The organism is Salegentibacter holothuriorum (assembly GCF_900168045.1).
Classification (GTDB): Bacteria; Bacteroidota; Bacteroidia; order Flavobacteriales; family Flavobacteriaceae; genus Salegentibacter; species Salegentibacter holothuriorum.
The window spans coordinates 115344-173014 of the sequence record NZ_FUYY01000005.1 but is presented as its reverse complement, the minus strand read 5'-3'; the positions used below and the strand labels follow the sequence as shown (position 1 = coordinate 173014).

The window sequence follows — 57671 nt, the reverse complement described above, 5'->3', positions numbered from 1 at the left end:
TTTATTTTAATCGGTATCAGGCGGAACCGGAAGGAGAACCGCAAGCAGGCCCCTACTCTATAAATACCTTAAAACGAGTTTATAATTACAAACCGGTCCCAGCAGCATTAAGTGCAAAAGAGGCTAAATACGTTTTAGGCTCACAATTTGCGATTTGGACCGAGTTTATATCTTCGGTAGAGCATCTGGAATATATGCTACACCCAAGAATGGCTGCCTTTAGCGAAGCTGTTTGGAGCAATAGTGACGATAAAAATTTTGAGGATTTTACAAAACGCCTTAATCAGGGACATTATAGAAGATGGAAAAGTAATGGAATACGATTCCATTCAGATTATTTTGAGAAATCAGAATATTAACAATACACGATAAAAATATCTTCAAAACTAAATCAGATGAAACAGATAGTAATTATATTTTTTGCCTGTCTTGTAGCCGGATGTGGTACAGGAAAAGTCCAGGATAAACCCCAGGAGGAATGGGATCTAATTTGGCAGGATGAGTTTGAAAACGAAGGCAAACCCAATCCAGCTAAATGGTCTCACTCACCCAGAAAGTTGGCAGATTGGGCACGGTTTTGCACAGATTCAGATGCTACACGCTTCGTTAAAGATGGCAAATTACATTTGCGTGGCATTCTGAATACCAATAAAAATGATTCCGTAAAATACAATACTGGCTGTATTAGAACCACCGATAAATTTTCTTTTAAATACGGGAAAATTGAGGTGAAGGCTAAACTAGATAAAGGAAAAGGCTCCTGGCCGGCCATATGGATGATGCCACAAGACCCCGAATATGGTGGTTGGCCGCATAGTGGAGAAATAGATATCATGGAGCATCTAAATTATGATACCATTGTTTATCAAACCTTACACACCAATTATATAGATATTCAAGAGAAAAAAGATTATCCACCCTATTTTACTACCGTTCCATTTCAGGTAGATGCCTATAATGTTTATGGCGTAGAATGGTATCCTAATCGCTTAGATTTCTTTGTCAATGGAAAAAAGACATTTTCTTATCCAAAAATTGAAAATGCCGATTCCAAGCAATGGCCTTTCAACCAGGAGTTCTTTATTATACTGGATCAGGCACTTGGTGGAAACTGGGTTGGCAGCATAAAAGATGAAGATTTGCCCGTTGAAATGCTGGTAGATTGGGTGCGGGTTTATAAGCGATGATGGGGTGATGTGATGATACGGTAATTTGGGATTCGGGATTTGGGATTTGGGATTCGTAAATCATATTTATTATACATTTTTCAGAATACATTATATAATTTACAGTATACATTATACATTTTTCAGAATACATTATAAATTATACAATTAAAACAATGTTTTTAAAAAAGACTTTAGTACTACTGTTTTTAGCAATTGGGTTCACGATGCAGGCTCAACACCAACCCGAGTTTTCTACTGCGGGCTTTCATGAGTTGGAGGGAACCGGCCGAAACTCTTTTTCTATGAACCCAGCCTGGAGATTTCACAAAGGCGATCTAAAAGATGCAGAAAAGAAAAATTTTAATGATAAAGACTGGCCTGTAGTAAATATTCCTAACGGAATTGAATATCTTCCACAAGAAGCAAGTGGTGGTATTAATTACCAGGGGGAAGTATGGTATAGAAAGCACTTTACTCCAGATGCTGAATTAAAAGGCAAAAAACTTTTTCTTCATTTTGAAGCCATTATGGGGAAATCTAAAATTTACGTAAACGGAAAACTACTAAAGGAACATTTTGGCGGTTATTTACCGGCTATTGTAGATGTTTCCGATGCTTTAAATTGGGGTGAAGACAATGTAATTGCTGTTTGGGCAGATAACAGTAATGATCCCTCCTATCCTCCCGGAAAAGACCAGGAAGTTCTTGACTTCGCCTATTTAGGCGGAATTTATCGTGATGTTTGGCTAATCTCCCATAATCCCGTGCATATTACAAATGCCAATTATGAAAATGAAACTGCCGGCGGCGGACTTTTAGTTGCTTACCCTGAAGTTTCAGAAAAAGAAGCAAAAGTTTTGCTTAAAACGCACCTTAGAAATGAGAATGCAACAAACTTTCAAGGTAAAATAACCTATAAACTTTACAATAGTGAGGGTAAAGTCAAATTGAAAGTCAGTGAAAAGATTAACCTTCAAGCCAACGAGGCAGCACATTTTACTTCAGAAGAAAGTATTAGAAATCCGCAATTATGGGCACCTGAACATCCTCATTTATATGATTTGGAGGTTGAAATTAAAAACAACAAAGGAAAGGTAGTTGATGGCTACCGCAAACGCATAGGTATTCGTAGCCTGGAATTTAAGGGCGAAGAAGGATTTTGGCTAAACGGAAAACCTTATAACAAACCTATTATTGGTGGTAACCGTCACCAGGATTTTGCCTTGGTAGGGAATGCTGTTCCCAATAATGTGCATTGGAAGGATGCGAAAAAACTTAGAGATGCGGGAATGATTCTAATTAGAAATGCACACTATCCGCAAGATCCTGCTTTTATGGACGCAGCAGATGAGCTTGGCTTATTTGTTATTGTAAATACACCAGGATGGCAATTTTGGAATAAAGACCCACAATTTGAACAATTTGTTTACCAGGATATTCGAAATATGGTGCGTCGGGATCGCAGCAGGGCCAGCCTTTTTCTTTGGGAACCCATCTTAAATGAAACCTGGTATCCAGATGCTTTTGCCAAAAACACCAAAGATATTGTAGAAGCAGAGTTTCCTTATCCTAACTCTCATTCTGCCTGTGACCTGGAAGCAAAGGGAAGTGAACATTTTGATATTCTCTACACCTACCCTTTTGAAATGCTTCCGGAAGAAGAGGCAGATCCATCAAAAACTTATTTTACCCGCGAGTGGGGCGATAACGTAGACAATTGGAACTCGCACAATTCTCCCAGCCGGGTTTCTCGTGCCTGGGGAGAAAACCCGATGTTGGTACAAGCACAACATTACTCGGTACCACCGTACTCTTATATAAGTTATGATATTTTATATAAAACCAGTAAGCAGCATATTGGTGGTGCCCTTTGGCATCCTTTTGATCACCAAAGAGGTTACCATCCCGATCCTTTTTACGGCGGAATAATGGATGCTTATAGACAGCCAAAGTATTCCTACTATATGTTTGAAGCACAAAGAAATCCCGAAAAAACAGATCTTATTGCTGAAACCGGCCCTATGGTTTATATCGCCAATGAAATGACTCCGTTTTCTCCAAATGATGTAACTGTGTTCTCTAATTGTGACGAAGTAAGATTAACCAAATTTGAAAATGGAGAAACTTTTACGCATAAAGTAGATAAAGACAGAGAAGGTATGCCCTTCCCACCTATAGTGTTTAAAGATGTATATAATTTTATGGATATCAAAGAAAAGCACAGGGCCAGAAAAGCCAACGAGGTATTTTTAAAGGCTGAAGGCTTTATAGATGGAAAATTGGTGGCTACAGATACGATAAGACCGGCACTTAGACCAGAAAAAATTATGCTTTGGATAGATGATGAAAACCTGGATTTAAAAGCTAACGGATCTGATTTTGTTACTCTTATTGCGGCTGTAACCGATAAGGAAGGAAATATAAAGCGATTAAACAATAGTACCCTCGAATTTGAAATTTTTGGAGAAGGTGAGATTCTGGGTAATCAAAGCTATGTTGCCAACCCGCAGCAATTAAGCTGGGGCACCGCACCAGTTTTGGTAAAAACCACAAATATTCCGGGAGAAATTACGGTAAAAGCTTCTTTAAGAATGAAAGGCTCACAACGTCCAGTTTCAGGTGAAATCACTTTTAATAGTGTTTCTGCTAAAAAGAAAATGGTATATGATTCCGAAGAGTTGGCAGCTTATAAGTTAAATAGGAATTCAACCGTAGAACAAAGCAGTAAAAGCCAGGAAGAGCTTGAAGAAAAAGTTGAGAAATTGCAACAAGAATTAAATGCTATAAAACTTAAAGAAGTGGAACAGCAACAGGAAGATTTTGGCGGCAAAGAAGTGAATAATTAAAATAACAGTTTTAAATTTACAGAGTGTAATTAGTACGCGGCTAATGGTATTCAGTGACAACTGGAAGTATTGCCCAACTTATCTGAAATTCTAAATAAATAGACCTCACAGGTTATTAAAACTTGTGAGGTCTATTGTATAATAGCACTTATAAATACAAACATTTAAATCAATCTTAAATATCACCTATAATTATGAATAAAAAAAGTCTAAGAAATAAAATGAGCATTGCTATACCGCTCATTTTATTTGGGTTCTTATTTTCTGGGATGCAAGCGCAGGAAATTACTGTTATTCCTAAACCCCAGGAATTAATTTCTTCGGAAACGGAATTTAGCCTGGAAAAAACTCAGGATTTATGGATTAACAGCTCAAAGCATAATGATTTTGCCCTTCAGCAGTTAAAAGATGAATTAACGGAACAAATGGGAGTTGCTTCAGAAGTTGTAAAATCGCCTAAAAAAGCTTCTATTATTTTATATGCACTTGAAGAGAACCCCGATTCTAAAATAAAAAAGTACCTGCCTAATTCAGAAAAACTTCAGGAAATTGGAGAACAGGGATACTGGCTAAAAATTGAAGAGAATCAAATAAAGCTTATAGCCAATACCGAAAAAGGCTTGTTTTATGGGGTTCAAACTTTAAGACAGCTTATAAAAACTGCAAAAAACAAGAGTTTACCTGCTTTGGAAATTACAGATTGGCCTGCTTTGGAATATCGGGGCTGGATGGACGATATTAGTCGGGGACCAATTCCAACGCTAGATTTTATAAAAAATGCCATTCGCAAACTATCGCAGTATAAACTAAATTTTTTAAACCTTTATACCGAGCATACCCTTCGTAACGAGAAGTTTGCAGATATAGCACCTTTAGATTCTTTTACTCCAGAAGAAATTAACGAGTTGGAAGAATTTGCCGCACAATACCATGTTGTGCTTATAGGTAACCAACAGGCTTTTGGGCATATGGAGGAAATTTTAAAAAATCCTTTCTATGATGAAATAGCCGATAATAAATGGAATTTAAATCCGGGAAGTCCTGCTACCTATGAGTTTTTAGACGAGTATCTTGGCGATGCCGCCCAGGCTTATGACCATCCCTTCTTCAATATTGGCGCCGATGAGACCGATGGCCTGGGATCTGGAAAAGCAAAAGCTTTAGTAGATTCTTTAGGAATGGAAGCCGTATATGCAATGCATATTAATAAGCTGGATGAAATTCTAAAAAAGCACGGAAAACGAACTATGATGTGGGGCGATATTGCTGTTAACCATCAAGAGATTATAGATCTTTTGCCAAAAGACCTTATTATTCTTTCCTGGGGTTACGATCCCAGAGATAGTTTTGATCAGGCTATTATCCCGTTTAAAGAATCGGGCTTTGACTTTATGGTTGCACCCGGGGTGAGAAACTGGAGTGAGATCTATCCTAATCTAGATGTTGCCGTAAAAAACATTGCCAATTATGTGAGAGACGGAAAAGAATATGGAGCTATGGGAATGATAAATACCGCATGGGATGACGATGGAGAAACCTTATTCAATGCCAACTGGCACGGCATTATTTGGGGTGCAGAAATGGCCTGGAACCCAACTGAAAGCCAGGAAGAAACGCAGGCCAAAAAAGAGAGAGAAGGCAGGTTAAGCAGCTTTAACAAGGCTATGGATCAATTGTTTTTTGATATGGACAATGGCGAAAGCATCATGAAATCCTTAAATAAATTTAGGGAACTAAGGGAAATTCCGGTTTTTGGAAGTATGAGCAACGCTTCTATTTGGGGAAGTATTTTTGATTTCTATCCAAAAGAAGAAGTACAAAAAGTTAAAGATGCCAACAAATTAATGCTTAAAGAAGCAAGTGCACTTGCCAAAGAGTTGGAGGGAAAAATAGCAAAAACCAATTCGGAAAAGATAGTAGTTCAAGTTGCACAAAATGCGGCAGAAAGAGCAGCTTTTGCTGCTAAGAAAAACCTCTTTATTCTCGATTTACAGGAAGCTCACAGTAACCCGAATGCAATATCAAAAGATGAGATTAAACAAACCCGGGATGAGTTATTTAAAGAGTTGCATCAACTTAAAATAGATTATATCAATTTGTGGCAAGCTGAAAACCGGGAGTATTGGCTTACAGAAAATCTAAATAAGTATGATGAGACTGCTCGCGAACTCTTAGACCTGGAAACGCATGTATTTATAGATTCCGGCCAGGCCATACGCCCTGGAGAAATGGAGATTAGCTTAAGCACTCTTTATCCCGGTACAGAAATTAGGTATACAACCAATGGCGGGGAACCAACAAGAGATAGCGCGTTATACGAAGGAGCTCTAAGCGTTACAGAAAATGCAGAGGTTAAGGCAAGGGCTTTTAAAAACACCAAAGTAGGGGAAATCTCTGCTAAATACTTTAATGTGCATAAAGCCCTTGGAGCAAAGCCAAAAATAAAGGGCCGCGTGAGTACAGCCAATCCTGCTTATGCTGCGGGAGGTCCCGGCGGACTTACAGACGGATTAAAAGGCTCTGAAGATTTTGGTGATGGAAGATGGCAGGGATATGCCGGCCAGGACATTGAAGTGGTTTTAGATTTAAAAGCAAAAACCGAAATTAATGAGATTTCTGCAGATTTCTTTCAACGTTTAATTTCCTGGATTATGCTCCCGGAAAGTGTAGAGTTTTATGTTTCTAATGATGGAAAAGAATTTAGAAAAATAGCCGTTGCTGAAAACAATATAGATCCGCAAAAACAAGGTTTGATTATTGAGAATTTTTCTTCGGGAGAAATAAAAGAAAAAGCACGATATATCAAGGTTTTAGTAAAGTCTATGGGACCATTACCCGAATGGCATACCGGATCAGGGAAATCCAGTTTTATTTTTCTTGATGAAATTATAGTGAAATAATATTCGCTCAATTAACCTGAATCCCATCCTGAAAAATGGATTTTCAGGATAAATTAATTAAACCTCACAGATTTTGATACTATATAATTATCAAACTGTGGGGTTTTCTTATTTCTAATAAATTCAATTTTGATATTTTGAGATCACATGGGATCAGTGCTTAGATAGGTAATGACAAACAAGATTTAAAAATTATATTCCAGCCTTGAGTTTGAATAAATACTTAAGATCTATATCAGTATTTTAAATTAAATATCTGGTTTCGTTAGTTACTTCCCAATTGCAATGCAGCGAAGTTTGATTTTTGAGTATAGAGAAAAACAGCAATAACCAATTAGGCTTAGTATGAGTTGCAACGTCAATATTAAGAAAAACGGTTTATTATTAGTTTTCCTTCTTTAAACTTGAGTTCTATCTAAACTTTATTGTAGGTCAAAGACCTGTTTCTTTTTAAAATCCTTTAAGTGCCAAATAATCAAAAAATTTTAATTGGTGCGATTTTTAAGTTCTACCTGCGATTACAGGAAAATAAAAAAGCTCTTTCCCGTTAAAAGGAAAGAGCTTTTTATAATTATTTACTTATAAAAAATTAAATATCGAGTCCGTCAAGAACTTCTCTTAATTTTGGTTCTGAAGGTCTTGGAGCGTCATAGTCTACTATATTTCCTTGTGGATCAAGGATAATAAACCTTGGAATTCCCTGAATAAAATAATCCTGTACAAATTGAGACTGGTATTCATTATCGGCCAACAATTGGGTTCCGGTGAGTTCTTTATCTTCAATCATTTTTCTCCATTTATCTTCATCTTTCCTTGCGTCTATAGAAATACTAACAAATTTAATGTCTTTGTCTTTATATTCTTCTTCAAGTTTTAATAAAAATGGAATTTCATATTTACAGGGACCGCACCAGGTAGCCCACATATCTATATAAATATATTGCCCAAGGATATCTTTTAAAGATGAGGTACCGCCATTATAATTAATATAGTCCGTAAACTCTGGAGATGGTTTTCCTGGCGCAAGCTTAGCATTTATTTCCTTAAAACGCTCAAACTCTGCATCCATTTGCTTATTAAATGTTTCCAGGGATTTCTCCTGTTTATTTACAAAGTTAGAATCTAACTCCTCTTTATTAGCAGCTATTAATTCTTTAAAGTCTTCATTATATTGTTTAAGATCTTTCTTATAAGAATCTTCTGGTTGACTGAAAAAAGCTTTATAATCCTCAAATATGCCTGCAGCTAACTCATTTTTCTTCTTAAGAACATTATAAGTTATGCTTCCTTTTCCTGATGCCTCAGGTTTAGCAGCAGAATCTTTAAATTTTAAATTTAGCTCCATTCCGTTACTTAAATATAAAGGAAACATAGAACTGTAGCTAGCGTTAAAAAAGGTTGGGGATTCTAATCTTAAAGTATCCCGAAATCTTCCCTCTTCATCTACCTCTATAATTTCTGATTTTTGATTTTCATAATCATATAATCTAATCTTTCTATTTTCTATAGGATTTTTAATGGTACCGGAAATCACCGCATAATCCTTTTGTACTTCCTTCTCTTCATTACATCCCATTAACATAGTTGCAGATAGGACAATCATCAAAATTTTTCTCATTATTATTATTTTATTTTTTACACTAAAGCATTTAAGTTAAAAGAGGGAAGTAGGGCTCCCCCCTCTAACTTCAACTAATTCAAACATTTATTCTTAGTAACCGGAATTTTGTTCCAGTTGATTATTCGCTGTTAAAACTTTTAGTGGGATAGGTTTTATAAATTGGTTTTTATTATTCAAGGAAGCTTTAACATCAAAAGCATTTACATCGCCATAATTATGATATCTAATTAAATCAAACCAACCTTCTCCATTTTCGAAAAACAATTCAAGGAGTTTTTCCTCTCTAACTGCCTCTAACATTTCTTCAGGTGAGCTGGTTTCTTTTAACATAACTCCTGCTCTATTACGAATTGTATTTAGAGCTGCTAAAGCCTCATCCAAATCTCCATCTTCACGCACCTCTGCCTCAGCAAAAATCAAATAAATCTCTGCTAACCTAAGATGGTAATTCGTATTGGTTCTTCCATTTACAAAACTTTCATTTGGATATTTTGCATTTCTGGTACTTGCCTGGGTAGCTTCAGAATAGGCAAATAAGAACCTGGGGTCGTACCCCATTCCCATTCCTGTAAGTTCTCCTTCTCCTTCTACCTGTTTGTTGGCCAAACTATCTAATACAGGACTAGGATTTGTTTGCTTTACCTGATACATAGGAACCCCTCCTTCTGAACCTGGGGCAGCAAATGGAGCGAAAATTACTTCAGAAGAATTCATTTGATTAGCAAAAATGCTACTATAACTGGCTTCCAGACTATAGCCTTCCTCATTTTTAATCACTTCCATAGCAAGGTCTGAAGCAGCTTCGTAATCTCCAGCATACAATTTCACCTTTGCCAATAAAGCTTTGGAAGCTAAACTGCCTCCATAATAATGTTGTACCCCGGTAGGGCCATTTTCTACTGCATATTCCAGATCATCAAAAATTTGTTTATAAACGTCCTGTACGGTATTTCTTGGAGCGGCATCTACTGAATTAGAAAAATCCGTTTGCAATACTATCCCCATTGAAGAATCCATATCATAAAATTCACCAAAATTGCGCAATAACTTAAAGGTGGCAAATGCACGGTTAAATTTTGCTTCAGCTATAAGATGCTTTTGCTCTTCTTCTGAAATATCAGTTGCTTTTCCAGCTTCAATTTCCTGAATTAGAAAATTTGCCTGATTTATTATCTTATAGTGGGCATTGTAAATTTCGGTTAGAAGAGGGTTTTCTACAGGTATCTCATTAGTATTAAAACCTGTACTTCCCGAAAGTGCTGATATTAAAACACCCTCATTACCTTCAGCTGCCAATAAAATTGGATAATAGCCTAGATTAAATTGTCTCCAGCCCGAATATACACCATTCAATACCTGTTGGGCAGATTTCCCATCACGAATAACATTTTCGTCAGTAAGTTGATTTATAGGTTTCACATCGTCTACGCTACATCCCGTTAAGCTTCCTATACATAATAGAAACACTCCTAATTTTTTTGTATATGTTTTAAATTTCATCTTGCTAATTTTTTAAAATTGTAGTTGAACTCCCAGTGAATAAGATTTGGCAAGTGGATAAGGATCCTCATTATTGGCTCCATCTGTAATAGTTCCTCTTTCTGAAAAACTTTCAGGATCAATTCCTGGCCAGTCGCTTACCGTGAACAAATTAGATCCCGAAACAAAAATCGAAAACTTCTGTACATTAAGTGCGTCAAGGAAACTCTGATCAAAATTATAGGCTAACTGCAGATACTTCAACCGTAAGTAAGAAGAATCATACACAAAACGATCGTTTAATCTTGCATTTCTGGAAGGATCAGTATAAATAGCCTTTGCAAATCTGGCATCTGTATTGTCAGGACTCCAGGTATTTAAAGCATACTCGGTTAATTTATTTGGCCCAAGGTAATTAGAAGGTTGCGTGGTTATAGCACTCCAAACAGACTCTGCACCTACTGAATATTGAAAATAAGAAGAAAGACTTATATTTTTAAAACTGAATTTAGTATTAAAACCTCCAAAGAAATCTGGCTCTATAGATCCAATTTGCACCCTGTCTTCGGTAGTTATTTCTCCATCACCATTATTATCTTTAAACATATAATCACCTACTCCAAGAGACGCTCTATCATAAAGGCCAGAAGGTGAATTAGCATTAAGCTCGTCTACTTCTTCCTGAGTTTCTAAAATTTTAGCCACCTCGTAACCTTTAATGGTTCCTACAGGTTCACCCTCTATATAGTAATCTAAATTAAACTGATTGATGTTTGCGCCATTTAATTTTTCCAAAACATTGCGATTATACGCCCAGTTGGCATCTAAACTCCAGGTAAAATCATTGGTTTTAATAATATCACCTCCCAAAGAAATTTCCATTCCTTCGTTAGAAACATCCATTAAATTTGAAACATAAGTAGATGGGCCTAGTTCATAAGGTATAGGTGTGGGTGCCAAAGCTCCTTCTGTTTCTCTTTTATAAACGTCTACACTTCCGCGTAAGCGATAATCTAAAAGATCAAAATCTAAACCTAAATTAATTTCTTTTGTGGTCTCCCAGCCTACATTTCTGTTGGGAAGGGTATTAGAAGCTATAATCGCGGTGCTACCACCGTATAAATCACTTGAGGTTGTTGAGAAAAACTGTAAGTAGGCAAAATTTGAAATATTTGCGGAACCTACTTTTCCAAGACTTGCTCTTAATTTAAGATTGTTAACCAGCTTACTTTCATTTAAGAAAGCTTCATTTGAAATATTCCAGGCCGCAGAAATAGAAGGGAAATATCCTCTTTGGTTCTCAGGACCAAATTTTGAAGAAGCATCAGTTCTAAAGTTTAAGGTCGCGGTATACCTATCCAGGTAATCATAACTTAACCTGCTAAAAAAAGAGTTGATTCCGTTTTCTGATTCAGAGTTGTTATAACCTAAAACTTGTTCTGCCGAACCGGGATTCACTAAAATATCTTCATCGGGAAACCCAAGGAAGAAATAGCTATCTGAACTTATCTGTGTTCTATCCCATGCATATCCACCAAGAAGATCAAAATTATGATCCTTTAAAGAAAACGTATAATTAGCCGTTAAATTTGTAGTAAGGTTAGTAGACCTGCTTTTTGACGTTGTTAAGTAAGAAGAATTAGGAAATCCGAAATTGGTTTGAGCCGAACCGGGAGTAAAAATAGAATTATCCCTATCGAATAATGCTGCGTTTATTTCAGCTTTCAGGTTAAGGTTTTTTAAAGCTTCTACTTCTAAATATCCATTTCCTATAAAATTATAATTCTCAGAATTATTTTTATGCTGCAACCTAGCTACCGGACTTGGTTCAAAGGTTGGAAAACCATATTGAAAATCTGGTAAAGGAATAAGATTGCCATCTTCCCCGCGATATGGAACATCTGGTCGCGCTACAATATTCGCTGTATTCACATTGTATTGACCATCTTGTGCGCCCTCTCCAGATTCTGATTTATTATACCCAAGGTTTAAAGATACCCCGGTAGTAATTCTATCAGTAATATCGGTATTAACCGCTGCCCGCGTATTATAAAGTTTAAATTCATCATTTATTACTAATCCTTCCTGGTCACTACCAGAGATTCCGAAGGTGTAATTAGTATTTTCACTACCTCCACTAATCCCAAAATTTGATTGGTTCGTGATTGCAAATTCTCTATAGACCTCATCATTATAATCAATATCAGAATCTCCGAATTGGGAATCTAAAAGTCCGTTATAAGAAAAACCACCGGTAGTTGGATCAAAAGGAACATCGGCTAAATTAGCCAGATCAAAACCATAGAAAAATGGTACACGCCCCTGGTTCACGGCTTCAACACTATTAGAAATAAGTTGATCGTAAAAATTTCTATACTGAGATGAATTTAAAGAGTTTAAAGTATTTATAGGCTTAGCAATGGTAGTATTATAACTAAAGTTAATCCTTGCCTTTTGGTTATTTTCGCCCGATTTTGTTTTCACAATTACCACCCCATTTGCTCCCCTGGAACCATAAATAGCAGTGGCCGCAGCATCTTTTAAAATATCTATACTTTCAATATTATCTGGACTAATAGCCAATAATGGATTACTGGTACCTCCATTAAAAGTACCGGGCAAAGCATCTATATTAAAAGGAACACCATCTATAACATATAAAGGTTGATTTAAGCTTCCAGATAATGGAGAAGTATAACCTCTAATATTTAAACGAATAGGTGCACCGGGACGACCTGTATTTTGAGAAACCTGTACTCCCTTAGCCAAACCACCAAGTGCACGATCAAAGCCTATAGTACCGGTAGAGGTATTCTCTATATCTCCCGAACCAATGGAAGAAACAGCACCAGAAACAGAACTTCTCTTTTGTTTTCCATAACCAATTAACACCACCTGACTTAATTCGCCTAAATCTGGTTTTAATTGTATATCTATATTCGTTCTTCCTTTAAGTGCTACTTCCGTCTTTTGAAAGCCCAAATAAGAAAATATTAATGTTTGCTCTGTGTCCTGCACTTTTAATCGGTACTCACCGTTTTCATTAGTGGCAGTCCCCATGTTTGAAGCCTTTTCAATAACAGCTACGCCATATAGCGGCTTACCAGCTTCATCAGTAACTTTACCGGTTACAATAAATTCCTGGGCTTTTGTTACGGTATCCTCAATTTCCGATAGTGCTTTGGAAATTATAATTTGATTTTCAAAAACTTGATAAGAATTACTCGTACCGTTAAACAAGTACTTTAATACAGCACTTAGTTTTTCTTCTTTCACATCTAACGTGAGCCTTCTTGCAGGGTTTAGTTCTTCCTGGTTGTAAAAAAACCTGAAATTGGTTTGATTTTCAATCACGTTAAACACTTCTAGCATATTAGCATTACGAACGTGAATATCTACATTCACATCTTGAGCATAAGTACCAGCTTTGATTTGAAGGAAACAGAAAATAAATAGAAAATAGGTGAGCTTCATCTTTAAGTCGGGTTTCAGCAATAAATGAGGAAATCCCTTTAAATTAAATGGTTTTTTCATAATTTTGATAAGATTTAGTTAGTCAATTTCTAGGTTAGTTAAATCGTTTTTAGAGGGGATGTTGGCGCATCCCTTTTTTATTAGATTACTCTCATGCACTATTTAAGGTTTGGTTATTATAATCTTGTTTTTAATCCTCTTATAATTGAAAGCTTTGTATTTCTGAAAAGTTTGTAGAACCTGATCTATATTTTCAGTCTCAAAACTCGCACTAATTTTCATATCGTTAAGAGCTAGATACTTATTCTCTATAGTTACATTAAACTTCCTTTCCAATTTGTTTTTTATAACTTCAAAAGAATCGTTTATAAAAATAATGTTGCCATCTATCCAGGCCAGGTATTTTTCTGGTTTCACAATAGAAACCTCAATTTCTTCTCCGCTAATCTCCGCTAGTTGATTAGGACTTAATATCACCGAATCTTTTTCTGATTTTGGAGTAGCTAAAACCTTTCCCGAAACTAGTAAAGCTTTGGTTTTTTCATCATTTTCGTATGCCGTAACATTAAACTCTGTTCCTAAAACCTCCACCTTCATTTGATTGGTAGAGACTATAAAAGGCCTGGAGTTATCATGGGCAACTTTAAAATAAGCCTCTCCCTTCAAAAACACCTCCCTATTGCCTTCATCAAAAAATGCTATTGGATATTTTAATTCAGTCCCGGCATTTAGAATTATTTCTGAACCATCGGTTAACTTTACTTCAAAAGTTTTCCCAAAAGGAACTCTTAGTGTATTATACTGTAGTTCCTTATTGGAACTTACCGTATTCTCCTTATAAACCAGTTTGCGTTCCTCTTTATTAAGAATTATGGATTGTCTTAAAGAAAAATTCTCTTCGTTCCCTTCCATAACTTCCAAAGTACCATCTTCTAATTCTAGAGTAATTTGATTAGATTCTCTAAAATTATTTTGATTTGTAATATTATAATAGGCAAAAATCCCACCTAAAATAAAGGCTGCAAATACAGCGGCATACTTTAAAAAGAAAAAGTTCTTTTTATTACGCTCCTGCCTTTTAGCACCTCCCATAACTATAGGAGCCTTCTGTTCTTTGGGAACAAAATTGCGATCTATTAGATATTGGGTCTTTACAAAAGATTTATATGTTTTCTGGTTCGCTTCATCTTCCAACCAACTATCAAGCTCCTGAATCTCTAATTCAGAAGCTTCTTTATTTAAATATTTTATTATGATCTTTTCCATATCCACACCTATGATGATTTTTATTTTATTTACCCTTAACTTTTTTTTAATTATTTTTTAATATACATATCTTGCCCTAAATTTTAACGATATAAATGAACAATACAGATTTCTCACAAGCACTTAAAGATGGTGACAAACATGCTTACGGAAGCTTGTTCGAGAAACACTACCAGCCTCTTTGCGCTTATATTAAATCTTATACCCAGGATTGGGATACCGCGCAGGAGATTGTTCAGTCCACATTTATCGTTATATGGCAAAAAAGGGAAAAATTAGATATTAATACTTCGCTTAAGAGTTATTTATACAAAACTGCATATAATTCTTTTCTTCAAATGCAACGTGCCAATAAAAAACAGGAAAAATTATCACAGCGGCTAAAAGAAGAGGCTTTACGAGAAGAAATCTTTATAGATGAAGAATTACAAGAAAGAAAAATTAAAAAACTGAGAGAAGTTATTGAAAAACTTCCCTCCCGATGCAAACAAGTTTTAGAGTTAAAGCAACAAGGGTACAAATACAAAGAAATTGCTGAAAAACTCGAACTATCAGTTAAATCTGTAGAGTCTCAAATGCGTATTGCTTATCAAAAAATAAGAGACGAATTTAAAGAAGATCCTTTCTTCTTTATAATTATCCTAAAAGCTCTTCAAATTTAAGATCTACATTAAAACATTTAGTTCAGCATAAAGGTTTACGCTAAATTTAAAAGTAATGTTCATCTCAAAAGAAAGACAAATATAAAGTAAACCACCTCGTGAGCCCGCCAAGAGATATTAAATAATTTTTTTTATCCCTAATAAAGCTTATCCGCTATTCCCCTTAACAAGTTAACTTAATTTTTTTGTTTTAATTTTTTAAAGAAAAAAATAAAAAGAACAGATAGCACATTGAAAATAAACACTTCACGATCAATTCGTTACAAAAATAAAAACGAACAAACCTCCTCTCTACTTTAGTAGGTCATTTTTCATTTTAACAATATATTAACATTTACTTCACAATGGTTTTTAGGCTTTACGGTCTCATAGGGCTGTAATCCGGGTTTAGAAATAAGTTAACCAAGATCTTTTTATTTCACCCGGAGTTAAATATTTCCTTATTCACCCCTAAAATTTAAAAAATATGAAGCAATGTTTTTTTTTAAGAATTTGTACTTACGTTATGCTCTTTAGCTTCTTTACAAGCTATGCGCAAGAGAACAAATTCCAACACTTAAAGTCTCTTGGAGGCATAGAGGAATACAATTATAAACCTAACGATCTACAGGTTTTATTATACCAGGATCAAGCTGCTCCAGTAGTAACAGTTCAAATTACTTACCACGTTGGCTCTAAGCATGAAGTTCCTGGAAATACCGGTTCTACACACTTATTAGAACACTTAATGTTTAAAGGCACCCCAAAATATAACCCAGAAACTACCACGGTTACCAATGTTTTACAAAATATTGGGGCCAACCTTAATGCAACAACATGGAATGACAGGACTAATTATTACGAAACCATTCCAAGTGATTATCTTGAACTTGCCTTAGAGGTGGAAGCTGACCGTATGCGAAATGCTTTACTACTTCCTGAAGACAAGGAAGCGGAAATGACCGTAGTAAGAAATGAATTTGAGCAGGGAGAAAATAATCCCAATAGCATCCTTTCTAAAGAAATATGGGCTACAGCTTTCATGGCGCACCCCTACCATCATTCTACCATTGGTTGGAAATCTGATATTGAAAATGCACCAAACGAAAAATTAAGGGAATTTTACGATACCTATTATTGGCCAAATAACGCAACGCTTTCTATTATTGGCGATTTTGAAAAAGAAGAAGTATTTGAATTAGTTGATAAATACTTTAGTAAAATATCTAAAGCACCAAAAGATTTTCCGCAGCCATATACTGAAGAGCCAGAGCAAACTGGACCCAGACAAATAACCGTTAAGAAACCAGGGCAAACTGGCGTTGTAATGACCGCTTTTAAGGTTCCTGGAAGAATGCATAAAGATCATGCGACCTTAGGTGTATTAAATATGATTCTTAGCAATGGTGCTTCTTCTATTCTAAATAAAAAATTCACAGATAATGGCAAAGCACTATACGCTTATAGCCAACTTAGTAATTTTAAGGACCATAATTTAATGTCTATCGGACTTGGATTAGCTCCAGATTTTGAACATCACGAAGCCAAAGAAGAACTCCTTGCTCTTGTAGATACTATTAAAGCCAAAGGTGTGGCCAAAGAAGACATAAATAGAGTGGTATCGGCAACTGTGGCAAGTAACAAAATGAGTAGAGATGGCTCTTTTGCTATTGCAGGAGCATTAAATGAAGCAATTGCAGTAGGAGATTGGACCGATTATATTAACAGAATTGAAAAACTAAAACAGGTTACAGCCGACGATGTGCAAAGAGTCGCCAAAAAATACCTGAATATAGATCAAAGTACTACCGGTTTCTTTATTCCAAAAAATAAAACAGGGAATAACGAGCAACAAGAAGCTCAAGCTGAAGCTTTTCAGGAAAGTAGCAATAACGAGCTTTACTATAGAAACCTAAATACTGTCCGAAAAGAACAAACAGCAGCTACAAACTTAAACTTTACTCCGCTTAAAAAGGATAATCCTTTTAAATATAAAAGGCAACAAGTTTCAGGGATAGATTTAGTTACCGTAAACACAGCGGTAGACGATTTTATTACCGTAACCGGAAGTTTTAATGCCGGAGAATCTGTAGCTAAAAAAAGCAACCTTGCTTCCATTACTGCTGCAATGCTATCTAAAGGAACTTCAACAAAGGATAAATATGAGTTCTCTGAAGCACTTGAGAAAATGGGAACAAATTTAAGTTTCTATTCGGGAGATTTTAAAACAGGATTCTATTTTAAAACACTTAACGACAATGCAAATTCGGTTATCCAATTACTTACTGAGGCTTTATTTAACCCGGCATTTGAAGAGGAGGAACTGGAGCTAATTAAGAAACAATATGTTGGGAACTTAAAGAATCGTTTAGACGATCCTTCTACCCTGGCTCAAATTGAATTAGCCCAAACTATTTACCCGGAAGACCATCCAAACTATGCTAAATCTATTGAAGAACAAATCGAAGAGATAGAAAGCATAACACTAAAAGATGTTAAGGCCTTTCATAAATCACAATATCTAAACGCACCCATTCAAACCGTGATAGTTGGAGATGTTAATGAAACTGAAATCGTAAATGCTTTAAAAAAGAACTTCCCTGCATCTACAAAAAAAGCAACTTCCTTAACTTATCCTTCAAAATCTACAAAAAGTAAAAAGGAAGTTTCAAAAACCATTCAGGTACCAGAAAAACCAAGTGCCAGCCTGGTTATTGCACAATACACCGGACTTACTAAAAATGATCCTGATTATTTAGCGATGAAAGTAGGCACCTACGCTTTAGGAGGTGGTTTTGCTGGCCGACTTATGCAAGAGGTAAGAGATAAAGAAGGACTAACTTATGGTATTTATGCCAACCAGGCTGGCAACACTTTTACAGATGGCTACTGGTTAGTTAATGCTTCTTTTAACCCAGATTTAATTGAAAAAGGAGAAGCATCTAGCTTCAGGGAAATTAATAACTGGATTGAAGAAGGTATTACCCGTGAAGAACTTCAGAATAAAAAAACAAATATAATTGGATCCTTTAAGGTTTCACTTTCTACAACTGGTGGGATGGCAAATACAATCTTGCAATATTTACAGGAAGGTAAAGACCCATCTTATATTGCTACATATCCTAAGGAAATTGAAAAATTAAGTCTTAAAGAGGTAAACTCAGCAATTAAAAAATATATCAAGCCGGGACAGTTTATAACCATCAAATCTGGCTCTATTAAAGAATAAAACAAACTATGATTTTTAAACTTAGCAACAGGTTTTTCAAAAGAGGTGTAAAATTCTTACTATTTCTCATTCTGCTCGTATCAGCTAATGTAGATGCCCAAATATATGACCCCGTTAAATGGTCTACAAGCGTAGAGAAAATCTCGCAGACAGAGTTTGAATTAGTCACCAAAGCTCAAATAGAACCGGGCTGGCATCTTTATTCTCAGAAAGTTCCAGAAAATGGCCCAATCCCAACAAGCTTTAGTTATGAGCAGGGAGAAGGTTATGAGCTAATAGGAGAAACCCAGGAAGACGAAGGTCGAACAATAAATGATCCCGTCTTTAATATGGTAATCACCTTTTTTGAAAACCAAGCTGAGTTTAGGCAAAGAATCAAATTAACTCAAGAAGAATTAAAAAGTATTAAGGGGGAAGTAGCCTTTATGGTATGTGACGATGAACGCTGCCTCCCTCCTACTTACATAGACCTAAACTTTGATCTTTCTTCCAGTATTGCCGCTACCGGTAGTTCTACTAGCGAAGAAATAAAAAAACAAGAAAACCAGGTTTCTGAAGGTGAAACAACCTCAGAAACAGCTATTGCTGATACCAGAAAACAGGAAAAAAAGGGTTTATGGACCATTTTTATTATTGCCTTCTTTTCGGGTTTTGCAGCTTTGCTTACTCCCTGCGTTTTCCCAATGATTCCCATGACGGTAAGCTTTTTTACCAAACAAAGTAAAACTAGGGCCAAGGGAATAAAAAATGCTATTATTTATGGAATTTCCATTATTGTAATTTATCTTTTCTTAGGTGGGATTGTTACCTGGATTTTTGGAGCAAGTGCCTTAAATGCACTATCTACGAACGTCTGGTTTAACGTCATCTTTTTTATCATTTTAGTCATATTTGCGATTTCGTTTTTGGGAGCTTTTGAAATTATGCTACCAAATTCCTGGGCCAATAAAGTAGACAAACAAGCCGATAAAGGAGGTTTAATAGGAATTTTCTTTATGGGATTAGCCCTGGCTATAGTCTCATTTTCATGCACCGGTCCAATTGTAGGAACGCTATTGGTAGAAGCTGCCTCTAAGGGTGGAATTGCTCCTTTTGTTGGTATGTTTGGTTTCTCTCTTGCCCTTGCATTACCATTTGCATTATTTGCTGCTTTTCCAGGTTGGCTAAATTCGCTACCAAAATCTGGTGGCTGGCTTAATACGGTAAAAGTGGTACTGGGATTCCTGGAACTTGCTCTAGCTTTTAAATTTCTTTCCAATGCCGATCTGGTTTTACAATTACATTGGTTGGAACGTGAAACTTTTCTAGCAATCTGGATCACTATTTTTGGAGCTATGGCTTTTTACCTTTTTGGGAAAATCAAATTACCACATGACTCTCCACTAGATCACATTTCAGTAGGAAGACTTAGCTTAGGTTTGGTTGTAATGGCTTTTACCATTTACATGATTCCCGGTTTATGGGGAGCACCACTACAATTAATCAGCGGATTTCCACCGGCTATGAATTATAGCGAATCGCCATACGGCGTTGGATACACTAAATTAGGCAGTGGCGGCACAGCAAATTCAGAAAATGATTTTCCTGATGGCGCTCATTTAGGACCACACGATATTCTTGCTTTTACCGATTATGAAAAAGGATTGGCTTATGCTAAAGAAGTAAATAAACCGGTAATGATAGATTTCACAGGACACGCTTGTGTAAATTGCAGAAAAATGGAAGAACGTGTATGGAGTGATCCAGCAATATTACAAATTCTTAAAAATGACATTGTACTCATTTCCCTTTATGTAGATGACAAACGAAAATTACCGGAAGACGAAAGTATAACTTCTGAAATAACCGGAAAAGAACTAAAATATATAGGACAGAAATGGAGTGAATTTCAAACTTTAAGATATAAGGCAAATGCGCAACCTTTTTATGTGCTAATGGATTTAGAAGAGCGTAACTTGCTTGATCCCGTGGGATACACGCCAGATATTGAAGAATATAAAAACTGGCTTAAAAAAGGAGTTAAAAAATTTCAAGAAAAATAGTTCAATATGGAAGCAACAGTAAGCGAAATTAAAAACAGCAAACTGGAACAGGAATTCAAAGAGTTTCGAGAAAACACCATAGGCACATCATGCAGCTTTTATACAGATTATGGCAAGCAGGAGCTGCTTTATGCCGATTGGATTGCGAGTGGACGCCTATATCAACCTATTGAAGATATTATTTGTAGTAAAGTGGGCCCAATGATGGCCAATACCCACTCTTTCTCCAGCGAAAGCGGAAAAAACACAACTTATCTTTATCAGGAAGCTCGTAAAATTATAAAAACGCATGTAAATGCGAATAATGAAGATATACTGGTCACCACTGGAACCGGAATGACCGGAGCGCTAAGGAAGTTACAACGTATTATTTCTTTAGATAAACCATTAACCTCTAATGCAGAAGAAGATCGTCCCGTAGTTTTTATTAGCCACATGGAGCATCACTCCAATCAGGTATGCTGGTACGAAACTAACGCCGAGGTTGTTATTTTACCTCCCGGAAAGGATAATCTTATTGATCCTGAAATTTTAGAGAATGAATTAAAGAAATACGAAAATCGAAAATTAAAAATAGGTTCTTTTACGGCCTGCTCTAATGTTACCGGCTTGATTTCGCCTTATTACGAATTGGCAAAAATCATGCATCAACATAAGGGTTATTGTTTCGTAGATTTTGCGGCTTCAGCACCATATGTAAATATGAATATGAACCCTGAGACAGAAGAAGAAAAATTAGATGCTATATTCTTTTCTCCTCATAAATTTCTTGGAGGCCCAGGCGCTTGCGGAGTGCTAATTTACAATGAAAATCTACAGAAAAATGCTATTCCGGATAATCCCGGAGGCGGTAATGTAAAATGGACCAATCCCTGGGGTAAGTATGCTTATTCCTCAGATATTGAAGTTCGGGAAGACGGTGGCACTCCCGGAATTTTACAAGTAATGCGCGCAGCATTAGCTATAAGATTAAAAGAAAAAATGAACCCTAAACAAATGAAACTTCGGGAAGAAGAACTTTTACAGCTTTTTTACGATAAAATTTCTACAATTCCCGAAATAAATGTTTTAGGTAATCCAGAAAACGAACAAATTGGATGTGTCTCTTTTAATGTTCAAGACTTTCATTACAACTTAATTGTTCGCTTACTCAACGATAGATTTGGAATCCAGGTTCGCGGTGGTTGGTCTTGTGCCAGTACTTATGCGCATTATTTATTTAAGATAGATAAGGATTACTCCACAAGGATTAGCCAGGGAATAGCTATTAAAAATATGGAAGATAAACCCGGATGGGTACGTATTTCCCTTCATCCAATAATGACCAATAAGGAGGTGCTATATATTGTAGATGCACTAAAGAAAATTATTGAAAATAAAAATGATTGGGCAAAAGACTATAGATACAACCCGGCAACAAATGAGTTTGACCGCGTTGAAAAATCAAAAGTTAATCTGCCAGATTTCAATAAAATTTTGAGTTTATAAATACAACCTAAAATATTATAATAACTAACAAACCCGCCAGTTCTATACCGGCGGGTTTGTTAATTTTAAAGCTATAAACATTGGTTCAAAAAAAGTTTTCCATTGCTTTTAGCCGGCCTATTTCTCTCCAACTGGTACATTTTACCCCGCTTCAAAATAATTGAAATTCAGAACAAAAACACATAATTACCTGAAATACAAGATATTAATATTATTTTCAGTAAACAATTAAAAAAACAGGTATAAGATTTGGAGTTAGAGTAAGACGATTTTCTAAATGAATTATTATGCAAATAAATATTTATAAAATTTTCATTCTATTAATACTACTTGCATTCGGCTCATCAATATATTTACACAAGAATTTCTATTATTCCATTTGGCTAGAAAATCAAATTACCATAATATTTCTACTTTTTATCATCGTCTTTTTCATAGTGTTAATTACTAAACTTAGAAGATTATAGAAGTAGTTCAAGTCTACTTCTATAATCTCTCCTAAATTTTAGTCTAAAGTTTGTTCTCCACCTCCATTAACAAATAAGACCTGCCCGCTGGTCCATTTTGAAATAGGAGCTGCAAAATACAACACCGCTCCCGCAATGTCTTCTGGTTCACCCAACCTCTTAATTGGGGTATGCGCTAGCATTCTCTTTTCAATTTCAGGAGTTAGAACTGTGCTTAGTGCATGGGTACGAACCGCTCCGGGACCAATAGCATTAATCCGAATCTCATCGGGACCATAATCAAAGGCAAGATTCCGCGTCATGTGGTTAATTGCTGCTTTTGAGGAGGCGTATGCACTAATTGCCGGACTTTTATTTATTGAAGCCATAGAAGACATATTTATAATACTACCATAACCAGCTTCTTTCATATGTGGTGCCACCAGTTGACAAAGGCGCCACATACTAAAAACGTTCATTTCATATACTTTTTTAAACTGCTTCACGTCAATATCATACGGACTCTCTTTACCGGCTCCACCGCCGCCTACGTTATTTACAAGTATGTGAATTCTACTAAATTTCTCGATCGTTTTTTCTACCAAACTTACCAGTGCCTCATCTTTGGTCACATCGCAATCTATGGCGATAGCTTTTCCTCCTTCATCATTAATTTCTTTGGCGGTTTTTTTAGCAGCTTCCAGATCATAATCTGAAACTACCACTTTAGCTCCGTGAGCAGCAAGCATTTTACAACTCGCTTTACCAATTCCGTTTGCGCCACCGGTTACAATGGCTGTTTTTCCTTCTAAATCGAATAATTTTGATGTATTCATAATTATATTTTTTAATTTTTATTACTTAAATAATTTGCCAGGGCCTTATAAGCAGGCAGAGAAGTTGCATCGTTGGCGGCATTTCCGGCTATGGGATGCGAGGCCAGGCGTACAATTATCATTTCTGCTGCCGGGTCTATATAAATGGTTTGCCCGTGAACGCCACGAGCGGCAAAAGCAGCATTCTCATTTTCGGTCATCCACCACATATTGCGGTAAGACCAACCTTTAAGATTAGGATGATTAGATTTCGCAAATGCTTCTTTACTGCCGCCTTTCATAATATCTTCTACAGCAGCTTGTGGAAAAATTTGCTCCCCGTTATATTTTCCTTTGTTCCGAATTAGTTCCCCAAAGCGCGCTAAATCCCGTAGTCCAGCACTTAAGCCGCCACCGGCAAAGGCAATTCCTTTACTATCTACCTGGTAATACGCATCCTGTTCCATTCCTATTTTACTCCATATTTTTTCTGAAAGTAGTTGGCTAACAGATTTTCCTGTTGCTCTTGAAATAATCCAGCCCAATGCATCTGCATTTATGGTTTTATAGCCAAAAATTTCACCGTGTTCCCCCTCCTTCTCTACAGTTTCAAGATATTCATAGTAGCCTACAGGCCCCTTATAATCTTTAGGCTTAGGTAACGGGTTTCCGGCAGCGGAAAACTCCCAAATATCTGCCTTAGGATTGGAGTAATCTTCACTGTATTTAAGCGCAGTGGTCATGTCCATTACCTGTCGTACGGTGGCATCGCCATAAGCCGATTTTTTTAGTTCCGGAACGTAGAAAGATGCTAATTTTTTATCGTCCAGGGTTCCTTCAGCTACAAGAATTGAAGCCAATGTTCCTGTAAAAGATTTTGTTAAGGACATAACCGCATGCACATCAGTTTCTGTAAGCTCGGCAAAATAACGTTCATAGACAACCTTTCCTTTATGTAAGACAATCATTCCATCGGTATAATTTTCCCAAAGTGAAGCCTCCCAGGACATAGGTTTTTTAGAATTCCACGGAATAAAAGTGAGGGAATCAATATGTGAGTCTAGGTTGTATTGAAGCGCTTCTGAAGCTTCCAAACCGCGGGATACATTTTGAGTGGGCAATATTTCACGCATATGTACCACGCTCCATCGTATAGCCGGGAATTTAAAAAAAGAGCCATCCCAGGTGTGAAGTACCTTATCTGGGGCTGGTGGAAATCCTTGCATCCATTCAAAATTAGCCGGTTCACTTTCTTTTGCTGAAAGAAATTGTTGTTTGTCCTGTGCCATAAGCTCTATGCTGAAGAAAAAAAATAATGCGAGTATGGCTGCAGATTGCCAGGTTTTATGGTTACTTGTTTTAATATTTTGGATTTTATTTTTCATAATTGTTATTACTGAATTAATTGGTCAGTTTGTTTTTCTGATATCACACAATTCTTTATGGTAAGATAATTTACAATTCCTGAAACAATTCCAGCAATTAAACCAAGAATTATTAAAGCTATTATAAGCGAAACTTCTACCGTTCCCATATACCTTTGCCATAATACAGCCAGGGAAGTTATAATCCCAAATGTAAAAAACGCGTGTTTTAACGTCAACCAAAAAGCGGTCGGGAAAAATTTAACTTTTGGTGTTTTAATAATAAAATATTGAACCACGGTAAGTATAATGGCTATACTAATTGCGAGCACTACGGCAGTCCCCAAAACAGTTTCATTAGTATTGGTAATGGAATCTACAGAAACTGGAATAGACCCATGGCCTTTCAGAAAAAAATATTGAATTCCGCCGTTTATAACTGCATTGATCACTCCGGTCTTTATTGATCCTTTTAAAATTTCATTTTTATTCATTTTGTCTTTTTTAATCTTATAATTCACCAATACTTTCGCATCAAGTTATTCTCTTCACCCTAGCCTGTAATAGGTTAGAACTTTTTTGTTGAAAAAAACCCTGCTCCAAACCGAAGCCCAAAGCAGGGAAATAGATGGGGATTTCTCCCCAATCAGGCATCTTAAAGCGCAGCCGCACTTGCTGCAGTCGCTTCTTCTTTTATTTCATTATTTTCATTTTCTTCCAATTCACGTTTATATCCTTTTGTTGTTTGGCCTTTTAAGCGTTTTCGTAACAAAACAATTCTACGTTTATCTAACCCTTCCAGATTAAGAAAGGAAACATATACCAGGATACCTCCTCCCAGCAAAACTAAAATCTCATAAATTCTTTTAGTAGAAATTAGTAGGGAATCAATTTTCAGATTTCGATATAAACCCATTGCCACCTCTTTTGAGTACGCACCAACATCCATTTTTCCCGCCATATTAGTGAATGCTTCAAGACTCCAAATTCCATCGAAATAGCCAAAAATAACACTCCAAAGCCCGGGACCAATCATAGTACGAACAATAATGAGTACTGCTGCTACGCCCAGGGTGGCATCTACAGATAAGTTTCCAAGAGCATATAACCAAACACCTATAAATAACACTCCCATTCCAAAGCCACGTAGTATATTGGGAATAATCAATTGTTCATAACTAAGGTTGGCCGAAACCATAAAATACATAAAAAAATAGTAAAATATAAAAGCAGAAAACCCTGTTAATATATACATTTTCAGAGATTTATCTTTCCCCAACCATTTTAAACTATAAACACTTGCTAAAACCAAACCGGGTATCATCCATAAGTTGAAGGAACTGTCCATAACCGAGTTAAATCCCAGCACTCCAATTGTTATTTTGCTTTGTAAAGAACTACCTGCCAGGAAAAATCCTAACATGAGTAACATCATAATCCCGTGTACAACATTATAATTTTTTAAGCTTCTAAAATCTATAAAAGGTCTTTTTGTAAAAGCTTGATTTATTAGATATAAAATAATGCCTACTATCATTATTATTATACTTAGCACAATCGCGTCAGATCTAAAATAGTTTTGCTGTTTGGCAAAGGCAATAAAAAAGGCCATCGCTAAAAATACTACCGTAAATAAAAACATGCCCATCCAATCTATATAATATAGTGGCACCTTTTTATCAAAACGTTTATGATGCATAAAAACCAGGGCTAATAGGGCCAGAACCAACATAATTATAGCCATTACAAAATTGGCGTTCTCCCAGGATGTAGAAAACCCGAGCATGGTCATAAGATATCCTGCCAATTGAGGTACTATAATAGCCATAGGATAAAAAATGGAGTAAAACCTTGGTCGGTTTCCTTTAGGACTTATAATAAACATGACCGGCATTATAAGTTCTATAAGGGCAAACATTTTTAGAAATCCAATAAAGAAAGCTGAAGATACTATAACGAGATTATTATCTGTAGTACCTATCATAAAAGAAGCTATGGCTAGAAATAACAGCGTTCTTACCATTAAAAATTTGGTGTGAAATCGCAATTTATAGCGAAATATAATTGGTAGGCTAACGCCCATTCCCACCACACCGGCATAGTTAGCAAAGACAATCCATTCATTATGGGTGCCCAGACTGCCAACCATATAACTAAGGTTACCGGTATAAATCCCACTCACCACCAAAATAGGTAGGAGGAAAATTATTATCAACAGCAATTGAAGTGGTTTTGGAACCCAATCTGCAAATAAGCCTTTATTATACATTACTTATCTTCATTTAAGGTCATTACCACGTTCATCCCAACCCGAACTTTTTCCAGTAATTGCTGATCGTTCTCTTTGGTAAATTCAATTTTTACCGGAATACGTTGTTGTACTTTTACAAAATTCCCTGCCGAATTATCTACAGGAATAGCTGAATATTCTGATCCGGTAGCGGCAGATATAGAATTAACTTTGCCTTCAAATTCGGTATCTCCCATGGCGTCGATAGTAAAATAAACAATATCCCCCTCATTTATCAATGGAATTTGCGTTTCCAGTAGATTGGCTTCTATCCATTTAGAATCTTCCTGCACCAAAGCTGCAATTTGTTGCCCGGGCTGTATAAATTGACCTCTAGTAATAGATCTTCTGCCCATAACCCCATCTTCTGGAGCTGTGATTACCGAATATTGTAAATTTAATTTAGCTCTGTTTAGAGAGGCTTTTGCAGCTTCAATTTGAGCATCACTTATGCCCAACTGAGATTGTGTTTCAGAAGTAGATAGCTGCGCTGTATTTTTTTGTTTTTGTAAAGCATTATATTGGGATTCCAGTGTTTTTACCTTGGTTTCAATTTGCTGATATTGCTGAAGCGTTACGGCATCGTTATCCAATAGATTTTTATATCTGGCAAGATCTGCCCGCGCATTTTCCAATTGTGCCTTCACACCAAGCATATTGGCTTCAACAGTATTCTCCCCACTGCCTACTCGAGCTACCGAAGATTTGGTGGCTTCCTTACCGGCTTCGGCCTGACTTAAGCCTGCTTCGGCCTGTGCTATGGCGTTTTTAAACTCTGTTTTATCCAATACTATTAAAGTGTCTCCCTTTTTTACTTTTTGATGTTCTTTAAAGTGAATTTCTTCAATATAACCGGGTACGCGAGAGTTAATAGGGTTAATATATGCCTTTACCTGAGCATCGTTTACATATGTATCGTCATTGATGTGAAGGTAATTCTTAAAGATAAACCAAATTGCCAGTAGGGTTACTATAAATACAAACCCGTTTAAAAGCGTTAAATATAATTTGTTTTTTTTCTTAGTGTTTTTATCTGTTTTTGCCATGATCTATTTTTTTAAAAGTTGAATGTTTTATAGTTGCCCGGTAACTCGAAGAAGCTTTACATAATTCAAAATAATATTTGTTTGGTCATCCAGGGTTTGCAATTCTGCCTGCAATTTTGTGTTGGAAGCATCTATTATTTCGATTAAAGTCACCAGTTGATTTTTATATTTTAGTTCGGTAATTCGGTAGTTTTCATTTGCCGCGGCTTCATTTACAAGGCTAACAGATTTTTGTGCTACCGCCTGCCGATAGTTCTTATAAGCCTGGTTCACCTGTGCATCTATTTGTTGTCTTACCGCTTCTTTTGCCAATTCTGCCTGATCTATCAAAGCTTTATCAACAGCCGCCTTTTTTCTGTTTTTAAACAGCGATTCTATGTTATATGAAAGATTGAGACCAACCTGGTACGTATTGGAATAGTAATCTAATGCCGGAGTGGTAGAAGTCATAGGTCGCGTAGCATTATACCCGGCAAAGGCCGCCAACACAGGCATTTTATCGGTTTTGGTTAATTCCAAATTCTTTTCGGCAATAGCTAATTGTGTTTTGCTGGCATCTAACTGCGGATTGTTTTGATAAGCCAGTTGTCTAAAAAATAATTCATCTTGCTGGCGTATGGTATGATCCAGGTTGCTCACATCGGGAACAATCAAAATATTCTCATCCAATCCGGCAAAAAGGCTTAAGTTTTTATTAGTGATTAAAATAGCATTTTGAATTTCAATAATGCTTTGCTTTAATTTTCTTTCCAATACCTCTGCCCGTAAAACCTCGTTTTTGGTAATCATATCCTGCTCAAAATAATAACGAGCATTTTTTGTACGTTCTTCAGCTAACAAGATATTGCTTTGCAAAATTTTCTTTTGATTCTGAAGATTGTATAGGTTTAGATACAATTCTGTTGCATTAAGCTTTATAGCTTGTTCGGTATCTTCGCGCTGATTTTCACTTAAATTTTTGTTGAGTTCAGCAAGTTTTACAGCTTTGTTTACACGACCACCGGCAAAAATAAGTTGGTTTGCTGATATGTTCATTTGATGCCCAAAATTAGGGATATCTACTTTTTGAATTTTGGACCAGTGTTTATCGTAGATATTCACATCACTAAGGTACATACCACTCATATCTACGCCAATATCGGGTAGCCTATTCGTTTTTACATCGCCAATTCTGGCATCGGCAACGTCCACCTGCGCATTGGCCAGTTGCAATTGAATATTATTTTCCTCTAATTTTTCCGCCAGTTCCTGGACGGTCATTTGTTTTTCTTGCAGCTCTTGTGCTATGTTAGTTTGATGATTCAAACAAAATAACAGCGAGAAGAGCAAACTAAGTTTTTGTAAATGTTTCATGTGCCTATCTATTTTTTGATAAGACAAAGGTATACTGAAGCTAAACTGCTGAAATAGTAAAACTTAGGAAGAGGATGTCAAAATGTACGATTCTGGTTATCCCTGGTAATTATTCCGGAATTCTGAAGGGCTCAGGCCATTTTGCTTTTTGAAAAAATGGCTAAAAGTATAGGGATCATTAAAACCAAGTTCAAAGGCAATTTCTGAAATTGGTTTATCAGTTTCAGTTAAATTCCTTTTTGCATGACTGTAAAGTAAGCTGTGTATAATTTCAAGGGCAGACATACCGGTAATTTCCTTTATGGTAGTGGAGAGATGCCTGGTAGTAACATTTTGCATCCTGGCATAATCGCTTACCTTTAATTTGGAGGTACCTTTCTCCTGAATATTTTTAAGAAAATTCAGTACTAACTTTTCTTGCTGGGTTCTGGGTTCCGACTTAAATGAGACCGCGTGGTTCATTTTATCGATCGCCATATATAAAAATGAATAATTTAAATGCCGAAAAATATGATTCTCCAGGTTTGAATTTTGGGAATCTGCTATTTGCTGTTTGATAAAATTAAGTAAGAACCATAGATCGTTAAAATCATTGGTTGGAAGAAAAAAGCTGGGTTGGGAATCGGCATATACGTGCTTAAAAGCGGCCAAAAGATCCAGTTTTAAGGTCATGCTGCGAATATACCTACGATCGTATTTTATCAATATACATTCACAGTCCGGGCTCAAACCGGTAAAATTAATAATCCCTTCTTTTGAAAAAACCGAAATAGTTTTGGAATCTATTTTATCTTCTTCATTGTTTATACTCACTTCCCCATGTTTAATCAATAGGAAAAATGGAGAAACCACTTTAAAGACCTTATTTTCATAAAGGTTCTGGCGAATTGTCGCCTCAGTAAAAATTTCAAAACTATTTTCGGCTTCTAACATTTTCTGAAAGATATAATATACTCTTAAAGTAAAGAATAATTATCCTTAAGTTTTTAAAATGTATAGAGCAAATACATTTTCCAATAGTGCATTTGGAATGATAATATTTGATTTTAAAATCTAGTTACTTGGTAACCGGGTTTTAAATGTTCAGCGACTTATACCTCAAAATCAAAATTATTTCATCTATATAATGCCTCTTGAGCCGGCCCGGAGTTAATTTACTCGATAATCGAGATTGAATGCTCCGAGGCTTGCCTCGAAATCAAATTATATTTTTCAATATTAATGCTTCGTGAGCTTGCTCCGAAGTAGTTTACTTTATTGTAAATCCCAAATTTTTAAGTGCTGCCAACGCGATATTGTGATCATTTTCACCGCTACCTCCGCCAGATATACCAATACCTCCTACAAGCTCACCATCTTTCCAAATAGGTGCTCCACCGCCTAATAATAAGAGTTCAGCAACTGTATTTAAGTTTTTAGCATCTCTACTTTCAGCAGCTTTTCTCATTAATTCAAAACTTGGAGTTTTTGTAGATAATGAGGTATAAGCTTTTTTTCGCGAGGCTTCAGTATTATGAGGTCCTACCTGATCTCCCTTCAGCAATAACAAAGTAGTTCCCGATGAATTGAGTATTGCAATAGATACATTTTTGTCCAATTTCTTAGCTTCAAGCCCTGCTTGTTCTGCCAGCTTTAAAGCTCCTGATTGATTTAAGTCTAAAGATTTTTCCAAATACTGCCCAGACATAGAATAAGTTATTAATACTATTAAGGTGCACAGTATACTTTTAGCTATTTTCATAATTATTTTATTGTAAGTTTTTTAAAATTTTATTGTGATCTAAGTTTCCAGATATATAAACCTCCCAGCGTTAATTTAGATCTTTATTAATAGGTAAAAATTATTTTTTTTCTAATCAAAGTAAACCGCTTCAAAAACGGCTAATGGTGCACGCCTTCCAACATTTAAGCTTAAAACATCATCCTGAATTGTGTAATTGTTTGCCAATTCAAAAACCTTTAAGAATTCAGATTCATTGACCGCTACATCAGCACAGGCTTTCATAGTAGTAGCCATTTGAGAAAAATTAATACGATTGCCATCTTCCAAAGTATATGTACCATTAAAAGTATTACAACCTGCAAATCCTTTAATCATATTATCCTTAACATCCAGAATAAAATAAGCTTCTCTCTCCTGGTTTTCGCTCATTTCAATTTCCCGGCCTTCCAGGGTTTTAAGTTTCCAATACTTCCCTGTAACCTCTGGCTCAGATTTTTTAAAAACAGCCAGAGGGCTTCGCCTTCCAACATTAAGCATTAAGAGATTATCATTTACCGTATAATTATCAGCAAGCTCAAAGACTTTCAAAATTTCGCTTTCATCAATCATATTTTCGGGACAGGCCATACGCGTAGTAGCTAATTTAGAAAACCGAATACGGTTATTTTCCTCTAAAGTATAATCCCCAAAAAACGTATTGCACCCGGCAAAACCATTTATGCTATTCCTATCTGGATTTAAGGTGAAATAAATAGCATTTTTATTATTGTTAGTTATTTTCTGACCTTCCAGTTCTATTAGCGTCCATTTTTCCTGGATAATAGACTCCTTATCAGCTAAACTCGAAGTAGAACCATCTGTAGATTCACTTGTTTTTTTTGCAGTGTTACAGCTTACAGCAGTTATGATTATAAGTGCAAGACTGAATATCTTATTTTTCATTTCAATTATTTTTGTGATGTTTTATTTGTAAGTCTTTAATTTCCTGAAGAAGTTCGCCTTTAAATGGGCCTTTAACCGTAATATTTTTAATAATTTTCTCAACAGGAATAAAATTAATAAGTGTCGCTTTGGCGTTTCCATCTTCCAGCCAGGTTCCTAATTGTGCTGCCGAACTTAGATAAACAATTCCTCCCAATCCTACCCAGGCATGGGCTGCCGCACACATAGGGCAATGTTCGCCACTGGTATACATTGTCGTATTTTTTCTATCCTTTTCTGAAAGGTTTTCTGCCGCCCAATTGGCCAATTCTATTTCCGGGTGTGAAAGTGCATTAATTTCATTCACTCTATTTCGTGCAGTGGCGATTACCTCATTATTTTCATTAACCAAAATAGAACCAAATGGTTCGTCTCCAGCCTTAAAAGCTTTTTCAGCTAAAACAAGACAATGCTTTAAATGCACTATGTCATTTTCTGTAAACTTATGTTGAGAGTTTTCCATAATTTCTATAATTTTCGATTTACTAATTGCTTGTGAGGCAAGAATAAGATTCTGAATTCAGTTTTTCTCTGCAGCTAAAAAGAAACCGTTTTATGCTTATACATTAAGTATACCAATAGAATGCCAAGTGATAGAATTATTCCTAAAATTGAAACACCCGTCCAGTGATAATACTCCCAGGCAAAAGCGCCCAGACTTGTACCTACAGCCCCACCAATAAAAAAGCTCACCATATAAATTGTGTTTACACGGTTTCGGGCTTCAGGATTTTTAGAAAAAATGATATTTTGATTCGTAATATGCAAAGCCTGTAAACCAAGATCTACTAACGTAACTCCAATAATTAAACCGATTAAAGATGTGGCGGAAAACAAGAAAATACCCCAGGACAAAATGAGTAAAATTATGGAAAACAAAATGATCTTGTTCTTATTGATTTTATCATTTAATTTACCAACTACCGTAGCTGCCAGTGCACCTAATATCCCAAAAAGACCAAAAGCTCCGGTAACTCCACTACCATATCCAAAAGAGTCTTCCATTAGAAACACCAGCGTAGTCCAAAACGCACTTAAGCCCGCAAATGCCAATGCACCTCTAAGTGCAGCTAATCTTAAGGAAGATTCGGTTTTAAAATAAAACCAAAGAGACTTCATTAAAGCTGCATAACTGCCTTTATAATTTGGCTTTATTCCAGGTAATTTGAGTTGTAGTAATATAAAGAGTGCAAGCATTAATACAGCTGCGGCATAATACATAGCCCTCCAGCCAAATTGCTCTCCAACCAATCCACTAATCACCCGGCTTCCTAAAATACCAATAAGCAATCCACTCATCACGATACCAATGGCACGGCCACGACCTTTATCGTCTGATAATTCTGCAGCCATAGGCACAAAAAGTTGTGGAATAGCCGATGTAAAACCTATAAAAAAACTACTAATAATAAGTAACAGCAAGGAGTTTGAAACGGCAGCAGCAATTAAAGACAGAATCATTAAAAAGAAGTCAAATTGTAAAATCTTCTTATTGGTTACTTTATCACCAAGCGGAATAATTATTAATAATCCCAGCGCATAGCCTAACTGAGTAAAGAGCGCAACATTACTTACTGCAGACTCATTTACAGAAAAAGTAACAGCTATTTGGTGAAGCAGCGGCTGATTGTAATACAAGTTCGCGACCACCAAACCAGCTGAAATACTCATAAGGTACAGTACAGAATTACTAAGCTGTTTCATTGAAATTATGCTAAAGAGGAAGTAATAGTAGCTATCGGCATTGGGGATTAGCTTATAATTACTGTAGGGTAAATACTAAAAAGTATTAAGTAAATTACAGCAGAAATCCCCAGCCGAAGACTAAATAAACATTTTGTTAACTACCACGGTAAGTGGAATAACCAAAGGCCGAAAGTGTAATTGGTACGTGATAATGTTTCTCATCTTTAATTTCAAAAACAACTTCTATAAAGGGATAGAAAGTTTCTTTACCCTTTTCTTTATAATATTCATTTACAAAAAAGGTGAATCTATAAATCCCATTATTATTCTTTCCTGCCGGAAGAAAATCATTTACACGGCCATTTTCTTCTGTTAGCTTTTCGGAAACAAATTCCCAGGATTCTGTTTTATTATTTCTCTTTTCCAGTTTAATAGAAACATTTGCAGCCGGAGCACCTTCAGAGATATCTAAAATATGCGTAGATAACTGATGTGCATCTTTTTGAGCAAAACTTAGTGATGTGACCAGGATCAAACTGAGGCCAAAAAGCATTCTTTTCATTTTCATAATATTTTTTTTTACAAAAATAGAGAGAGAAATGTTTAAGAACGTTGACATAAGTCAATAAATTTTACAGCCTGGATTTAGCTCTGCTTAAGGTAGAAGGCGAAATCCCAAGGTAAGAAGCGGCCATTTTATTGGAAATTCTTAAGAGAATTCGGGGTTGGTTTTCTATAGTCCATTTTACTTTTTCTAGCGCATCAAAGCCCTGAAAACCATATATCCTTTTTTGGGAAGTAATAAAACCAAGTTCCAATATTTCACGATAAACCCGGTCCAGTTCAGGGAATTTTGTGATTAGGTTATAAAAATCATTACGTTTACACACCAATAATTCCGATTTCTCCAGACTTTGAAGATATTCGCCTGCAGGTTTTTGATCTATAAAACTTGGTAAAGCGGTACAGAACATTTCTTCAAAAGCAAAAAAACGTGAAGTCTCCAGGCCTTCTGAGTTAAGCGTATAAATACGTAACATTCCTTTGTTGATAAAATAAAAGTCATTACAAACCTCTGTATGGTTTACTAATATCTCGTTTCTTTTAGCGGTTTTCAGCCTGAAAAAATCTCCAATATAACTTATATCAGTTTCCTTTAAAGATGTCTTATTTTTTAAATATTGTTTGAATTTCTGCAACATATTATTTTATCTACTCGGGAATTATAAAATTAGTTGTTTTCTATACTTATTATTTCCAGTACTACAAATAAAGCTTTTTTAAATAGTAGTAAACCATAGCACTTTCATAAAAAGTTAAAAATTCGCATACCAAAGTACCTCGCGGCAAACCAACGAGATATTAATTGTTTTTTGAGTTCAAGGCATGAAGATGCTTCGAATTGGAGCATTCAATCTCGATTATCGAGTAAGCAACAATTTAAAGCCTTAAAAAATGGTTTATTAAAAACATGTAATATTCAAAGTCATTTTAAATGATAGATTTAGAACAATTTAACTTTATAAATCGGTATTTAAAGATTTCTTAATTTTTTATATGGGAAAATGTTGTAAATTGCGGGTTAATATTTTTACGACTAATGTTTTAGCTATGAATCAGGCTTTTTTAAAACTTAAGATCATCTTCCCGACTTTATAAGCACCAGCGAGTGTGCTTTGTTAACCTGTTTCCTTTATTTTTTATTAGTTATTTATTTCTATTTCCCCTAGCGGGAACCAAACTCGCTATATAAAGGTTTTGTTTTACAGGTTCGAGTTTTTAAAAAATCGTGTTGAATTTTAATTTATTATTATGGCAAAGCGTGGTACAGACCTAAAAACTTCTAAAAAAGATCTAAAAGCCAAAAGGCAGGAAAAAGCTGCTCGTAAATTGGAAGAAAAAAAGTTGAAAGGTCGTAAATCAAGAGTTTCTTAATCAAGCTTAATTGATAGAAACGTAAAATAAAAAAGAGTTCTTTTCCCGAATTAAAGGTGAAAAGAACTCTTCTAAATCAAAAACCTCGGGGCAAGCCCACGAGGTATGAATTGGAAAAAACTTTTTGAAATTTCGAGGCAAGCCTCGGGGAATTAAACCCTCTGGAGGGATTAAAACTTATAACATTATTAATTCTTTGAGATATGCAAAGTGATTTGTCTTTAGGTAATAGAATTTTGAGCCAGTATTTTGAGAACTCAATTATACCGCAACTCTTTGTTGATGTAAACTTATTTATAAGAGAATTAACACCGGCAACTGAAGAACATTTTAGATTAAACCGGGATTGTATTGGGCATAAATTACATTCAATTAAAAACAAACTCTGTCATAAAGCTTTCGTGGAAAACGTTAGGGGTGTACTAATTACCGAGCGTGTTGTGCACAAAGAAATACAATTAAGTGATGGGCGTTTATACCAATTATGCATACAACCCTATTTTACAGATTATGAAGAAGAAATTGATGGTGTTATTCTCACTTATCTACAAATAAAAGAATCTTTTACGCTCGAAAAAGAAAATAAAGAATTGCGTTTAGAAAATCAAAAGCTTAAAGATCTATTGATTCGGGAGTTGAATATTTCTTAGAACCTGATTGGAACCAAACTTTATTTTGGTTCACAAAGAATTAGTTCTAATAAACAACTTCGGAGCAAGCTCACGAAGCATTATTATTGGAAAATATAATTTGATTTCGAGGCAAGCCTCGGAGCATTTAATCTCCATTATCGAGTAAACTCAATGATATCGAAATTATACCGAAAATAAGTCTTCCACAAAGACCGCTATTTTCGGTATAATTTTCTTTTAAAAATTAGTATTTGGAATTAAATGATCTTTCAAATCTTCTACCTTCTCGCAGCATAACTGGTCCATCACCTGCTTAAACTGAGTTTTTAGCATAGCTATGGTATGATCTCCTCCTTTATTTCCTAAAGCTGCAGCACCATACATAAAAGACCTTCCCATAAAGGTGAATTTTGCACCAGAGGCTATGGTTCGTGCAATATCTGGTCCAGATCTAAGGCCACTATCCAGCATGATTTCAATTTTATCACCGTATTTTTCAGCTATATTAGGTAAAGTTGAAATAGTGGATTGCGCAGCGTCCAGTTGCCTGCCTCCATGATTAGATAGAATAACACCATCAAATCCCATTTTTATGGCATCTTCCACATCAACCGCCGAAGAGACTCCTTTGAGCACTAACTTGCCTTTCCAGGCATCTCGAATTGGTTTAATTTTTTCAGCATTTAATTTTCCGGAAAAGGTTTTATCCATAAATTTCCCTAGCTGTTTAAGATTTAAGCCTTCCGGTGTATAGGGTTTTAAGGTTTCAAAAGTTGGCACTCCATATTTTAAAGTGTTTATGGCCCAGTTTGGTTTTCCCAAAATTTGAAAGATATTTTTCGCCGACATTTTTGGAGGTAATGCCAGCCCGTTTCTTATATCCCTGGGTCTGTAACCAAAAGTTGGAACATCGCATAAAAGTACTAAAACAGGACACTCTGCTGCTTCTGCCCTTTTTAAAATATCATTTCTAACCTCATCCTCTACCGGGTTATATAACTGAAACCATGCGTTGCCCTGTGTAAGTTCACTGGCACGCTCAATACTCATAGTAGTAACCGTACTTAAGATAAAAGGAACATTGTGTTCAAAAGCTGCTTTGGCTAGTATTTCAGGGGAATTAGGCCACATTAGGCCTTGTAAACCTACGGGTGAAATTCCGAAAGGTGCACTATATTCTTTTCCGAATAATGTAGTAGTTGTATCTGCCTCTTTATAATTTTGAAGGTATCGTGGTTCTAACTGAATTTTTCGAATATCAGAGGTATTTATATTCAAATTTACATCTTCATTGCATCCCCCATCCAGGTATTCAAATGCAAAATCAGGTATTCTTTTTTTAGCCCTTGCGCGAAGATCCTCTATAGAAGGATATTGAGAATTAAAATCATTAGCCATATTTTCTATGTATTTCTTAGATCAAATATTTTATCCATGAGTGTCCACTTCTCACCATTTTTTGCCGATGGAACAGCTTGCTGATATTTCCCCATTAAGTTTTCCCATTCCTGAACTTTAATATTCTGTTTATCGGCTTTAGCCTTTTCCCCAAAGGAAAAATCTGGTTGCGTTTCCATAAGCATAATCAAGCGGTTACCCGTTCGAAAAATTTCCATATTTAAAATACCTACCTCCAGTGTGCTTTTAATAATCTCTGGCCAGACTTCACGGTGATATTCTTCATATTTCTTGATTAATTCAGCGTCATCCTTTAAATCACAAGCCAATACATATTTATCGGTTTTCATGCTTTGTTCCTTTTAAAAATATAATAACCATAGATCCCAACAACTATAAAGCATAGCACAGGTAAAAAGAACGAGAAGTTTATTTCTGGCACACCCAATATTAATGTATCTGTATAACCAGCGCCGCCAATATCTAAGATCATACCTTGTAAGGTGGGCATTAAAGCACCGCCTACAATTGCCATCACTAAAAACGCAGCTCCAAATTTAGCATCGTTACCCTGGCCTTCTAATGCAATTCCATATATAGTTGGAAACATTATTGACATAAAAAATGAAATACTTACCAAGGAGTATAATCCAATTAATCCCTGAATAAATATACAAACCAGGCAGGTTAAGATCGCCCCACAAGCAAATAGCATCAACAATTTCCCCGAAGTGATATAACGCAGCAGGAAGGTACCTAACCAGCGCCCTATAAGAAATACCAGCAAAGCGGCAATTCCATAATTTACGGCGCTTTGATTATCAATACCTATAGATTCTGCATATTGATAAAGATAAGTCCAGCACATTATTTGTGCTCCCACATAAAAAGCCTGGGTAATCACTCCCCCTACAAATTTTTTATTTCTAAAAAGTCTTTTTATAGCCGGTATTACCGCCACCTGGGCTTCTTTCTTTCTGTTTTCAGGCATTTTAACTAAAAGAATAACCAGAAAGAATAATATAACTACTAATCCCAATAACACATAAGGAGTACTTATAACTTCTAAATCGGCATCTCGTATAGTAGCCTTGGCATTTTCCGAAAGTGTACTATAAACAGGATTTCCATTCACGTCTAAATCATCAGATTCCAGGGCTCCCAGAATAAAATGTTGCGCAACAATTAAACCGCCTAAAGCTCCCATAGGATTAAACGCCTGGGCTAGATTTAATCGTCTCGTAGCCGTTGCTTCGCTTCCCATAGCTAAGATATAGGGATTGGCAGTGGTCTCTAAAAATGCCAGTCCAAATGTTAGAATATATAAAGCCAACAAAAAGAAGATATACTCCTGGTAAATTGCAGCAGGGTAAAATAATAAGGCTCCCAAAGCGTATAAAACCAGTCCCATAAGCACACCCTTTTTATAGGAAAATCTATTTACAAAGAGTGCAGCTGGCAAGGCCATGGTAAAATAGCCTCCATAAAAAGCAAGCTGAACTAATGAAGCCTGGAAATTATTGAGTTCCAAAACTTTTTTAAAGGCCGAAACCATAGGATTAGTAATATCATTTGCAAATCCCCATAAGGCGAATAAGGCCGTTATTAAAATAAACGGCACGAGAATTTTCTTTGAAACTAAAGAATCTTGGGACATAGAATTTACGTTAAAGATCGGTCTAAATGTACATAACCACCATCTGGAGAAAACCATTGTGCGGTGGTATGTCCTGATTTTTCAGATAAGATAAATGCTGCCAAATCGGCTATCTCGGTGTCAGAAGTCATTCGATTTCCCATTGGAATATTACGGGTAATATTCTTTAGTTTTTCTTCCGGATCATCAAAAGAATCCAGCCAGCTTTTATAAAGAGGTGTCATTACCTCTGCCGGTAAAATAGCATTCACCCTAATATTATAAGGCAGTAATTCTGCAGCCCATTCCCGCGTAAGCGACAACTGTGCTCCCTTTGATGCTGCATATCCAGAGGTACCCCCCTGGCCTACCAGGGCAACTTTAGAGCTAATATTTAGAATATTTCCTTTTGATTTTTTGAGCGCGGGCAGGCAATAATGCGCCATCTCATAATAATGATTCAAATTATTAAAAACTGAATTGGCAAACTTCTTAGGGTTACCGGCCTCCAAACCAACACTATCATTGGCTCCGGCATTATTTACCAGGGCGTCAATTTTTCCGAAGGTCTCTAAAACTTCATCAACAATTCTTTTACATTGGCCTTCTTCATTTAGATTGGCTTGTATAAAATGAGCATTAATTCCATTGGCCTTAAAGGTTTCAAGCATTTCATTACCACTTGCTTCCCCACGGCCAACAAAAACCGGAATTGCATTTTCCCGGGCAACCGCCTTACTAATAGCGCCGCCAATACCTTTAGTACCGCCAGTTATTAAAATTACTTTATCCTTTAATCCTAAATCCATGTGAGAAATTTTTCTTTAAATCTATATTCTTAAATCTAATTTTTAAACATCTTGTTATTCGGTGATCACTCCTATTTCAGCAATTCCCAGAACTTCCGTATCATCAGCACTTCGTTTTCCTACGAATTTAAAATATCGTGCCTTTGTAGTTTTAAATTCAATAAGCTGTTCTATAGGGTTATTTTTAATATTCGAAAATTCACCTTCACTTACTTTCTTCCATTGTTTTCCATTTTCGCTAAGCATAAATTCGTAATCTGCAATTACACCCTGAGGCCATCTACTTTGTTGTGGTAAATAAGTAAATCCTTTTAAATTATAGGTTTTACCAAGGTCTACTATTACTTCCTGCGGAAGTTTCCCCTTTTTTGTCCATACCGAATTTTCATCGGCATCAATAATTTTCGCTGCATCGGCATTTTCATTCAACACTTGCCAGTTCTTCTTGGGTATATCCAGTTTAATGTTTGAAACTTCACTATATGAATTAGTTCCGGGGTTATATGCTACAGCCATTACGCGGGTAGGATCCTGTAATAAAAATTCTTCAGAATAAGGTTTAGAATTCTTATTAGGTTCCTCTCCATTCAATGTATAATAAATTTCCAACCCATTATCATAACTTTTAATACTGATTCTCCCATCTTTATGCTGAACAATTTCCGGAGCTTCCATCACTAAAGGTGCCTTATAAACCTCAATATTTGAAATTAAAGGTCGTGCTTTAGCATCTGTAATATTAAAACGCAACGCAGAAACTTCTACAAGATCAAATCTTAATATTCGCTTATAGCCTATGGTAGTCTCAGATGCTATTTCCTTCCATTCTCCATTGATCTTCCCTTCTAAAGTAAAAGACTTCACACGCTGCCCTAAAGCAATATATTCCTGAACCACAAACCGGTTAACTTCCTGCAGCTCGTCAAACTCAATCGTTATGTTAGACTTTATGATTTCCTTCTTTGGCATCCAATAAGCCTTCGTATCACCATTAATGGCATTTGTAGCACTATAATTAGAGCCTGCTTCCGAAGAAGCTGTTGCTTTAGCATCTGTCACCAAATTCTCGGCAAAATCTTTATCTAACTGCTTCCGCAACTTCATCAATTGTTCTACATCCTTCTCATGCACAAGGCCGCGTGTATCCACCGGTAAATTCAATAAAAGTGGGGCATTTCTACCAACCGATTTATAATAGATATCCAACAAATGTGGTAATGTTTTTACCTGATGGTCTTCCCTTGCGTGATAATACCATCCCGGCCTAATGGAAACATCAGCTTCTGCGGGAATCCAATGTGTTCCATCTTCATCTCCATTTTGAAGATTTCCACTTCCGGGGGTAAATGGGCTCCAATTTGTTTTAGCTGCAAAGCCATGTTCGTTACCTACCCAGCGTACATCTGGATTTCCCCCACTAAAAATTACTGCTTCAGGTTGAAGCTCCCTAACTATTTTGGTCACTTTATCCCATTCATAATAAGTTGCATCGTCAATTTTTCGATGTTCATTAGCACCTCCGTAATAACCGGTACCACCGTTTGCTCCATCAAACCATACTTCGAATACAGGTCCATAGTTTGTTAAAAGCTCCTCCAGTTGTTTATGAAAAACCTCAACGTATTCTTCCCTGGCGTATTCAGGATGATTACGATCCCATGGGGATAAGTAAACGCCAAATTTCAGTCCGAATTCTTTACAGGCTTCTGCCAGTTCTTTCACTACATCGCCCTCACCATTCTTCCATGGAGAATTTTTAACTGAGTGATCTGTAGTTTCTGTAGGCCAGAGACAAAATCCGTCGTGATGTTTTGCGGTTAAAATTATTCCTTTCATCCCAGCTTCTTTAGCAGTTTTTGCCCATTGCCTTGTATCGAGATTGGTAGGGTTAAAATTCTTTGGAGATTCGCCACCTTCCCCCCACTCCATATCGGTAAAAGTATTCATATTAAAATGAACAAAACCGTAGTATTCCAATTCCTGCCAGGCTAATTGCCTTTGTGATGGAACAGGTCCTACCGCTTCCGGTTCAGTTACTTTTTCTTTACAAGAAATCAAGCTGATTACTACTAATAACAGCAATACAAAATTTGGATTTTTCATTATTTAAATATTTTAATAGGTAGTTCTACTTTCTTTTTGGTTCTTTTATCTAAAGGCATTTGCGCATCAACCGATTCTAGATACGAACTCAAAATTGTAGCTAATTCCTTTGTTTTTTTAGTATGAGTTTCTGAAATATTGGTGGTTTCCCCAATGTCCTTTCTAATATTAAATAATTCAAAACGGCGATCTTTATGGTAATAAATAAGTTTATAATCTCCCTTTCTAACTGAACTAAATGGAGCAATTCCGGGACCACTACCACCCCATTTATTAGGGTAATGCCAGAATAATGGACGTTGATTAAGAGATTGATTATTTTCTTCCATTAATGACACAAAACTTTGGCCATCCACTTTTTGTTTTAAGGCAGGAATATGGCTTTTGGTCATTTCCAGGATACTGGGAAAAAAGTCTTCAATTATAACATAATCATCAATGCTGGATGCAGGTTTGATTTTTTTAGGCCAGTAGACTAACATTGGCACCCTAATTCCTCCTTCATAGGCAGAACCCTTACCACTGTTTAAAGGTGCATTATGCGTATGTGGTTCTCCTCCGCGAGCGTGTGCACTTAACCCGCCATTGTCTGACATAAAAAGAATGATCGTATTTTCTTCTAAATTATTTTCTTCCAGATAATCCATAATATCACCCAAACTCTTATCCATTCCTTCAACCATAGAGGCGTATTTAGCTTCAGTCTTATCCAGGCCTGAATCAAGATATTTTTGATAAAAACGCTCATCAGCCATAATAGGCGCATGCACGGCATAATGTGACATATGTAAAAAGAAAGGCTTTTTCCCAGCCACCTTATCTAAACTTAGCAATGCTTCACGCGTAATAGCTTCGGTTAAAAAAATATCTTTACCGTGATACTTTTCTAAACCGGGTACAGCCCACTCCGACTTCCCGGCTTTTCCATTTCCAAAATTTTCTGTTCCTAAGAAACTCTCCGGTGCCCCGGCAGCGTGACCCGCAATGTTTACATCAAAACCTAAATGTAAAGGATCTTGACCCGGTGTATTTTTAGCTCCTAAATGCGCTTTCCCTGCGTGAATGGTATGATACCCATTTTGTTGTAATATTTGAGGCAAAGTATTTGCCACAAAAGAATTAGGAACATCTTCGCTATTGGAAATCCCATTCATATTCCATTGTGGAAACTCCAGGTGTTCATCGGCTGCATCTTTAGACTCATTTTTATTTAACGTCCAATTGGTAACCCGATGCCGTGCTGCATTGGCTCCTGTTAAAATACTTACTCTGGAAGGAGAACAAATAGGAGTTGCGTAGGCCTGAGTGAATTTAGTTCCTTTATTAGCCAAACGTTCCATATTTGGCGTATGGTAACGTTTATTAAATGCTGTTTCTTCTGTCCAAAATGGAACCGAAGTGTCTTGCCACCCCATATCATCTACAAGAAACAAAACCACATTCGGTTTTTGTTCCTGAGCCCTTAAAGTGGAAAAAAAGATAAACAGAACGTAAAAAGAAATTAAATATAGGTTTTTCATAAATCAGGGGGTTGTTTTTAAGTCTGAATTCATTATTACTTCTTGATTATTACCGGGAAGTCTAATTTCTATTTCTTGCTGGCCATATTTAAGCTTAACCTGCTGTTTTTTGTTTGTGCTTAAAGTAAGTTGCTTTAATTCACCTAATTCCCAGTCTATATCAACACTTATATCTCCCCTTGCTTTTAGGCCCTTAATATGACCATTCTCCCAGTCTTCAGGTAAAGCGGGCAATATTCGAAGAGAACCTTCATGAGATTGCAAGAGCATCTCGGCAACACCAGCGGTATAACCAAAATTTCCATCAATTTGAAATGGAGGGTGTAAATCGAATAAATTATCTGCCAGGGAAATTTCAAAAAACTTGTGTATATTCTCCTTTGCCGCTTTCGCATCTAATAAACGGGCATTGAAATTTATCATCCACGCCCTGCTCCAACCGGTTCCTGCTCCCCCATGTTCTAATCTATAATCAATAGATTTTTGTGCAGCTTTAAACAAACTTGAATCAGCTTCTGTTATCTTCGAACCAGGATGAAGCGCATATAAATGCGAAAGGTGTCTATGTCCTTTTTCAGGTTCCTCGTAAGGCTTTGTCCATTCTAAAATTCGACCATCAGGTCCTAACTTTAAACCTGGGGTTAAATTGATTCTTTTTTCTGCAATTTCTTCTAAAATTTCATCTTCTATATCTAGAATTTCTGCCGCTTTTAGGGTGTTATCAAATACCTCGGCAATTATTTGATGCCCCATGGCACTGCCGTATGAAAGTGCTACTCTTTCACCCTGCTCATTTATATAAGAGTTCTCTGGAGAAGTTTCTGGGAAAGAAACATACTTTCCGCTTTTTTCATCTTTAACCAACCAACCGGCATAAAATGTAGCAAATTCTTTTAGCACAGGATAAGCAGTTGTTTTAAGAAACTCTTTATCCTGAGTGAATAGGTAATGTTGCCAAAAGTGCTGGGCAAGCCATCCGCCACCGTGAATCCAACTGCCCCAATAAGCCCGACGAGCCTGCATGTAAGGTGCACCCCATAAATCTGAGGCATTGTGAAGCACCGCTCCTTCCAAACCATATTGTTCTTTAGCGGTATTTTTCCCTCTCCTTACCAAACGCTTAGTATAGTCAAATAGAGGTTGGTGAAGTTCACTTAGGTTGGTGACTTCTGCCGGCCAGTAATTCATTTGTAAATTTACATTCAAGTGATAATCGGCATTCCAGGGTGCGGCAATATGTTCATTCCATAGTCCCTGTAAATTGGCAGGATTAGTGCCCGGCCTGGAAGATGAAATTAGTAAGTACCTGCCATACTGGAATAAATCAGTAATTAATCCCCGGTCTTCCTCTCCTTTCTTAAAAGATTCCAGTCGTTTATCGGTTGGTATGCTGTCATTTATATTTTCTCCAAGGGAAAAGTCTACTCGATTAAATAATTCCTGATAATCTTTTTTATGTGAGTCTAATAATTCATCAACAGTTTTTTTACTAAGCTCTTCTAATGCCAAACTATTTTTCTGCTGAAAATCTTCAGAATAAAATGAAGTATTAGCTACCAGGTACAAGGTAACTTGTTTAGAGCCCTCTACTTTTAAGCCAGAATTATCAGAATAAATTTTCCCCGAATCGGATTCAGCCTGAAGTAAAGTTTCAAATTTCACCCCATAATCCAAAGGCTTAGATTTTGAATTTTTTACTGCACCAAATTGAGTAATCTCGCCCAGCATTGCGATTTGATTCTGTGCTGGATTAGTTAGCTCTACTGTTTTATGACCTTCATCTTCTGGGCGATCTAAATTTACATTAAAATTCAGCCCTTTAGACGAGGTTGTGCTTAATTGAATTATAATGGCATCGTCTGCTGCGGTGGCAAAAATTTTACGGTGGTATTGGTCCCCGTCTATTTCATAATGTACCTCAGCTAAAGCATCATTTAAACTAAGGCTTCGCTTATAATTCTCAATTTTTCCGGAGTGTTCAAAATCCAGATAAAGATCTCCCATAGTTTGATGGGATTTCACGATATCTTTATTTGAAAAGCGTTCAATAATTTCGTTATCGGCCTTGCTTGTTTTTCCATTCAGAATTAACTGCCTAATATAATCCAAATCTTCTGGACTACCTTTAGAATCGCCCCAATCGGGACCGCCGGGCCAAAGCGAATCTTCATTTAATTGAATTCGCTCATTAATTGTGTCTCCAAAAATCATTGCTCCCAGTCTACCATTCCCTATGGGTAGTGCCTCCATCCATTTTGAAGCAGGCTGCGCATACCATAGCACATGTTCATTTAAGTCTTCTTTATCTTCTTTTTCCTCTTTAGAAGGTGCTGAACATCCCAGTACGAATAGTAGAACTAAAAACAGTAATTTTTTAATCATAATTGGTAGAAATTAATTGCATTAAGCCCCATAATTTTTTCGATAACGATTTCGTTTTTAGTCATTAAAAAATTCTCAATTATCCCTAAAGTATCAGCGTATTGCCCGGCAGCTAAAGAAACCGGCCAGTCAGATCCAAACATTAATCTATTGGGGCCAAAAACCTCCAAAGCAAAGTCAAAAAAAGGATAGAAATCTTCGGGTTTCCAGCTAAAATTTTCAGTCTCGGTTAAAAGACCGGAAAGCTTACAAGACACATTCTTTTTATCTGCCAGTTTTGTAATTAATTCTTTCCAGTTTTTAGAAATTCCCTTTGAAACATTAGGTTTGGCGAGGTGATTTAAAACAAACTTTTGGTTTGGAAAATTAGAAACCAATTCAATAGTATTGGCCAACTGATCTTCCAAAACCAAAAGGTCGTAGGTTAGGTTAAAGTTCCCAAAAGCTTCCATTCCTTTTAAAAATTCAGGTTGAAGCATATAATTTGCCGATTCTGCCTGTAATAAATGCCGAACTCCTTTAAATTTAGGGTCTTTTGAAAAATAAGCCAGGCGCTCCTCAACATTATCGCCGGTAAAATCAACCCAACCTACAACTCCTTTTATAAACTCATATTCTTTAGCCAGGTTCAGCAAAAATTTGGTCTCATTTTCAGTGGGAGCGGCTTGCACCGCCACACAGCCATCCACCTTATTCCTTTCCAGAACAGGCTTCAGATTTTCAGGAAAAAAATCTTTTCTAATCACCGACATCTCATCGGGAATCCAGGCATCTTTTTCCTTCTCAAACTTCCAAAAATGCTGATGGCTATCTATCCTCATTGCCTATTCTTTATAAGCTTTTGCCACTTGTTTAGAAGTCCCAAGGCCTTCTATACCCAATTCTACTACATCCCCGGGTTTAAGGTAACGCTGCGGATTTAAGCCCATTCCTACCCCAAATGGAGTTCCGGTAGAAATAATATCTCCGGGTAATAAACTCATAAACTGACTTACATAACTTATTACCTGAGGTACGTTAAAAACAAAATCTGACGTGTTGCTTTGTTGTTTAATCTCATCATTCAGTTTTAACCATAGATCAAGGTTATGCGGATTTGGAATTTCATCTTTAGTAGCCAAAAATGGTCCTAAGGGAGCAAAAGTATCACAACTCTTTCCTTTAACCCATTGCCCTAAACGCTCTAATTGAAATTCACGCTCACTATAATCATTATGCAACACATAGCCGGCCACATAATCCATAGCTTCTTTCTCAGAAACGTAACTGGCCTTTTTACCTATTACCACTCCCAATTCTACTTCCCAGTCTGTCTTCTGGCTATTCTTAGGGATAATTAAATCGTCGTTAGGGCCAACAATAGCACTGCTTGCTTTGAAAAACAAAACCGGTTCTGATGGTACTTCCATCCCACTTTCTTCGGCGTGTTTTGCATAATTTAAACCTATACAAACTATTTTTGAAGGTCTTACTACCGGTGAACCAAGGCGCTCATCCTTATTTATTTCAGGACAGGACTCTTTATTTTCTGCTAACCATTCTTCTAGTTTTACAATTCCGTTATCTTCAAAAAAGCTTTCCGTATAATCTACTCCAAACGCCGAAACATCTATACGTTTTCCATTGTCTAATTCAATACCTGGTTTCTCTTTTCCAGGGGCTCCAAATCGTATTAATTTCATAATTTATTATTTATTGTTCAATTTTAAAGGTCCAGGCCTCATGCCCGGGCAATTCACCATATTTAATTCCTGAAGTATCAATAATAAGTTTACTGTTTTGGTAAGTCCAGGGTAACTCCCTGTCTAATCCCAGTAAACTAATTTTAGCATCCTCTTCGGGTTTTTCTATCTCAAGTTCTAAACGCTCATCTGGCCATTGAAAACTTATAGCGTACAGTGCATTATTATTTTTAGTATAACTTAAATAAGTTTCCTGAGAAGTATAGGTTCCCTTTAACCCGCTATTTTCCTTAGTTTGGTCAGTAAAAAAAGCATTTGAAGGAACAATTTCCTTTTCAGCGTTAGCTAATTGCCAGAACAATTTAATTTTAGCATTTTGCTTTTTTTCACGGTAATTTATTTTAATTGAAGTAAGCTCGTTGGCTTTTAAACGAATCTCCCCTTTATCTGAAGTCCCGGTATTGGCTCCCATAACCTCAGCTTCATTATCTGGTGCCGTATAATTACTATTAATGATGATTTCATCATCAATTTGCACCATAGCTTCATCATCTACCTCAATTTCAAAGGTATATTTCCCGGTTTTTGGCGCTACGATAAATCCTTCCCAGCTTGCACGAAAATCATCTTCCCGTATTCCTTTTATCGGTGAATTTCTTACCCAGTTAAAATCAATCACAGGGTCAATTCTTTCACGACTTGTCTCCTGCTCTTCTCCTGTTTTAGAATAGGCTTCAGCACCATAAATAGCCTCACCATTTATTTTAAGCCAGGTTCCTAGTTCCTTTAATCGCTCTTGTTGAATCATAGGAATTTGCCCATCGGCTCTTGGGCCAACATTTAGAATCATACCACCGCCATTTGCTACGGTATGTACAAACCGCTGAATGAGTTCTTTCCCGGTTCCATAGGCCTCTAAATTTTCATTTCGGTTTAGACCAAAACTACGTCCAATACCCCTAACTTCTGCCCAGGGTCTTTCGGTTTCGGTAATTCCAGAACTATATTCAGGAGTTAAGAAACCAACATCAAGGCCGTGGCCCCAACGATTATTCACTATGGCATCTTCTCCTACTGTTTCGTAATACCAATTTATAAGCTGTGGCGCTTGCCATTGTTCGGCTGTATTGTACCATTCGCCATCAGAAAAAATCAATGTAGGTTTATATTCTTTTACCAATTCTTTAAACTGTGGCACCATATACTCTTCAACATATCGTCCAATACTATCGTGCGGATCTGTATACCAGCGGTGTAAAGGATGGTTCCATTCGGCTAGAGAGTAATATAATCCCATTTTAAGGTCCTCGTCCCTAACGGCTTCTGTTAATTCGCCAACTATATCACGTTTTGGGCCGGTATCAACACTATTCCAGTTTCGGTTAAATTTACTTGGCCATAATGCATACCCATCGTGATGTTTAGAAACCAAAACCACATATTTAGCTCCCGCCTCTTTAAATATCTCGGCCCATTCTGCCGGATCAAAAAGTTCTGCTTTAAACTCTCCAGCAAAATCTTTATAGGTAAAATTTGTTCCATAATTTTCGTCTACAAAAGCATTACGTAAACTATCATTGGTTTGCAGTCCTCTCAAGAACCATTCGGCATAAGACTCCTTTCCTCCATAAGCCGGTACTGAATACAAGCCCCAGTGTATAAAAATACCGAGTTTTGCTTCCTTAAACCATTCTGGGTAGCCATGTTCTTTTATGGCTTTTTCTTCAGGAGATTGAGCAACCCCCTGAAAACCAATTAAAATACTGAGAAGTATTATTATTTTTTTCATAATTATTATCCTTGTAGTTTTATAAATCCTCCGTCTATTGGAAAATTAGTTCCTGTGGTAAATGCCGAATCATCTGAAGCCAAATACAGTGCTAGCTTCGCTACTTCCTTAGTGCTTCCCATACGACCTATAGGTTGTGTTTTGGAGAGTTTTTCAAACATCTCATCTTCTTTTCCAGGGTAGTTTTTAGTAATAAATCCGTCTACAAATGGGGTATGTACCCTTGCTGGTGCAATACTATTACAGCGTATACCGTAATCTATATAATCTTTGGCGATAGAGTAGGTCATGGTAAGTACTGCTCCTTTAGACATTGAGTACGCAAAACGATCTTGAATTCCTACTACAGAAGCAATACTTGCCATATTGATGATACAGCCTTTCTTTACTGATTTCATATAAGGAATAACCGCTTTTAAACAGTTAAAAACACCTTTTATATTAACTTCATAAATACGATCCAGGTCATCTTCATTTGTATTTTCTACATTCCCCACATGAGCAATCCCTGCGTTATTTACTAAAATATCAATTGAAGCTTCTTCGGCAATCTCATCAATAATTTTATTAATTTGCTCTTTACTGGACACATCGCAAGTATAAAACTTTGCATTACCTCCTGCTGAAATAATGTCTTCTACCGTGCTTTTCGCTGTAGCTTCATCATAATCTAAGATGTAGACATTGGCACCGGCACTTGCAAACTCCATTGAAATTGCTTTCCCAATACCACTTCCACCGCCTGTTATTATACTTGATTTCCCTTTTAAATTAAAGCCCATATTATTTTACTTATTCGTTTTGTATTTTATAACTAACTAATGTTGCTACTTCATGTTTTTTATCTTCGGGGATTTCTATAAAAGTCCCGAATTTTGTCTTTTCAAAATTTATTGTGGTTCCATCCTTCCAATGAATCATTGTTTTAGTTTTCGGAAAAAAATCTTCGATAAAATAAGTATCCTTATCTCCTAAAAGCCATAAAAACACTTCATTATCTTTTGCGGTAGACACCATATCTTCTTGAGGCGATAAAGGTCCTTGCCTGGTGCCATATAGTGCCTCACCGTAAGTTTGAAGCCAATCCCCAACTTCTAAAAATGATTCCTGATGTTCTTTTTGAATTTCGCCATTAGGCATAGGCCCAACGTTAAGCAGCAGGTTACTACCAAATCCTGCAGATTTAATTAAATAACGAACCAGTTCTTTTTGAGACTTATGCTTTGAATCCTGTAGATTAAACCCCCAGGAACCATTAATGGTTTCACAAATTTCTTTAGGTAAATCTCCAATATTTTCTTTTCCTGTTCCAAACCCGGTTGTGTTATGACCAGGCAAATCTCTTTCAAACATTTGGAAATCTTCTCCCATTATTGGTGCTATATGATGATTGTTTCCTATTAAAGCCTGTGGTTGAAGCTCATGGATCAATTCATAGATTTCATCATAATGCCAATTGGCCTCTTTTTTATCCCAATGTCCATCAAACCAAATACCTCCAATTTCGCCATAATTTGTAAGCAACTCGGTTAATTGCTGTTTCATAAATACTATGTAATCGTCCCAATTACCTTTGGTATTTTTATCGGCAATTCCATTGCCTGTTCTTCCCAGTGGGTAATAATCTTTATGATGCCAGTCTAACAGAGAATAGTAGAAAAACAATTTAATATCGTTTGCCCTACAGGCTTCAGCAAGTTCTTTTATAACATCACGGCCAAAAGGTGTAGCATCTACAATATTATAGGATGAAGCATCAGTATCAAACATAGAAAAACCATCGTGGTGACGTGTGGTTACTGTTAGATATTTCACCCCTGAATTTTTAGCCAATTTTACCCATTTCTGGGCATCAAATGCTATAGGATTGAAAAATCCCGGCAATTTCTCATAGTTTTCTTTCGAAATATTCTGATTATTCATCACCCATTCTCCATCTCCCAAAACACTATAAACACCCCAGTGAATGAACATTCCGAATTTGGCATCCTGAAACCATTCTCGCGCTTTTAAATTTTCTTCTGACGGAATATAGTCTTGATCTCCCTGTGAAAACATGGCAAAATGGACCAGCATTAAAATTACTATAGTTGCTTTTTTCATAGGTTAAAACTATTTTTTATAGTGAAACTCCTCTTTTCCAGGGAATAAAATCGTCCTGACCCAGTTTGTGGGCACAGGTTTCTTTATTCCCGCTGGCTATTTCAATAATTAAATCTATAAGTTCTCCCGATAGACTTTCTAAGCTTGCTTCTTCTGAGATTAATTTGCCTGCATCAAAATCAATAATATCAAGCATTTTATTTGGCAATTCAGAATTTGAAGATATTTTAATAACAGGACAAACCGGGTTACCTGTAGGTGTACCTAATCCAGTTGAAAATAGTATTAAATTTGCTCCAGAACCGGCTAATCCAGTGGTAGATTCTACATCGTTCCCGGGAGTACAAAGCAAGTGCAAACCGCTTTTTACAGGATATTCTGTATAATCAAGAATTCCACTTATTGGTGCTCTACCCGCTTTGGTAGCTGCACCGGCAGACTTAATGGCATCGGTTATTAAACCATCCTTTATATTGCCCGGTGAAGGATTCATATCAAAACCTGATCCCACCATTTGCGCTTCGGTGTTATAAGTCTCCATTAAGTTTATAAACTTATCTGCCATTTCTTTGGTTTCGCAACGATCTATTAAATCTTGCTCTACCCCGCATAGCTCCGGAAATTCGGAAAGCATGGCGCGGCCACCAGCTGCGGTAATTTTATCGGCTATATATCCAATTAATGGATTGGCTGTGATTCCAGAAAATCCATCTGATCCGCCACACTCTAAACCGATATTGAGTTTATCCAGGCCTGCCGGTTTTCTTTCTATGCGGTTAGCTTTTTCCAGTTCAGGGTAAGTTTTAGAAACTATTTCCTGTAACATTTCATTTTCTGAAGAAAACTGCTGTTGTTCAAAATAAAGAACTGGTTTCTGCGGATTCAATTCAGAAAGTGCTTCTTCCAGTAAACTCATTTGTGCGTGTTGGCACCCCAGGCTCAATACCGTTGCACCTGCTACATTGGGGTTCTTAATATATCCCGCAAGTAAATTCACCAATGCCTGAGCATCATCTCGTGTACCCCCACAACCACCTTCATGAGCAAGGAATTTAATTCCGTCTACATTCTTAAAAACCTGTTCATTAATAACTTCAGAACTAGCTGCTGCATCAGAGTCTCCGGAGAGCATTTGTCTCAATTGTAATTTATATGGATTCTCCTGCTTATAACCCAACTCGGTTTCAAAGGCTTCTTTTAAGACTTTTAAATTCCTGTTTTGACAAAAAACCAAAGGAATAAATAACCAGTAATTAGCGGTACCAACCTGGCCATCCTTTCTATGATAGCCCATAAAAGTTTTGTTCTTCAGAGAGGTAATATCGGGGGAATTATAATTATAAGTTGTGCCCTCATATTTATAATCGGCAGCACGATGTTTTATATTTTCAGTGGTTAAAGCATCACCACAGCCAATAGGCAACACCACTTCACCTACCGGGACACCATACATTATAATGATATCGCCGGCACTAAAATCCTGCAGGGCAATCTTATGTTTAATGTTAATAGGTCCGGAGACTTCAACTTCTTTCCCTGAAACCTTTAAAGGTTCTCCAGGTTTTAAGTTGCATAAGGCTACGCCAACATTATCCTGTTCGCTTATTTTTAAAATTTTATTCAAATTCTTAGCTTTTGTTTTATTTAATCAATCCTTGACTATAGCAGTTTGACTACTCGTTCCAGATCAAATCATCTTTTTTAATACTCCAGGAATTATCAAAAAAGCCAGCAGCTTTTACCCCGGGAAGCCCTTCACTCATCATACTATCTTCAAAAATCAAGATATCTGGATAAAAAGTACCGTTTAGTAAATAATCGTTCCCCCAGGCAGCTTTCATTCCTTTTTCTCCGGTAGCAGTAATCACCCCTATACTCGCAAAATCACTATCTTTTCTTGGATAAATAAAATATGCGCCCAGGTCATTTCCTTTTAAAGTTTTATTATTAACGCTCATCTTTCCTTTAGAAACCTGAATAGGCGAATCTCCCAGCATAGTTTTCCAACTTGCGTGGTTATCACTGTTTCCGTATAAGATTATATTTTGATCTGAGTAATCTTCCGGGTTAAACTCTGTATCAGCGACAATAGTCAAGTCTCCGTTAGCCCGATAGTAAAATTTCTCTGCATCAAATTTTGCTCTATGGTAATACCATTTATTTTCTTTATCACTCCCTTGAGTAGCATAGACTAAAACAGGTTTGTTCTTAAAGGCATCTTTAAATCCTCCATACCTATGCGGACCTTTTTCACTATCATCTGGTCTCTGAGTTACTTCCCAGCTATTGTTCATTTTCTTCATCACCAAAGATTCAAGCTGACGACCTACAGCGATTTGCTTTTCATCAATAACTATAGAATCTGGTTTTACTGTAAATTTTGAGAAATCTACTTCAATGGTTTTTACATTTTCAGTAAGAATTTGAATTTGCGTACTATCCTTTTCTACTGAAATATCACTAATTTCAAAGGGACGTTCTTGTTGAAGGATTTTTATGTAGTGTGCCTTTTCTGAAACCCCAGGAGAAGCCGTTTTAAATGAAAACTCATCCTGGTTCTCATCGGTTTTTTTATCGTGTGCTTTAAAGAAATCAAATAATAATGGCCAATCCATACTATGGTTACCATACCAATGGGTTCCGTTGGGGTATTCATAATAAACAAAGTCGTTATGAAACTTACCCAGACGTTCACGCATGTCTCTTGCTATAAACGTTGGAACTACTGAGTCTACCTCTCCATGAAGCACATAAATCCCAAAATTCAGGTAATTCTCAATTAACTTTAGAGTACGGCTGGTATTTCCAGCTCTTTGAATTATTGTGCTAAGCTCTTTCTCATTTTCTGAATCTAATTGAATAGCCGTTCTATTTTTAAATTCCTCTGCACTCATTTTAAATCGCTCTCGAAGCAGCTCAGGATTATCAGCGATTCGTAGCTTAAAGCTTTCACGGTATAACAATAGATCTGGATAGCCTGCTGCGGGAGCAATAGCAGCAAACTTATCTGGATAAGTTGCGCCTAAATACCAGGTACCGTGCCCTCCCATAGAATGGCCGGTTAAGTAAGTATGTGTATCATCGGTTTTCCATTCCTCTTTTGAGTGCGCAAGAACTTCAAGGGCGTCCAAACGACCCCAATCTTCCCAGGCAAAACCAAATGGGCGTCTATTTGTAGGCGCAACAATATGCCCCCAATCCTTTTGCTCGTAGGCATTGGCTTGATTAACCGCTTCAACAGAAGCTCCATGTAATGAAAAGAACATGGCTTGATTTTCACTTACGGTATCTAAAGAAGGTGCCATACTGTAGTACTGCACGCTACCATCAATATCACTTACAAATGTTTTTTTATGATGCTCGTATTTTGATTTTACCGGAAGCAATAAAGTATCAGTATCTAACTTTTTCCCATTGGAGTCCAGTAAATCCAGCATAACCTTTACTTCTTTTTTATCTTTAGAAGTTTCTGTAAAAGGAATTTCAAAAGGAACTTTTCTAACATATAAAGCTGGTATTTCTGTTATAGATGTTTCAGCTACTTTGTTAGCTACTCTAGCTACAATCTTTAAATTCTCGAAATTTTTCTCGCTTGTATTTGCAATTCTAATTGCAGCAGGAAAGTTTTGTTTTTGCTCTTTTAAAATTTCGGGCAAAGTCATATCTCGTTGCGTAAATTGAAGTTCTTTTTCAGAACTAATAAGTCTTGCCCGCATTCTGGAAAAACGTCCTGAAGAAAGCAAGAACTCATTCTTTCCTTTTTTCAATTTTACAGGAATCAAACTCCATCCAAAATCATAATAATCACCTTCGTGGGGGAACCCGTTAATCAAAATACTAGTATGTCCTGATGCATCTAATAATACCGTTCTCTCGGAATCTGAATGATATTCAAGATACAAGTACCCATCTCTCAAGCCCGGGTTTTGAAATTCACTATTTTCATTGACTTGAATCTCTTCCCAGCACATAGCTTCTCCCAGGTAATTTTTACCGGCTACCTGCCCTTTTTTAATTCCGCTTTTCGCCTCACCTATATATGCCGCAAAAAGAGGATCATATTCTACTGCCTCGGTGTCTTTTGGAAGCTCTTGCTTCTTATAAATTAAAGCCTCAGTAAAAACGTGCAGCACTTCTCCTTCGTGCACATCTTCAACCTTTTCTTTCCCGAAATATTCAACAATATTACCCTCGCGCTTCTGAGCAGTTAGACTTATAACGGCAAAAAATAAAAACAGTGATAAAATTTTATTCATGATGAATTTTAAATATTAATATTGGACAATGCTCCACTTAACTTTTAGAAAGCTCACTTCTAATAAAGCGCTGAAACAGCTATTATTTGCTTCAAAATAAACTCCCTTTCAAAAATAAACTTATTCCTGCTTTTTTCTTTCACATTAATTTGCATTCTATTGTACAATATTTGCGCACTTACGGCATTTATTTGATAAATTTGAAAATTACCGTATAGTTATATCTTAAAATTTTAAAAATTGAAACTTCATTTTCTTCATAAGGATTTAAAAAGTAATTTCGAATTTAGTCATCACAAAGAGCGACAATTTCTGCGCTTATGGCATTATCATCCTGAAATTGAATTGGTCTATATCAAACAGGGGAAGGGAACTTTGTTTGCAGGAGATTTTATAGGAACATTTGAAGAGGGAAACCTTTTTTTGATTGGAAAAAATATTCCTCATATGTTTCAAAGCTCCTCAAAAAATTTTTCTGAAGCCTATGTGCTTCACTTTAATCAGTCGTTTTTTGAAGCTATTAAAAGTAATAAAGAAGAATTTCAGTATATAAAACTTATTCATAATTTGAGTGAAAGAGGGTCTACTTTTCATGATTTTAGAAAGAATGAAATTGAAAATTTGCTTTTTCAACTGCGAGACCTCCCAATACCCTTACAGGCCATAAACATTCTTCAAATTTTTTATTCACTCTCAATTAATGCTAACAAAACTTATTTGGGAAGTGTAAATTGGTTAAATCATCATCAAGTGTCTGACCAACGTTTAAGCGAAGTAATGGAGTTTTTAATGTTGAATTTTAAGGAAGATATTAGCCTTGAAAAAATTGCAGGCATAGCCGGAATGAATAAAACCGCATTTTGCAGATTTTTTAAACAGCATACAGGAAAATCCTTTATCACCTATCTCAATGAGCTACGAATAAATTATTCCTGTAAATTATTAAAGGAAGTAAATAGCAATCACTCTATCTCTAAATCTTGTTACGCATCAGGATTTAACAGTTTATCTTATTACAACAGGGTCTTTAAAAAAACTATTGGTTTAACTCCTTCCGAATATTTGAAAGGCACTAATTAAAATTTCTATAGAAAAATCAGAAAGCTTGTAATGCAAGGCTTCCTATTAAAATATTATATATACCATCCAGAACATTAAAGCTTCTATAAGCAGCTAAATATTAAATTTCGTAATCATCCCAGTTCATTACTTCTCCCCTGTTTGCCGGATCCATTGCGACTTTTAAAAAATCTTCCTCATATTTCAATCCGTGTTTTTTTAAAACCTGCTCGGGAACACCATCCCAAACATTTGGAGTGTTTCCGCGATAATCAAGATATTCAATACCTGGCTCACTGGTAAAATACCCCGTAACTACTAAATTTTTAATTCTTCTAAAAAAAGTTGGCCCCGGAGATGTTTTCTCAAAATCCTGAGGATATGCAATTTGATCGATGATTTTTAACTGGTTCTCTTTTGAAGTCTCAACAAAAGGCATATTAAATTGTTTACTGCTTTCCCGGTTAAGCCACATTAGACCTCCTCGCATTGGGAGCTGATGCTCGGG

General features: G+C 36.4%; 43 protein-coding genes (2 of these 43 cut by a window edge). 11 read left to right on the top strand and 32 right to left on the bottom strand.

All coding sequences use genetic code 11. The features are described 5' to 3' along the window. The 4 genes from B5X51_RS12500 to B5X51_RS12485 all read left to right on the top strand — a co-directional run. Positions 1–359, top strand: the final stretch of a protein-coding gene (locus B5X51_RS12500) for a beta-N-acetylhexosaminidase (RefSeq protein ID WP_217699545.1). 1402 nt of this gene lie to the left of the window's left edge; only the last 359 of its 1761 coding nucleotides appear in the window; its start codon lies beyond the left edge, outside the window; it ends in the stop codon at positions 357–359. A 36-nt stretch (positions 360–395) separates the two neighbouring features. Further along, positions 396–1187: a glycoside hydrolase family 16 protein gene (locus tag B5X51_RS12495; protein WP_079721525.1), complete on the top strand. Its 792-nt coding sequence runs from the start codon at positions 396–398 to the stop codon at positions 1185–1187. Positions 1188–1342: 155 nt separating this feature from the next. Beyond that, on the top strand, positions 1343–4015 hold the full coding sequence (locus B5X51_RS12490; RefSeq protein WP_079721524.1) for a glycoside hydrolase family 2 TIM barrel-domain containing protein: 2673 nt from the start codon (positions 1343–1345) through the stop codon (positions 4013–4015). Positions 4016–4209: 194 nt separating this feature from the next. Continuing rightward, entirely contained in the window at positions 4210–6915 is a 2706-nt protein-coding gene (locus B5X51_RS12485) for a glycoside hydrolase family 20 zincin-like fold domain-containing protein (protein ID WP_079721523.1), read from the top strand. 589 nt (positions 6916–7504) lie between these two features. Here the strand turns inward: B5X51_RS12485 and B5X51_RS12480 are convergent. The 4 genes from B5X51_RS12480 to B5X51_RS12465 form a co-directional block, all read right to left on the bottom strand. Continuing rightward, entirely contained in the window at positions 7505–8533 is a 1029-nt protein-coding gene (locus B5X51_RS12480; RefSeq protein WP_079721522.1) for a TlpA family protein disulfide reductase, read from the bottom strand. Positions 8534–8626: 93 nt separating this feature from the next. After that, positions 8627–10036, bottom strand: coding sequence for a RagB/SusD family nutrient uptake outer membrane protein (locus tag B5X51_RS12475; protein WP_079721521.1), 1410 nt, complete (start codon positions 10034–10036; stop codon positions 8627–8629). A gap of 12 nt (positions 10037–10048) precedes the next feature. Then, entirely contained in the window at positions 10049–13549 is a 3501-nt protein-coding gene (locus tag B5X51_RS12470) for a TonB-dependent receptor (RefSeq protein ID WP_079721520.1), read from the bottom strand. A 102-nt stretch (positions 13550–13651) separates the two neighbouring features. Next, a complete protein-coding gene (locus tag B5X51_RS12465; RefSeq protein ID WP_079721519.1) occupies positions 13652–14755 on the bottom strand; it encodes a FecR family protein in 1104 nt (367 codons plus the stop codon). 95 nt (positions 14756–14850) lie between these two features. Here B5X51_RS12465 and B5X51_RS12460 point away from each other — a divergent pair, with 95 nt between their 5' ends. From B5X51_RS12460 to B5X51_RS12445, 4 genes are all read left to right on the top strand, one after another. Beyond that, a complete protein-coding gene (locus tag B5X51_RS12460; protein WP_079721518.1) occupies positions 14851–15417 on the top strand; it encodes an RNA polymerase sigma factor in 567 nt (188 codons plus the stop codon). Between the two features lie 466 nt (positions 15418–15883). Continuing rightward, positions 15884–18625 carry a M16 family metallopeptidase gene (locus tag B5X51_RS12455; RefSeq protein ID WP_079721517.1) on the top strand — a complete coding sequence of 914 codons (2742 nt, stop codon included), beginning with the start codon at positions 15884–15886 and terminating at the stop codon, positions 18623–18625. Positions 18626–18633: 8 nt separating this feature from the next. Beyond that, positions 18634–20667 (top strand): protein-disulfide reductase DsbD family protein, encoded by a 2034-nt coding sequence (locus B5X51_RS12450; protein ID WP_079721516.1) that lies wholly within the window; start codon positions 18634–18636, stop codon positions 20665–20667. Positions 20668–20673: 6 nt separating this feature from the next. Next, a complete protein-coding gene (locus tag B5X51_RS12445; protein ID WP_079721515.1) occupies positions 20674–22155 on the top strand; it encodes an aminotransferase class V-fold PLP-dependent enzyme in 1482 nt (493 codons plus the stop codon). A 505-nt stretch (positions 22156–22660) separates the two neighbouring features. Here B5X51_RS12445 and B5X51_RS12440 read toward each other — a convergent pair. From B5X51_RS12440 to B5X51_RS12380, 13 genes are all read right to left on the bottom strand, one after another. Beyond that, a complete protein-coding gene (locus B5X51_RS12440) occupies positions 22661–23437 on the bottom strand; it encodes a glucose 1-dehydrogenase (RefSeq protein ID WP_079721514.1) in 777 nt (258 codons plus the stop codon). Between the two features lie 11 nt (positions 23438–23448). Further along, a complete protein-coding gene (locus tag B5X51_RS12435; protein ID WP_245828750.1) occupies positions 23449–24801 on the bottom strand; it encodes a serine hydrolase domain-containing protein in 1353 nt (450 codons plus the stop codon). Positions 24802–24809: 8 nt separating this feature from the next. Further along, entirely contained in the window at positions 24810–25274 is a 465-nt protein-coding gene (locus B5X51_RS12430) for a hypothetical protein (RefSeq protein ID WP_079721513.1), read from the bottom strand. Positions 25275–25435: 161 nt separating this feature from the next. Then, positions 25436–27049 (bottom strand): efflux MFS transporter permease, encoded by a 1614-nt coding sequence (locus tag B5X51_RS12425; RefSeq protein ID WP_079721512.1) that lies wholly within the window; start codon positions 27047–27049, stop codon positions 25436–25438. Beyond that, positions 27049–28116, bottom strand: a complete 1068-nt coding sequence (locus B5X51_RS12420; protein ID WP_079721511.1) for an HlyD family secretion protein — start codon at positions 28114–28116, stop codon at positions 27049–27051. The genes B5X51_RS12425 and B5X51_RS12420 overlap by 1 nt, the downstream gene beginning before the upstream one ends. A 27-nt stretch (positions 28117–28143) precedes the next feature. Next, positions 28144–29469 carry a TolC family protein gene (locus tag B5X51_RS12415; protein ID WP_079721510.1) on the bottom strand — a complete coding sequence of 442 codons (1326 nt, stop codon included), beginning with the start codon at positions 29467–29469 and terminating at the stop codon, positions 28144–28146. A 96-nt stretch (positions 29470–29565) separates the two neighbouring features. Continuing rightward, a complete protein-coding gene (locus B5X51_RS12410) occupies positions 29566–30402 on the bottom strand; it encodes a helix-turn-helix domain-containing protein (protein WP_079721509.1) in 837 nt (278 codons plus the stop codon). A 316-nt stretch (positions 30403–30718) separates the two neighbouring features. After that, positions 30719–31210 (bottom strand): GlcG/HbpS family heme-binding protein, encoded by a 492-nt coding sequence (locus B5X51_RS12405; RefSeq protein ID WP_079721508.1) that lies wholly within the window; start codon positions 31208–31210, stop codon positions 30719–30721. A 111-nt stretch (positions 31211–31321) separates the two neighbouring features. Further along, on the bottom strand, positions 31322–32134 hold the full coding sequence (locus B5X51_RS12400; protein WP_079721507.1) for an META domain-containing protein: 813 nt from the start codon (positions 32132–32134) through the stop codon (positions 31322–31324). Between the two features lies 1 nt (position 32135). Then, positions 32136–32636 carry a nucleoside deaminase gene (locus tag B5X51_RS12395; RefSeq protein WP_079721506.1) on the bottom strand — a complete coding sequence of 167 codons (501 nt, stop codon included), beginning with the start codon at positions 32634–32636 and terminating at the stop codon, positions 32136–32138. 74 nt (positions 32637–32710) lie between these two features. Then, positions 32711–33877 (bottom strand): MFS transporter, encoded by a 1167-nt coding sequence (locus tag B5X51_RS12390; RefSeq protein ID WP_079721505.1) that lies wholly within the window; start codon positions 33875–33877, stop codon positions 32711–32713. 136 nt (positions 33878–34013) lie between these two features. Next, complete coding sequence (gene uraH / locus B5X51_RS12385) at positions 34014–34421, bottom strand: hydroxyisourate hydrolase (protein WP_079721561.1); 408 nt, start codon at positions 34419–34421, stop codon at positions 34014–34016. Positions 34422–34491: 70 nt separating this feature from the next. Further along, entirely contained in the window at positions 34492–35061 is a 570-nt protein-coding gene (locus tag B5X51_RS12380) for a Crp/Fnr family transcriptional regulator (RefSeq protein ID WP_079721504.1), read from the bottom strand. A gap of 610 nt (positions 35062–35671) precedes the next feature. On the opposite strand from B5X51_RS12380, the gene B5X51_RS16055 reads away from it, so the two are divergent. Together B5X51_RS16055 and B5X51_RS12375 are read left to right on the top strand one after the other, a co-directional pair. Continuing rightward, the gene (locus B5X51_RS16055; protein WP_262506833.1) at positions 35672–35794 is read left to right on the top strand and encodes a hypothetical protein; all 123 of its coding nucleotides are present in this window, start codon (positions 35672–35674) and stop codon (positions 35792–35794) included. 203 nt (positions 35795–35997) lie between these two features. Beyond that, positions 35998–36444: a PAS domain-containing protein gene (locus tag B5X51_RS12375; protein ID WP_079721503.1), complete on the top strand. Its 447-nt coding sequence runs from the start codon at positions 35998–36000 to the stop codon at positions 36442–36444. A gap of 219 nt (positions 36445–36663) precedes the next feature. On the opposite strand, the gene B5X51_RS12370 is transcribed toward B5X51_RS12375, so the two are convergent. From B5X51_RS12370 to B5X51_RS12305, 14 genes are read right to left on the bottom strand one after another with little or no spacing between them, the layout of a single operon-like run. Continuing rightward, positions 36664–37824 (bottom strand): alpha-hydroxy acid oxidase, encoded by a 1161-nt coding sequence (locus B5X51_RS12370; protein ID WP_079721502.1) that lies wholly within the window; start codon positions 37822–37824, stop codon positions 36664–36666. A gap of 5 nt (positions 37825–37829) precedes the next feature. Next, the gene (locus B5X51_RS12365; RefSeq protein ID WP_079721501.1) at positions 37830–38174 is read right to left on the bottom strand and encodes an L-rhamnose mutarotase; all 345 of its coding nucleotides are present in this window, start codon (positions 38172–38174) and stop codon (positions 37830–37832) included. Continuing rightward, positions 38171–39481: an L-fucose:H+ symporter permease gene (gene fucP, locus B5X51_RS12360; protein ID WP_079721500.1), complete on the bottom strand. Its 1311-nt coding sequence runs from the start codon at positions 39479–39481 to the stop codon at positions 38171–38173. Before fucP ends, B5X51_RS12365 begins: the two co-directional genes overlap by 4 nt. 5 nt (positions 39482–39486) lie before the next feature. After that, entirely contained in the window at positions 39487–40269 is a 783-nt protein-coding gene (locus tag B5X51_RS12355) for an L-fucose dehydrogenase (protein WP_079721499.1), read from the bottom strand. A 54-nt stretch (positions 40270–40323) separates the two neighbouring features. Beyond that, positions 40324–42372: an alpha-L-fucosidase gene (locus B5X51_RS12350; RefSeq protein ID WP_079721498.1), complete on the bottom strand. Its 2049-nt coding sequence runs from the start codon at positions 42370–42372 to the stop codon at positions 40324–40326. Further along, positions 42372–43892 (bottom strand): sulfatase, encoded by a 1521-nt coding sequence (locus B5X51_RS12345; RefSeq protein WP_079721497.1) that lies wholly within the window; start codon positions 43890–43892, stop codon positions 42372–42374. Before B5X51_RS12345 ends, B5X51_RS12350 begins: the two co-directional genes overlap by 1 nt. A gap of 3 nt (positions 43893–43895) precedes the next feature. Beyond that, positions 43896–46274: a glycosyl hydrolase family 95 catalytic domain-containing protein gene (locus B5X51_RS12340; protein ID WP_079721496.1), complete on the bottom strand. Its 2379-nt coding sequence runs from the start codon at positions 46272–46274 to the stop codon at positions 43896–43898. Beyond that, positions 46271–47095, bottom strand: a complete 825-nt coding sequence (locus B5X51_RS12335) for an amidohydrolase family protein (protein WP_079721495.1) — start codon at positions 47093–47095, stop codon at positions 46271–46273. The genes B5X51_RS12340 and B5X51_RS12335 overlap by 4 nt, the downstream gene beginning before the upstream one ends. A 3-nt stretch (positions 47096–47098) precedes the next feature. Further along, positions 47099–47956 carry a fumarylacetoacetate hydrolase family protein gene (locus B5X51_RS12330; protein ID WP_079721494.1) on the bottom strand — a complete coding sequence of 286 codons (858 nt, stop codon included), beginning with the start codon at positions 47954–47956 and terminating at the stop codon, positions 47099–47101. A 10-nt stretch (positions 47957–47966) separates the two neighbouring features. Beyond that, positions 47967–49745, bottom strand: coding sequence for an alpha-L-fucosidase (locus B5X51_RS12325; protein ID WP_079721493.1), 1779 nt, complete (start codon positions 49743–49745; stop codon positions 47967–47969). A 5-nt stretch (positions 49746–49750) separates the two neighbouring features. Further along, on the bottom strand, positions 49751–50527 hold the full coding sequence (locus tag B5X51_RS12320) for an SDR family NAD(P)-dependent oxidoreductase (protein WP_079721492.1): 777 nt from the start codon (positions 50525–50527) through the stop codon (positions 49751–49753). Between the two features lie 10 nt (positions 50528–50537). Continuing rightward, positions 50538–51848 carry an alpha-L-fucosidase gene (locus B5X51_RS12315; RefSeq protein WP_079721491.1) on the bottom strand — a complete coding sequence of 437 codons (1311 nt, stop codon included), beginning with the start codon at positions 51846–51848 and terminating at the stop codon, positions 50538–50540. 16 nt (positions 51849–51864) lie between these two features. Then, positions 51865–53472, bottom strand: a complete 1608-nt coding sequence (locus B5X51_RS12310) for a UxaA family hydrolase (protein WP_079721490.1) — start codon at positions 53470–53472, stop codon at positions 51865–51867. Between the two features lie 49 nt (positions 53473–53521). Further along, entirely contained in the window at positions 53522–56104 is a 2583-nt protein-coding gene (locus B5X51_RS12305; RefSeq protein WP_079721489.1) for a carboxylesterase family protein, read from the bottom strand. 240 nt (positions 56105–56344) lie between these two features. Between B5X51_RS12305 and B5X51_RS12300 the strand changes: the two genes are divergently transcribed. Beyond that, positions 56345–57184, top strand: a complete 840-nt coding sequence (locus B5X51_RS12300; RefSeq protein WP_079721488.1) for an AraC family transcriptional regulator — start codon at positions 56345–56347, stop codon at positions 57182–57184. A gap of 100 nt (positions 57185–57284) precedes the next feature. Here B5X51_RS12300 and B5X51_RS12295 read toward each other — a convergent pair whose 3' ends face one another. After that, on the bottom strand, positions 57285–57671 hold the 3' portion of the coding sequence (locus tag B5X51_RS12295; RefSeq protein ID WP_079721487.1) for a gluconate 2-dehydrogenase subunit 3 family protein. Its footprint extends 312 nt past the window's final position; the window shows 387 of its 699 coding nt (coding positions 313–699); its start codon lies beyond the right edge, outside the window — the gene reads right to left on this strand; it ends in the stop codon at positions 57285–57287.

Excerpts from the sequence above, each read along its gene's own strand:
- B5X51_RS12495 (WP_079721525.1), top strand. The coding sequence starts at position 396 with ATGAAACAGATAGTAATTATATTTTTTGCCTGTCTTGTAGCCGGATGT.
- B5X51_RS12490 (WP_079721524.1), top strand. The coding sequence starts at position 1,343 with ATGTTTTTAAAAAAGACTTTAGTACTACTGTTTTTAGCAATTGGGTTC.
- B5X51_RS12485 (WP_079721523.1), top strand. The coding sequence starts at position 4,210 with ATGAATAAAAAAAGTCTAAGAAATAAAATGAGCATTGCTATACCGCTC.
- B5X51_RS12480 (WP_079721522.1), bottom strand. The coding sequence starts at position 8,533 with ATGAGAAAAATTTTGATGATTGTCCTATCTGCAACTATGTTAATGGGA.
- B5X51_RS12475 (WP_079721521.1), bottom strand. The coding sequence starts at position 10,036 with ATGAAATTTAAAACATATACAAAAAAATTAGGAGTGTTTCTATTATGT.
- B5X51_RS12470 (WP_079721520.1), bottom strand. The coding sequence starts at position 13,549 with ATGAAAAAACCATTTAATTTAAAGGGATTTCCTCATTTATTGCTGAAA.
- B5X51_RS12465 (WP_079721519.1), bottom strand. The coding sequence starts at position 14,755 with ATGGAAAAGATCATAATAAAATATTTAAATAAAGAAGCTTCTGAATTA.
- B5X51_RS12460 (WP_079721518.1), top strand. The coding sequence starts at position 14,851 with ATGAACAATACAGATTTCTCACAAGCACTTAAAGATGGTGACAAACAT.
- B5X51_RS12455 (WP_079721517.1), top strand. The coding sequence starts at position 15,884 with ATGAAGCAATGTTTTTTTTTAAGAATTTGTACTTACGTTATGCTCTTT.
- B5X51_RS12450 (WP_079721516.1), top strand. The coding sequence starts at position 18,634 with ATGATTTTTAAACTTAGCAACAGGTTTTTCAAAAGAGGTGTAAAATTC.
- B5X51_RS12445 (WP_079721515.1), top strand. The coding sequence starts at position 20,674 with ATGGAAGCAACAGTAAGCGAAATTAAAAACAGCAAACTGGAACAGGAA.
- B5X51_RS12440 (WP_079721514.1), bottom strand. The coding sequence starts at position 23,437 with ATGAATACATCAAAATTATTCGATTTAGAAGGAAAAACAGCCATTGTA.
- B5X51_RS12435 (WP_245828750.1), bottom strand. The coding sequence starts at position 24,801 with ATGAAAAATAAAATCCAAAATATTAAAACAAGTAACCATAAAACCTGG.
- B5X51_RS12430 (WP_079721513.1), bottom strand. The coding sequence starts at position 25,274 with ATGAATAAAAATGAAATTTTAAAAGGATCAATAAAGACCGGAGTGATC.
- B5X51_RS12425 (WP_079721512.1), bottom strand. The coding sequence starts at position 27,049 with ATGTATAATAAAGGCTTATTTGCAGATTGGGTTCCAAAACCACTTCAA.
- B5X51_RS12420 (WP_079721511.1), bottom strand. The coding sequence starts at position 28,116 with ATGGCAAAAACAGATAAAAACACTAAGAAAAAAAACAAATTATATTTA.
- B5X51_RS12415 (WP_079721510.1), bottom strand. The coding sequence starts at position 29,469 with ATGAAACATTTACAAAAACTTAGTTTGCTCTTCTCGCTGTTATTTTGT.
- B5X51_RS12410 (WP_079721509.1), bottom strand. The coding sequence starts at position 30,402 with ATGTTAGAAGCCGAAAATAGTTTTGAAATTTTTACTGAGGCGACAATT.
- B5X51_RS12405 (WP_079721508.1), bottom strand. The coding sequence starts at position 31,210 with ATGAAAATAGCTAAAAGTATACTGTGCACCTTAATAGTATTAATAACT.
- B5X51_RS12400 (WP_079721507.1), bottom strand. The coding sequence starts at position 32,134 with ATGAAAAATAAGATATTCAGTCTTGCACTTATAATCATAACTGCTGTA.
- B5X51_RS12395 (WP_079721506.1), bottom strand. The coding sequence starts at position 32,636 with ATGGAAAACTCTCAACATAAGTTTACAGAAAATGACATAGTGCATTTA.
- B5X51_RS12390 (WP_079721505.1), bottom strand. The coding sequence starts at position 33,877 with ATGAAACAGCTTAGTAATTCTGTACTGTACCTTATGAGTATTTCAGCT.
- uraH (WP_079721561.1), bottom strand. The coding sequence starts at position 34,421 with ATGAAAAGAATGCTTTTTGGCCTCAGTTTGATCCTGGTCACATCACTA.
- B5X51_RS12380 (WP_079721504.1), bottom strand. The coding sequence starts at position 35,061 with ATGTTGCAGAAATTCAAACAATATTTAAAAAATAAGACATCTTTAAAG.
- B5X51_RS16055 (WP_262506833.1), top strand. The coding sequence starts at position 35,672 with ATGGCAAAGCGTGGTACAGACCTAAAAACTTCTAAAAAAGATCTAAAA.
- B5X51_RS12375 (WP_079721503.1), top strand. The coding sequence starts at position 35,998 with ATGCAAAGTGATTTGTCTTTAGGTAATAGAATTTTGAGCCAGTATTTT.
- B5X51_RS12370 (WP_079721502.1), bottom strand. The coding sequence starts at position 37,824 with ATGGCTAATGATTTTAATTCTCAATATCCTTCTATAGAGGATCTTCGC.
- B5X51_RS12365 (WP_079721501.1), bottom strand. The coding sequence starts at position 38,174 with ATGAAAACCGATAAATATGTATTGGCTTGTGATTTAAAGGATGACGCT.
- fucP (WP_079721500.1), bottom strand. The coding sequence starts at position 39,481 with ATGTCCCAAGATTCTTTAGTTTCAAAGAAAATTCTCGTGCCGTTTATT.
- B5X51_RS12355 (WP_079721499.1), bottom strand. The coding sequence starts at position 40,269 with ATGGATTTAGGATTAAAGGATAAAGTAATTTTAATAACTGGCGGTACT.
- B5X51_RS12350 (WP_079721498.1), bottom strand. The coding sequence starts at position 42,372 with ATGAAAAATCCAAATTTTGTATTGCTGTTATTAGTAGTAATCAGCTTG.
- B5X51_RS12345 (WP_079721497.1), bottom strand. The coding sequence starts at position 43,892 with ATGAAAAACCTATATTTAATTTCTTTTTACGTTCTGTTTATCTTTTTT.
- B5X51_RS12340 (WP_079721496.1), bottom strand. The coding sequence starts at position 46,274 with ATGATTAAAAAATTACTGTTTTTAGTTCTACTATTCGTACTGGGATGT.
- B5X51_RS12335 (WP_079721495.1), bottom strand. The coding sequence starts at position 47,095 with ATGAGGATAGATAGCCATCAGCATTTTTGGAAGTTTGAGAAGGAAAAA.
- B5X51_RS12330 (WP_079721494.1), bottom strand. The coding sequence starts at position 47,956 with ATGAAATTAATACGATTTGGAGCCCCTGGAAAAGAGAAACCAGGTATT.
- B5X51_RS12325 (WP_079721493.1), bottom strand. The coding sequence starts at position 49,745 with ATGAAAAAAATAATAATACTTCTCAGTATTTTAATTGGTTTTCAGGGG.
- B5X51_RS12320 (WP_079721492.1), bottom strand. The coding sequence starts at position 50,527 with ATGGGCTTTAATTTAAAAGGGAAATCAAGTATAATAACAGGCGGTGGA.
- B5X51_RS12315 (WP_079721491.1), bottom strand. The coding sequence starts at position 51,848 with ATGAAAAAAGCAACTATAGTAATTTTAATGCTGGTCCATTTTGCCATG.
- B5X51_RS12305 (WP_079721489.1), bottom strand. The coding sequence starts at position 56,104 with ATGAATAAAATTTTATCACTGTTTTTATTTTTTGCCGTTATAAGTCTA.